53 protein-coding genes and 2 pseudogenes (2 of these 55 running past the window's edge) are annotated in these 56563 nt (G+C 65.8%); 26 read left to right on the top strand and 29 right to left on the bottom strand.

Annotated features, from left to right (window positions below):
- The 3 genes from AC1C2T_RS10155 to AC1C2T_RS10145 all read left to right on the top strand — a co-directional run.
- A protein-coding gene (locus tag AC1C2T_RS10155) for an O-antigen ligase family protein (protein WP_495385188.1) crosses the window boundary here: on the top strand, positions 1 to 190 show its 3' portion. The gene continues 1193 nt to the left of window position 1, outside the view; only the last 190 of its 1383 coding nucleotides appear in the window; its start codon lies off the left edge, out of view; it ends in the stop codon at positions 188 to 190.
- Between the two features lie 2 nt (positions 191 to 192).
- Positions 193 to 1497: an O-antigen ligase family protein gene (locus tag AC1C2T_RS10150; RefSeq protein WP_495385187.1), complete on the top strand. Its 1305-nt coding sequence runs from the start codon at positions 193 to 195 to the stop codon at positions 1495 to 1497.
- A gap of 90 nt (positions 1498 to 1587) precedes the next feature.
- Complete coding sequence (locus AC1C2T_RS10145; protein ID WP_495362428.1) at positions 1588 to 2334, top strand: class I SAM-dependent methyltransferase; 747 nt, start codon at positions 1588 to 1590, stop codon at positions 2332 to 2334.
- A 58-nt stretch (positions 2335 to 2392) separates the two neighbouring features.
- Here the strand turns inward: AC1C2T_RS10145 and AC1C2T_RS10140 are convergent, their stop codons facing one another.
- The 5 genes from AC1C2T_RS10140 to AC1C2T_RS10120 form a co-directional block, all read right to left on the bottom strand.
- Positions 2393 to 3475 (bottom strand): glycosyltransferase family 2 protein, encoded by a 1083-nt coding sequence (locus AC1C2T_RS10140; protein ID WP_495385186.1) that lies wholly within the window; start codon positions 3473 to 3475, stop codon positions 2393 to 2395.
- On the bottom strand, positions 3444 to 4427 hold the full coding sequence (locus AC1C2T_RS10135; protein ID WP_495385185.1) for a GDP-mannose 4,6-dehydratase: 984 nt from the start codon (positions 4425 to 4427) through the stop codon (positions 3444 to 3446). The genes AC1C2T_RS10140 and AC1C2T_RS10135 overlap by 32 nt, the downstream gene beginning before the upstream one ends.
- Positions 4424 to 5527, bottom strand: coding sequence for a glycosyltransferase family 4 protein (locus AC1C2T_RS10130; protein WP_495385184.1), 1104 nt, complete (start codon positions 5525 to 5527; stop codon positions 4424 to 4426). Before AC1C2T_RS10130 ends, AC1C2T_RS10135 begins: the two co-directional genes overlap by 4 nt.
- Positions 5527 to 6555, bottom strand: coding sequence for a GDP-mannose 4,6-dehydratase (gene gmd, locus AC1C2T_RS10125; RefSeq protein WP_495385183.1), 1029 nt, complete (start codon positions 6553 to 6555; stop codon positions 5527 to 5529). Before gmd ends, AC1C2T_RS10130 begins: the two co-directional genes overlap by 1 nt.
- A gap of 89 nt (positions 6556 to 6644) precedes the next feature.
- Positions 6645 to 7454, bottom strand: a complete 810-nt coding sequence (locus tag AC1C2T_RS10120) for a glycosyltransferase family protein (RefSeq protein ID WP_495385182.1) — start codon at positions 7452 to 7454, stop codon at positions 6645 to 6647.
- Positions 7455 to 7584: 130 nt separating this feature from the next.
- Between AC1C2T_RS10120 and AC1C2T_RS10115 the strand changes: the two genes are divergently transcribed.
- Genes AC1C2T_RS10115 through AC1C2T_RS10105 form a run of 3 tightly spaced genes read left to right on the top strand, consistent with a single transcriptional unit; the run spans position 7585 to position 9658 of the window.
- Positions 7585 to 8547 (top strand): GDP-L-fucose synthase family protein, encoded by a 963-nt coding sequence (locus AC1C2T_RS10115; protein WP_495385181.1) that lies wholly within the window; start codon positions 7585 to 7587, stop codon positions 8545 to 8547.
- The gene (locus AC1C2T_RS10110; RefSeq protein ID WP_495362421.1) at positions 8547 to 9296 is read left to right on the top strand and encodes a glycosyltransferase family 2 protein; all 750 of its coding nucleotides are present in this window, start codon (positions 8547 to 8549) and stop codon (positions 9294 to 9296) included. The genes AC1C2T_RS10115 and AC1C2T_RS10110 overlap by 1 nt, the downstream gene beginning before the upstream one ends.
- Positions 9293 to 9658, top strand: a complete 366-nt coding sequence (locus tag AC1C2T_RS10105) for a DUF2304 domain-containing protein (RefSeq protein ID WP_495385180.1) — start codon at positions 9293 to 9295, stop codon at positions 9656 to 9658. Before AC1C2T_RS10110 ends, AC1C2T_RS10105 begins: the two co-directional genes overlap by 4 nt.
- Positions 9659 to 9710: 52 nt before the next feature.
- Here the strand turns inward: AC1C2T_RS10105 and AC1C2T_RS10100 are convergent, their stop codons facing one another.
- On the bottom strand, positions 9711 to 10946 hold the full coding sequence (locus AC1C2T_RS10100) for a hypothetical protein (protein ID WP_495362419.1): 1236 nt from the start codon (positions 10944 to 10946) through the stop codon (positions 9711 to 9713).
- A gap of 244 nt (positions 10947 to 11190) precedes the next feature.
- Between AC1C2T_RS10100 and AC1C2T_RS10095 the strand changes: the two genes are divergently transcribed.
- Positions 11191 to 12762 carry a DUF2142 domain-containing protein gene (locus AC1C2T_RS10095; protein WP_495385179.1) on the top strand — a complete coding sequence of 524 codons (1572 nt, stop codon included), beginning with the start codon at positions 11191 to 11193 and terminating at the stop codon, positions 12760 to 12762.
- A 63-nt stretch (positions 12763 to 12825) separates the two neighbouring features.
- Positions 12826 to 14379: a DUF2142 domain-containing protein gene (locus AC1C2T_RS10090; protein WP_495385178.1), complete on the top strand. Its 1554-nt coding sequence runs from the start codon at positions 12826 to 12828 to the stop codon at positions 14377 to 14379.
- Here the strand turns inward: AC1C2T_RS10090 and galE are convergent.
- Complete coding sequence (gene galE, locus AC1C2T_RS10085; RefSeq protein WP_495385177.1) at positions 14376 to 15341, bottom strand: UDP-glucose 4-epimerase GalE; 966 nt, start codon at positions 15339 to 15341, stop codon at positions 14376 to 14378. The genes AC1C2T_RS10090 and galE overlap by 4 nt on opposite strands.
- 115 nt (positions 15342 to 15456) lie before the next feature.
- On the opposite strand from galE, the gene AC1C2T_RS10080 reads away from it, so the two are divergent.
- Positions 15457 to 16749, top strand: a complete 1293-nt coding sequence (locus tag AC1C2T_RS10080; protein ID WP_495385176.1) for a nucleotide sugar dehydrogenase — start codon at positions 15457 to 15459, stop codon at positions 16747 to 16749.
- Positions 16750 to 16770: 21 nt separating this feature from the next.
- Here the strand turns inward: AC1C2T_RS10080 and AC1C2T_RS10075 are convergent, their stop codons facing one another.
- Both AC1C2T_RS10075 and AC1C2T_RS10070 read right to left on the bottom strand, forming a co-directional pair.
- Positions 16771 to 17121 carry a DUF2304 domain-containing protein gene (locus tag AC1C2T_RS10075; RefSeq protein ID WP_495362414.1) on the bottom strand — a complete coding sequence of 117 codons (351 nt, stop codon included), beginning with the start codon at positions 17119 to 17121 and terminating at the stop codon, positions 16771 to 16773.
- A gap of 3 nt (positions 17122 to 17124) precedes the next feature.
- Positions 17125 to 17835, bottom strand: coding sequence for a glycosyltransferase family 2 protein (locus AC1C2T_RS10070; protein WP_495385175.1), 711 nt, complete (start codon positions 17833 to 17835; stop codon positions 17125 to 17127).
- Between the two features lie 72 nt (positions 17836 to 17907).
- Between AC1C2T_RS10070 and AC1C2T_RS10065 the strand changes: the two genes are divergently transcribed.
- The 6 genes from AC1C2T_RS10065 to AC1C2T_RS10040 all read left to right on the top strand — a co-directional run bounded on the left by AC1C2T_RS10065 (position 17908) and on the right by AC1C2T_RS10040 (position 24943).
- Entirely contained in the window at positions 17908 to 18519 is a 612-nt protein-coding gene (locus AC1C2T_RS10065) for an acyltransferase (protein WP_495362412.1), read from the top strand.
- Complete coding sequence (locus AC1C2T_RS10060; protein WP_495385174.1) at positions 18509 to 19609, top strand: DegT/DnrJ/EryC1/StrS family aminotransferase; 1101 nt, start codon at positions 18509 to 18511, stop codon at positions 19607 to 19609. Before AC1C2T_RS10065 ends, AC1C2T_RS10060 begins: the two co-directional genes overlap by 11 nt.
- Complete coding sequence (locus AC1C2T_RS10055; RefSeq protein WP_495385173.1) at positions 19609 to 20595, top strand: Gfo/Idh/MocA family oxidoreductase; 987 nt, start codon at positions 19609 to 19611, stop codon at positions 20593 to 20595. Before AC1C2T_RS10060 ends, AC1C2T_RS10055 begins: the two co-directional genes overlap by 1 nt.
- 2 nt (positions 20596 to 20597) lie before the next feature.
- A complete protein-coding gene (locus AC1C2T_RS10050) occupies positions 20598 to 21749 on the top strand; it encodes a glycosyltransferase family 4 protein (RefSeq protein ID WP_495385172.1) in 1152 nt (383 codons plus the stop codon).
- Positions 21750 to 21953: 204 nt separating this feature from the next.
- Entirely contained in the window at positions 21954 to 23156 is a 1203-nt protein-coding gene (locus AC1C2T_RS10045) for a glycosyltransferase family protein (RefSeq protein ID WP_495385171.1), read from the top strand.
- Positions 23153 to 24943 carry an ABC transporter ATP-binding protein gene (locus AC1C2T_RS10040; protein ID WP_495362407.1) on the top strand — a complete coding sequence of 597 codons (1791 nt, stop codon included), beginning with the start codon at positions 23153 to 23155 and terminating at the stop codon, positions 24941 to 24943. The genes AC1C2T_RS10045 and AC1C2T_RS10040 overlap by 4 nt, the downstream gene beginning before the upstream one ends.
- 33 nt (positions 24944 to 24976) lie before the next feature.
- Here AC1C2T_RS10040 and AC1C2T_RS10035 read toward each other — a convergent pair whose 3' ends face one another.
- The 3 genes from AC1C2T_RS10035 to AC1C2T_RS10025 all read right to left on the bottom strand — a co-directional run bounded on the left by AC1C2T_RS10035 (position 24977) and on the right by AC1C2T_RS10025 (position 27893).
- On the bottom strand, positions 24977 to 25858 hold the full coding sequence (locus AC1C2T_RS10035) for a TDP-N-acetylfucosamine:lipid II N-acetylfucosaminyltransferase family protein (protein WP_495362406.1): 882 nt from the start codon (positions 25856 to 25858) through the stop codon (positions 24977 to 24979).
- 233 nt (positions 25859 to 26091) lie between these two features.
- Positions 26092 to 26757: an acetyltransferase gene (locus AC1C2T_RS10030; RefSeq protein ID WP_495362405.1), complete on the bottom strand. Its 666-nt coding sequence runs from the start codon at positions 26755 to 26757 to the stop codon at positions 26092 to 26094.
- Positions 26754 to 27893 (bottom strand): DegT/DnrJ/EryC1/StrS family aminotransferase, encoded by a 1140-nt coding sequence (locus tag AC1C2T_RS10025; RefSeq protein ID WP_495362404.1) that lies wholly within the window; start codon positions 27891 to 27893, stop codon positions 26754 to 26756. The genes AC1C2T_RS10030 and AC1C2T_RS10025 overlap by 4 nt, the downstream gene beginning before the upstream one ends.
- A 145-nt stretch (positions 27894 to 28038) precedes the next feature.
- Between AC1C2T_RS10025 and AC1C2T_RS10020 the strand changes: the two are divergent.
- The 3 genes and pseudogenes from AC1C2T_RS10020 to AC1C2T_RS10010 form a co-directional block, all read left to right on the top strand.
- A pseudogene (locus AC1C2T_RS10020) lies at positions 28039 to 28473 on the top strand (glycosyltransferase); the annotation flags it as partial.
- Between the two features lie 234 nt (positions 28474 to 28707).
- Complete coding sequence (locus AC1C2T_RS10015; RefSeq protein WP_495362764.1) at positions 28708 to 29223, top strand: hypothetical protein; 516 nt, start codon at positions 28708 to 28710, stop codon at positions 29221 to 29223.
- The gene (locus tag AC1C2T_RS10010) at positions 29207 to 30346 is read left to right on the top strand and encodes a glycosyltransferase family 2 protein (RefSeq protein WP_495362403.1); all 1140 of its coding nucleotides are present in this window, start codon (positions 29207 to 29209) and stop codon (positions 30344 to 30346) included. Before AC1C2T_RS10015 ends, AC1C2T_RS10010 begins: the two co-directional genes overlap by 17 nt.
- Here AC1C2T_RS10010 and AC1C2T_RS10005 read toward each other — a convergent pair.
- The 3 genes and pseudogenes from AC1C2T_RS10005 to AC1C2T_RS09995 all read right to left on the bottom strand — a co-directional run.
- Positions 30326 to 31471 (bottom strand): glycosyltransferase family protein, encoded by a 1146-nt coding sequence (locus AC1C2T_RS10005; protein ID WP_495362402.1) that lies wholly within the window; start codon positions 31469 to 31471, stop codon positions 30326 to 30328. The two genes, AC1C2T_RS10010 and AC1C2T_RS10005, sit on opposite strands and share 21 nt — an antisense overlap.
- A 489-nt stretch (positions 31472 to 31960) precedes the next feature.
- The gene (locus tag AC1C2T_RS10000; protein WP_495385415.1) at positions 31961 to 32530 is read right to left on the bottom strand and encodes a glycosyltransferase family 4 protein; all 570 of its coding nucleotides are present in this window, start codon (positions 32528 to 32530) and stop codon (positions 31961 to 31963) included.
- A gap of 24 nt (positions 32531 to 32554) precedes the next feature.
- Positions 32555 to 33049, bottom strand: a pseudogene (locus AC1C2T_RS09995) (glycosyltransferase); the annotation flags it as partial.
- 89 nt (positions 33050 to 33138) lie between these two features.
- Between AC1C2T_RS09995 and wecB the strand changes: the two are divergent.
- Positions 33139 to 34215 carry a non-hydrolyzing UDP-N-acetylglucosamine 2-epimerase gene (gene wecB, locus AC1C2T_RS09990; RefSeq protein ID WP_495385170.1) on the top strand — a complete coding sequence of 359 codons (1077 nt, stop codon included), beginning with the start codon at positions 33139 to 33141 and terminating at the stop codon, positions 34213 to 34215.
- A gap of 15 nt (positions 34216 to 34230) precedes the next feature.
- Positions 34231 to 36285, top strand: coding sequence for an acyltransferase family protein (locus tag AC1C2T_RS09985; protein ID WP_495385169.1), 2055 nt, complete (start codon positions 34231 to 34233; stop codon positions 36283 to 36285).
- Between the two features lie 7 nt (positions 36286 to 36292).
- Here the strand turns inward: AC1C2T_RS09985 and AC1C2T_RS09980 are convergent, their stop codons facing one another.
- Genes AC1C2T_RS09980 through AC1C2T_RS09955 form a run of 6 tightly spaced genes read right to left on the bottom strand, consistent with a single transcriptional unit; the run spans position 36293 to position 43127 of the window.
- Positions 36293 to 37453: a hypothetical protein gene (locus AC1C2T_RS09980; RefSeq protein ID WP_495385168.1), complete on the bottom strand. Its 1161-nt coding sequence runs from the start codon at positions 37451 to 37453 to the stop codon at positions 36293 to 36295.
- Positions 37450 to 38436 carry a glycosyltransferase family 2 protein gene (locus tag AC1C2T_RS09975; protein WP_495362398.1) on the bottom strand — a complete coding sequence of 329 codons (987 nt, stop codon included), beginning with the start codon at positions 38434 to 38436 and terminating at the stop codon, positions 37450 to 37452. Before AC1C2T_RS09975 ends, AC1C2T_RS09980 begins: the two co-directional genes overlap by 4 nt.
- Positions 38436 to 38840, bottom strand: a complete 405-nt coding sequence (locus AC1C2T_RS09970; RefSeq protein ID WP_495362397.1) for a GtrA family protein — start codon at positions 38838 to 38840, stop codon at positions 38436 to 38438. Before AC1C2T_RS09970 ends, AC1C2T_RS09975 begins: the two co-directional genes overlap by 1 nt.
- On the bottom strand, positions 38837 to 40330 hold the full coding sequence (locus tag AC1C2T_RS09965; protein ID WP_495385167.1) for a DUF2142 domain-containing protein: 1494 nt from the start codon (positions 40328 to 40330) through the stop codon (positions 38837 to 38839). Before AC1C2T_RS09965 ends, AC1C2T_RS09970 begins: the two co-directional genes overlap by 4 nt.
- A gap of 38 nt (positions 40331 to 40368) precedes the next feature.
- Positions 40369 to 42657 carry a hypothetical protein gene (locus AC1C2T_RS09960; RefSeq protein ID WP_495362395.1) on the bottom strand — a complete coding sequence of 763 codons (2289 nt, stop codon included), beginning with the start codon at positions 42655 to 42657 and terminating at the stop codon, positions 40369 to 40371.
- Positions 42654 to 43127 carry a hypothetical protein gene (locus tag AC1C2T_RS09955; protein ID WP_495385166.1) on the bottom strand — a complete coding sequence of 158 codons (474 nt, stop codon included), beginning with the start codon at positions 43125 to 43127 and terminating at the stop codon, positions 42654 to 42656. The genes AC1C2T_RS09960 and AC1C2T_RS09955 overlap by 4 nt, the downstream gene beginning before the upstream one ends.
- A 194-nt stretch (positions 43128 to 43321) precedes the next feature.
- On the opposite strand from AC1C2T_RS09955, the gene AC1C2T_RS09950 reads away from it, so the two are divergent.
- Positions 43322 to 44245, top strand: coding sequence for an ABC transporter permease (locus AC1C2T_RS09950; RefSeq protein ID WP_495362393.1), 924 nt, complete (start codon positions 43322 to 43324; stop codon positions 44243 to 44245).
- Complete coding sequence (locus AC1C2T_RS09945; RefSeq protein ID WP_495362392.1) at positions 44246 to 45409, top strand: ABC transporter ATP-binding protein; 1164 nt, start codon at positions 44246 to 44248, stop codon at positions 45407 to 45409. It abuts the gene before it with no gap.
- Here AC1C2T_RS09945 and AC1C2T_RS09940 read toward each other — a convergent pair.
- Genes AC1C2T_RS09940 through AC1C2T_RS09930 form a run of 3 tightly spaced genes read right to left on the bottom strand, consistent with a single transcriptional unit; the run spans position 45375 to position 48421 of the window.
- Positions 45375 to 46403 carry a glycosyltransferase family 2 protein gene (locus AC1C2T_RS09940; RefSeq protein ID WP_495385165.1) on the bottom strand — a complete coding sequence of 343 codons (1029 nt, stop codon included), beginning with the start codon at positions 46401 to 46403 and terminating at the stop codon, positions 45375 to 45377. The two genes, AC1C2T_RS09945 and AC1C2T_RS09940, sit on opposite strands and share 35 nt — an antisense overlap.
- On the bottom strand, positions 46396 to 47325 hold the full coding sequence (locus tag AC1C2T_RS09935) for an NAD-dependent epimerase/dehydratase family protein (protein ID WP_495362390.1): 930 nt from the start codon (positions 47323 to 47325) through the stop codon (positions 46396 to 46398). The genes AC1C2T_RS09940 and AC1C2T_RS09935 overlap by 8 nt, the downstream gene beginning before the upstream one ends.
- Complete coding sequence (locus AC1C2T_RS09930) at positions 47318 to 48421, bottom strand: rhamnosyltransferase WsaF family glycosyltransferase (RefSeq protein ID WP_495385164.1); 1104 nt, start codon at positions 48419 to 48421, stop codon at positions 47318 to 47320. The genes AC1C2T_RS09935 and AC1C2T_RS09930 overlap by 8 nt, the downstream gene beginning before the upstream one ends.
- A gap of 314 nt (positions 48422 to 48735) precedes the next feature.
- Here AC1C2T_RS09930 and AC1C2T_RS09925 point away from each other — a divergent pair, with 314 nt between their 5' ends.
- The gene (locus AC1C2T_RS09925) at positions 48736 to 49602 is read left to right on the top strand and encodes a glycosyltransferase family 2 protein (protein ID WP_495362388.1); all 867 of its coding nucleotides are present in this window, start codon (positions 48736 to 48738) and stop codon (positions 49600 to 49602) included.
- 3 nt (positions 49603 to 49605) lie between these two features.
- Here the strand turns inward: AC1C2T_RS09925 and rfbA are convergent, their stop codons facing one another.
- Positions 49606 to 50472 carry a glucose-1-phosphate thymidylyltransferase RfbA gene (rfbA, locus tag AC1C2T_RS09920; protein ID WP_495385163.1) on the bottom strand — a complete coding sequence of 289 codons (867 nt, stop codon included), beginning with the start codon at positions 50470 to 50472 and terminating at the stop codon, positions 49606 to 49608.
- Between the two features lie 4 nt (positions 50473 to 50476).
- Positions 50477 to 51088: a dTDP-4-dehydrorhamnose 3,5-epimerase family protein gene (locus tag AC1C2T_RS09915; RefSeq protein ID WP_495362386.1), complete on the bottom strand. Its 612-nt coding sequence runs from the start codon at positions 51086 to 51088 to the stop codon at positions 50477 to 50479.
- 71 nt (positions 51089 to 51159) lie between these two features.
- On the opposite strand from AC1C2T_RS09915, the gene rfbD reads away from it, so the two are divergent.
- The 3 genes from rfbD (at position 51160) to AC1C2T_RS09900 (ending at position 54290) form a co-directional block, all read left to right on the top strand.
- Positions 51160 to 52017, top strand: a complete 858-nt coding sequence (rfbD, locus tag AC1C2T_RS09910; RefSeq protein WP_495385162.1) for a dTDP-4-dehydrorhamnose reductase — start codon at positions 51160 to 51162, stop codon at positions 52015 to 52017.
- Positions 52018 to 52072: 55 nt separating this feature from the next.
- The gene (gene rfbB, locus AC1C2T_RS09905; protein WP_495385161.1) at positions 52073 to 53071 is read left to right on the top strand and encodes a dTDP-glucose 4,6-dehydratase; all 999 of its coding nucleotides are present in this window, start codon (positions 52073 to 52075) and stop codon (positions 53069 to 53071) included.
- 82 nt (positions 53072 to 53153) lie between these two features.
- Positions 53154 to 54290 carry a glycosyltransferase family 4 protein gene (locus AC1C2T_RS09900; RefSeq protein ID WP_495385160.1) on the top strand — a complete coding sequence of 379 codons (1137 nt, stop codon included), beginning with the start codon at positions 53154 to 53156 and terminating at the stop codon, positions 54288 to 54290.
- Between the two features lie 9 nt (positions 54291 to 54299).
- On the opposite strand, the gene AC1C2T_RS09895 is transcribed toward AC1C2T_RS09900, so the two are convergent.
- The 3 genes from AC1C2T_RS09895 to AC1C2T_RS09885 form a co-directional block, all read right to left on the bottom strand.
- The gene (locus tag AC1C2T_RS09895) at positions 54300 to 55664 is read right to left on the bottom strand and encodes an LCP family protein (RefSeq protein ID WP_495385159.1); all 1365 of its coding nucleotides are present in this window, start codon (positions 55662 to 55664) and stop codon (positions 54300 to 54302) included.
- Positions 55661 to 56128: a 5-(carboxyamino)imidazole ribonucleotide mutase gene (gene purE / locus AC1C2T_RS09890; RefSeq protein WP_495385414.1), complete on the bottom strand. Its 468-nt coding sequence runs from the start codon at positions 56126 to 56128 to the stop codon at positions 55661 to 55663. Before purE ends, AC1C2T_RS09895 begins: the two co-directional genes overlap by 4 nt.
- A 231-nt stretch (positions 56129 to 56359) precedes the next feature.
- Positions 56360 to 56563: the 3' portion of a 5-(carboxyamino)imidazole ribonucleotide synthase gene (locus AC1C2T_RS09885; protein ID WP_495385158.1), read on the bottom strand. 954 nt of this gene lie beyond the right edge of the window; the window shows 204 of its 1158 coding nt (coding positions 955–1158); its start codon lies beyond the right edge, outside the window — the gene reads right to left on this strand; it ends in the stop codon at positions 56360 to 56362.

The raw sequence follows: 56563 nt of genomic DNA, 5'->3' as shown, positions 1-56563 counted from the left end.
CCTCCTCGGCCAGAGCCTCGCAGAGAGTCGAATTCTCATCGAGAGCGGGTGGGTGCTGCTCATCGCGATCGCCTGGTCGACCAAACGGCGGCAGTGGGAACATGAGCCGCTCCCGGCAGAGCCGCTGCCACTCCCGTTCCCTGAGCCCGTCGAAGGGCGCCCCCGCTTCGACAAGCTCAGCGGGCTGTGACGATGACTCCCGACCCTCGAGTTGCCCGAGCTGCTGTCGCCGTGCGCGAGTTCACGGGCTCGGCGCGTTTCGCGCAGGCCCTGACTCTGCTCGCAGTCGGCCTCGCCTTCTCGACGCACGCGGTGCGCAGCCTCATCGGCACCCCCGGGCTCCTGACCGCGATCGCAGGCCTCCTGGTCCTCTGCGCCGCGTCGCTCGTCGCGCGCTGGCGGGCGGTCGAGTGGTACGGCATCCTCCCGCTCACGATCCTCGTCTTCATCGGCTGGTGCGCGGCATCCGTGATCTGGAGCAATCTGCCCGCGCTCGACTCGATCGCCCGCGTCGCCTACCTCATCGCCTTCGCGTTCGTCGGTGTCCACATCGCGCTCATGCGCGACACGATCCAGATCGTGCGCGCGTTCGGCGATGTCATGCGCGTGCTGCTCGGTGTGTCGCTCGCCCTCGAGGTGATGTCGGGCATCATCCTCGACCTGCCGATCAAGGTGCTCGGCATCCAGGGCGATATCGCGTCTTTCGGTCCGATCCAGGGGATCTTCGGGTCGCGCAATCTGCTCGGTTTCGTCGCGCTCATCGCGTTGCTCACCTTCGTCGTGGAGTGGCGCACGAAGATCGTGCAGCGCGGCCGTGCGATCGCCTCGCTCTCGCTCTCGGGCGTGTGCCTCGTCTTCTCGGGTTCCCCGACGACCTGGTTCGCGCTCGGTGCGGCTCTGCTGGCCCTCGCCGCCCTCTACGGGCTGCGACGCGCCTCGGCGCCGACGAGGTGGCGGTGGCAGATCACCCTGCTCATCAGCGGCGTGGTGGCCCTCGTGACCGCGTGGATCTTCCGCATCCGCATCATCGAGTTGCTCGACGCGCGCGGCGAGTTCGACGTGCGTCTCGATGTTTGGCGGGAGCTCTCCCGCTACCTGAACCTCAACCCTCTGCAGGGCTGGGGCTGGGTCGGTTCATGGCCGGACTCGCCTCCCTACACGTGGATCGAACAGGCCACCGGGCGACCGCAATCGTCGGCGCTGAATGCCTACATCGATGTGTACTTCCAAGTCGGAGTCATCGGGGCGCTGCTCTTCATCGCGCTCCTCGGCGTCGCGCTCGTGCGGGCATGGCTGCTCGCATCGACCCGCCGGAGCGTCGTCTACGTGTGGCCGGCGCTCATGCTCGTGGCGATCGCGGTCACCTCCTTCGCCGAGAGCTTCGCCCTCGTCGAGGGAGGCTGGATGCTGCTCGTGGTGTGTGCGGTGAAAGCTGCGCGGGACATGAGCTGGCGGGATGCGCTGGCGGCCGGGCGTCCGCCGGTGCCGGTGGAGTGACGGCAAGCGACGCTGCCGGCTGCTGAGATTCCCAGGCTGCGCGCACCGGCGATGATGTGCGACGATCGACCAGAGCAACGAGGAGGTGCCATGAGCCTGGACGACCAGACGACATCCGCATCCGGATATACCGAGTGGAAGGGATGGGGTGCCGCCGATTTCGGACGGATGGCACGCGGCGACGCCGACTACTTCTCGCGCGAGACTCGTGAGACCGCGCGCCGGAGGCCGATCGAGCGGGTGCTCGAGATCGGGTACGGCAATGGAGTCTTCCTGAGCTACTGCCGTTCGCGGGGCTGGAACGTCACCGGCACCGAACTGCTCCCCGAACTCATCGAGATCGCGCGTGCTGCCGGTTTCGACGCGTACCCGGCCGATGAGCTCCAGCACCTGCCCGACGGCGAATTCGATCTCATCGTCGCCCTCGATGTCTTCGAGCACATCCCGGCCGACCAGAGCATCGAATTCCTGAAGACCATCGGGGACAAGCTTCGCGACGACGGCAGCATTCTGCTGCGCTATCCGAATGCCGACAGCTGGCTGGGCAACCCGTTCCAGTACGGGGATGCGACACACGTGAATGCCATCGGTGCGCTGAAAATGGAGTACTACGCACGGGAGGCGAACCTCGAGATCCTCAGAATGCGCGCCACGAAACGCCGCGCCTTCCGTACCTCGCTCATTCACGGACTGCACGCTTACACAGCAGGTGTACTCGTCAAGGGAGTGGCCGCCGCCGCGAAGGTCTTGTACTTCCCGAACGTGCGGGTCGTGCTTTCGTCATCAAACGTGGTGGCGCTCTTGCGAAAGAGCGAACTACGGCATCCCCTGCCTTGACGGGTTCGGCGCCGAACCAGCTCACTCGCAGGTCAAGCCATGGCTCACGCGTCGAGCCTCAGACCGGTTGCACCAGGTCTCGAAGGACGTCCTGCAAGCCGAGACCGCACGTGTCGTACCTGCCCGAACGCCACTCTCGCCAAACGGCGGGCACGCGCTGCAACCGCGAACTCGGAAGAGACGCACGCGCGCGCTCGTGAGCAAGTTTCGCCTCGACGTGAGCGACTCTGACTGCAGTCAGCGCGGGGCGAAACGACGACGCCCACGACGCGAGCTGCGTGGCACGCAGGAGCAATCGCGCGTTTCGCTCACGGCGGGGCTCGCGCAAGCGCTTCAGCTTCCCCGCTGCCGACAACGACGACGCGCCGATCTGATTACCTCCGTGCTGCCGATAGTCCGTGAGTTGCTCCTCGACGAGGTCGATCCCGTCGGAGGCGGCAGCGACCACAGCCAGCCACTCGTCGTGCACCCAGGCGGATGGGAAGGGCATGGCCCGCCGCGCGAGCGACGCGCGGAGCATCGCGGTGGCGCCGGTGACGATGTTGCGACGCATCAGCAACGAGAACGCGTCGCCGTCGTGCACTCGCTCGATCTCGCTCTCGCCGACCCCCAACGCCTCGAACAGGGTCTCGCCGGTCGGCGTGCCGCGCTCATCGATCAATCGTGCGTCGCCGTGCAGGAGCTGGAGCGCCGGTCGTCGCGCGAACTCGGTGACATACCGCTCGATGCGTGATGGATGCCAGATGTCATCCTGATCGCACAGTGCGATGAGCTCACCGGCGCATGCGGCGATCGCCTGCTCGAAATTCGCAGTGACACCGAGCGGTGCCGCATTTCTCATGATCCGGAGGTCGGGTCGCGGGCCGCTCCCGGCCGCCATCCAATCGGAAACCGTCCGCTCCACGATCTCGACGGTGCCGTCGGTCGAGGCGTCATCGGACACCACGATCTCTGCGACGCCCGCGGTTTGCGCGAGGATGCTCTGCACCTGCTCCGCGATGAAGCGCGCGCCGTTGTGGGTGCACAAGGCGACCGAGACGCGTGCTGTCGCCGCGGCCGCGGCCGCGTTCACGAGAACACCACCGACGGTTGCACCGATGACGTACGCATCAGGAGTCCGCGCGAAGGAGCTCGAGGTCATGGTCGACCATGAGACCCACGAGTTGTGTGAAATCGACGCTCGGCTTCCATCCGAGAGCACGCAGACGAGTCGGATCACCGACGAGTTCCTTCGGATCTGCAGGGCGGTAGAACGCCGGATCGATGAAGACGAACTCGTGCCAGTCTTCGATGCCGACATGACGGAAGGCGGTGTCGACGAAATCGCGCACGCTGTGCGAACTCCCGGTCGCCACGATGTAGTCATCGGCCGACGGCGCACGCGCGATGCGAACCATGGCATCGACGTAGTCTGGGGCGAAGCCCCAGTCGCGATGCACGTCGATATTGCCCAACGCGAGACGGTCCGACAGACCGAGTGCGATTCGGGCGACTTCGTGCGATATCTTGCGCGCGACGAACGATTGCGGCCGCAGAGGCGACTCGTGGTTGTACAAGATGGCGGTGCTTGCGAACATGCCTCGTTGCCGGTACACCCCGGTCATCTCGTGCGAGAACGACTTCGCCGCCCCGTAGGGCGTCACCGGCTTTCGCGGGGTGGACTCGTTCTGCGGCACGGTCGACGCGTCTCCGAATATCTCCGCGCTCGAGGCCTGCAGGAATCGTACGGCGACACCAGAACGTTCCTCGAGCTTCCATGCCGCATCGAGAATACGGATCGGCCCAACGCCGAGCACGTCCGCTGACTCGGCGGGATACTCCCACGAATGCGCGACGGAGGTGTTGCCAGCAAGGTTGTAGATGTGCGTCGGGACGATCTCGTCGATCGTCCGTACGAGCCCCGCCCCGTCACCCAGATCGCACACATGTGGCGTCACCGTCGGGAACTCGGCCGACAACCGATCGGCGCCCGACCATGAGTGGCACATGCCGTGCACTTCGTGACCCTCATCGATCAGGCGGCGAACGAGGTAGGTTCCGTCCTGGCCGTTCGCGCCGGTCACGAGCACGCGCTCGGAGTTCACGGCCCTCATGCCTTCCTCCGTGCTGCGTCCGCGTAGGCGGTCAGGTGCACGTCGCGGCACTTCTCCCAGGTGAACGACCGGGCCTGGTCGACGCCCAGTGGGGCGAGGCGCGGCGCCTGCGCGAATGCCTCCTCGATGCCGGCCGCGATCGACTCCGGCGATCGCGGCTCGAAGAGGATCGCGGCGTCTCCGACCACCTCGGGCAGGGAACCAGCGTTGGAGACCGCCACGGGGCATCCGGATGCCATCGCCTCGAGCGGCGGAAGGCCGAAGCCCTCGTAGAGACTCGGGAACGCGAGCGCTCTCGCTCGCCGGTACAGGTCCCTGAGTTCCTCGTCGGAGACGAGGCCGCGTCGGTCGACCCAGGCAGGGAGTTCGCCGAGGGTATCGAGTGCACCGCCCGTGAGAACGAGTCGCATTTCGGGATGATCTCTTCGCACGATGCGCATCGCGTCGATCAGGCGAGCGTGGTTCTTGTGCGCCCATCCCCGTGCAGGATAGAGGACGAAGTCCTCGCGTGCTCCGAGGTTCGGTGTGAACCGTGTGGTGTCGACGCCGAGGTGGGCGACGTGGATGCGCTCGGCGTCGACCCCGAGGAGTTCGACCATCCGCAGCTTCGCGAAGTGGCTGATCGTGATGACGGCGTCTGCTCGCTTGGCGAACCCTTCGTACGCCATCCGGCGGTACCCCAGCTCTGCCTTGCTGAACATCTGGGGAAGCTCGAGGTGCTGCACATCGAGCAGAGACTGCACGGATGCCTGTGTGCGAGCCGGTCTCGGCGCCGGGACGGTGAACGGGTAGTGCACCACGTCGGCGTCCGACATCATCCGGCGGAGTTCCCCCGTGCGACGCGTCAACGTCACCACGGTGCGCAACCGATCGGCGCTCGACCCGCCGCCTTGGAGACCGGTCACGACACGCTCGGGTAGTCCGCCGCCGAGTCCCTGAGCCGCTTCTGGAATGAAGGCGGTCGCCGAAACCTCGTCTGTCGCGGCGAGTTGACGCGTCAGAGCCCGCGCGTACGTCTCACTGCCGCCCATACCGCCGGGCACGACCGTCAGCATCGAGAGGGCGATCTCGAGTCGTGGGTTCTCCGGCCCCCCGCGCATCACGCGAACTGTACGCGATCGATCCAATGGGTGCCGCTCGCGTCGAGTGCCGCGACGTCGGCATCGACCATGATGCGCGCGAGTTCGGGGGTCAAGGTCTTCGGAACCCAGCCGAGGAGGTTCTTGGCCTTCTCTGCGCTGCCGACGAGGGCGTCGACTTCAGTCGGACGCAGGTAGCGCTCATCGAAGCGCACGTACTTCTCCCAGTCGAGGCCGACGTGCTCGAACGAGAGTTGGAGGAAGTCGCGCACCGTGTAGTTCGTGCCGGTCGCGACCACGTAGTCGGTCGGCTCGTCGTGCTGCAGCATTCGCCACATCGCCTCGACGTACTCCGGTGCATAGCCCCAGTCGCGCACGGAATCGAGGTTGCCCATGTAGAGCTCTGTCTGGGTCCCGGCCGCGATCCGAGCGACCGCACGGGTGATCTTGCGTGTGACGAACGTGTCACCACGTCGTGGCGATTCGTGGTTGAACAGAATGCCATTGACCGCGAACATCCCATAGGCCTCGCGATAGTTGCGCGTGATCCAATACGAGTAGACCTTGGCGACACCGTACGGCGAGCGCGGGTAGAAGGGCGTGTCCTCGTCTTGGGGCGGCGGCGTCGCGCCGAACATCTCGGAGCTGCTCGCCTGGTAGAAGCGGCAGTGCAATCCGGTCATCCGAATCGCCTCGAGCAGTCGCGTCGAGCCGAGTCCAGTTGCGTCGCCGGTGTACTCGGGCTCGTCGAAACTGACGCGAACATGAGACTGGGCCGCGAGGTTGTACACCTCGTCGGGTCGGATCTGGTCGAGCAGCGTGACGAGCCGGGATCCGTCGGTGAGGTCGCCGTAGTGGAGGAAGAGCCGAGCGCCGGACTCGTGCGGGTCCTGGTAGATGTGATCGATGCGACTCGTGTTGATGGTCGACGAACGTCGGATCAGACCGTGCACCTCGTAGCCCTTCGCGAGCAGGAGCTCTGCGAGGTAGCTGCCGTCCTGTCCCGTGATGCCGGTGACAAGGGCACGCTTGGGCTGCGTTTCGGTCATGTGTTTACTTCTCCACGAGGTTGGTCGGCACGGGTCGGCCCGGCTGGCAAGAGCGCGATCAGCTTAGCGCAGGGCCGCGGAACGGTCGTTCAGCCGACTTGTGCGACCGCGGCGTCGGCGAGCAGCTGACGCGCGCGATTGCTCACACGTCGTGCCGCGAAGGCGGACGCCCACCGGATCGGCATATTCCAGATCGGGCTCAGCGGCCGGAGCCAAGCCGGAAGATGCCGGCGCTTGACTGCTTCCGACTCGCTGCTGGAATTCTTTCGACCCGCGACGGTCAATGAATCAGGGTGCCAGCGGAAGGCGGAGACGGACTGCCGCGTGAAGACGAACGAGCCGTAGTCGCGGAGCTTCAGGAAGGCGTCGAGATCCATCGCGTACTTGAGCGACGGATCGAAGCCGTCGATGTCGACGAGGGCGTCGAGCCGGATCATGGTTCCGGGGTGAGGGATCAGGTCCGGCCCCCAGGGCAACAGGAACTGGGCGAGCTTCCCGGCGTTGCTCGTCGCGATCGTGGTGCCGTTGGGGTCGATGTAGTCGCAGCCGCCATACGCCAGCACCGCGTCGGGCGCCTGGTCGAGCAGGGCCTTGAGCCTCGCGAGGCCCCCTGGTCGGAACAGGTCGTCGTCGCCGATCCATGCGTAGAAGCGCTCCACGGTGCGCTCGGCGAGGCCGCGGTTGATGGCATTCGAGATCCCGGTCTTCGGATCGGCTACGACGACGGCGCCGGCCTCCTCAGCCATGCGCCGCGCCTCGACGGCCTCGTCGGGCAGGATGACGACGAGCGTCAGCGCGACCGTCTCGCGCTGCTGCTCGATCGTCGCGAGCGTGAGGGACAGCATCTCGATGCGGTCGCCAAGTGTGGGAAGGATGACGAGCACGTCGGGTTGAGGCATGAACACGTACTTTCGACCGGGTGGCAGTTGTTACCATGCAGGGACGAGAGAATGCCCGCCCCGCGCGGATTCTCATGGCGGACGATGAGTTGAGTCCGAAGAACCACGAGCTCAAGCGAGTATAACGAGAATGAATTCCAACCAACCATTGGACAGAGACGCGCGCGTCTACATCGCCGGCCATCGAGGCATGGTCGGATCTGCCATCTGGCGCCTGTTCGAGGCCGAAGGCTTCACCAACCTGTTCGGCGCGACATCTGCGGAGGTCGACCTCCGTGACCGCGACGCGGTGTTCGACTATGTCTCGAACATCGAGCCCGACGTCGTCATCGATGCGGCCGCACGAGTCGGCGGCATCCAAGCGAACAATACCTACCCAGCCTCGTTCCTCAGCGACAACCTGCAGATTCAGGTGAATCTCATGGATGCGGCCAACGCTGCCGACGTCGACAGGCTGCTCTTTCTGGGTTCTTCGTGCATCTACCCGAAGTTCGCCGAACAGCCGATCAAAGAGAGCTCGCTGCTCACCGGCGAGTTGGAGCCGACGAACGACGCGTATGCGATCGCGAAGATCGCAGGCATCATGCAGGTGCAGGCGGTTCGGCGTCAGTTCGGGCGGCGATGGATCTCGGCCATGCCCACGAACCTCTACGGCCCGGGCGACAACTTCCACCCCGAGAACTCGCACGTGCTCCCGGCTCTCATGCGTCGACTGCACGAGGCGAAGTCGACCGGCGCAGATGACGTCGTCATCTGGGGCACGGGAACGCCGCTGCGCGAGTTCCTGTATGTCGAAGATCTCGCGCAAGCGTCGCTGTTCCTCCTCGAGAACTACGACTCCCCCGAGACCATCAACGTCGGCGTCGGGAAGGATGCGACCATTCGTGAGATCGCCGAGCGCGTCGCCGAGACGGTCGGGTACACGGGCAGCCTTTCCCAAGACACCTCGAAGCCCGACGGTACTCCTCGGAAGCTCCTCGACGTCGGCCGCATCAACGAGCTCGGCTGGTCTGCACAGACGACGCTTCGCGACGGGCTCGAGCGGACCTACGAGTGGTACCAGGCGCATCACGACACCCTGCGCAACAAGTGATGATCACGCCCGCCAGCGCGCTCGAGCAGACGTTGATCGTGATGCCCGCGTTGAACGAGGAGGAAGCGGTCGGGCAGGTCGTCGCAGAGGTCTTCGCGAAACTCCCCGGCGTCACCGTCGTGGTCGTCGACGACGGCTCGGCGGATGCCACAGCGCAGGTCGCGGCCTCGGCGGGGGCGATCGTCATCAGCCTCCCGTTCAATCTCGGCGTCGGCGGCGCCATGCGAGTCGGCTTCAAGTACGCGCTCGCGAACAAGTTCAGTTATGTCGTCCAAGTGGACTCCGATGGCCAGCATGACCCTGCCGGTGTTCCGGCACTGCTCGCCGAGCTCCAGACAGGCGCAGACGTCGCGCTCGGGGCACGATTCGCCGGAGAAGGCGACTACGCGGCACGTGGGCCCCGCCGCTGGGCGATGAACGTCCTGGCCTCGACGATCAGCCGACTCGCGGGTACCCGACTGACCGATACGACCTCCGGGTTCAGAGCGTCGGGCCCGCGGGCCATCGACCTGTTCGCGCGGCATTATCCGGCGGAGTACCTCGGCGACACGATCGAATCGCTCGTGATCGCGCTCCGCGCCGGCTGCACAGTACGACAGGTACCCGTCGCAATGCGCGCACGCGCGGGCGGCGTTCCGTCGCACAATCCGATCAAGGCGACGGCATACCTCGGCCGAGCCGGCATGGCCCTGCTCGTCGCGCTCATTCGGCCGAAAGCCGAGCTGACAGAGAGGGCCATCCTCACGTGAGTGTCGCCAGCTATATTCTCGGAATCCTCGCCGCCCTCCTCACCCTCGGGGTCGTCATCGAGATGCTCCGACGACGGCGCCTCCGAGAGCGTCACGCAGTGTGGTGGTTGATCGCCGGCACACTCGCGCTCATCATCGGCATCTTCCCCAGTGTGCTCGAGTGGGCATCCCGGATGGTCGGCGTCGAGATTCCCACCAATCTCGTGTTCTTCGTGAGCCTGGTCGTGCTCTTCCTGGTGTGCGTTCAGCACTCTGCAGAGCTCACGCGGCTCGAAGACAAGGTTCGGATCCTCGCCGAGGAGTCGGCGCTCACGGAGCTCCGCGTCTCGCGGCTCGAGTCCGTCGACGACGGTTCCAAGTGACGGACGGCGGCCCGCCCACTCGATGAAGCGAGCAGGGCGGGCTCGCTCCGGCTCACCGACCGGCGGCGCCGCGACGGACCAGCAGGTAACCGCCCAGATGCACGGCAAGTCCGCTCAACGGTCCGATCCACAACGCGAGCAGTGATCGCTCGGTCACATCGAGCGGGACGAGCAGTAGCCCGACCGTGACGAGAGCCGCTGTCACCCAACCAGCGGTGAACAGGAGATGGTGCCCGGCGGCGAGAACGAACGGCCCCGTCGCGCAGAGCGACGCGACCGCCGCCGCTGAGGCCACGAGCGACGCCAGGACGGCTGGTGGGAGTACGAAGCCGGCATCGAAGAACGTCGTGAGGGCCCATTCGCCGAAGAGCCATGCTGCCAGGGCCAGCACACCCGCTCCCACAGCGACGATGCCGATGATCACGGACAACTGACGTCCAGCCGTCTCGGGACTCGCCCGGAATCGTACGATGAGGTAGCTCTGCAAGGCGAGTACGACGACGACGATCGGAGCCCGCGTCAGGTTCGACGCGAAGACGATCGCCGCGACGGCCTGCGACGAGTCCGCCCCCGATGTTGCGCTCAGGAACAGCGGGAACCCGCTGATGAGGATTCCGGTTGCCGCCGCCCCGATGACCGTATGGCCGACGTTGCGCACCAGCCCCCTGTATCCGACGTCGAGTCGGAACCTTCCGACGACCTGACGTCGCACGAGTGGCCAGACGATTGCCGGAGCGATGACGAACGGCGCCGCGATCGCCCATGCGATCACCGTCATATCGGATGTCACGAGGAGCGTCGCGGAGACCAGGACGAGTCGAAGCACACCGTCGAGGATGACGAGGATCGCAATTGGCCGCCACAGCCGCAATCCGTACAAGGTCCCCGCGAGCACAGCGAGTACGACGTAGGCCGCGAGGCCGACCGCCAATGGCCACACGAGGCTCCACGCGCCCGCCCCGAAGACCAGCGGTCCCCACAGGATGGCGGAGAGAACGAGAGCGGCGAAGACCACAGCGGCCGCACCCACTGCGAAGTTCCGTGCGATGGGGCTGGTCGAGGCCGTGTCCGTCGCGTTCGTCGCTCGGGTCACCTCCTGTTGGACGCCCGAAGCCGCGCTGATCATGAGATAGAGCGCTGACCAGAAGACCGCGAACGGCGCGTATCCGGCCGGCCCGAGTTGTGCGCCCGCGAAGGCGGTGAGCACATAACCTGCGCCACCGCCGATCGCAGTGGCGACGAGGATCTGGACGGCACCGCTCGCTGTACCGCGGGACCTCTCAGGCATCCGTTTCCCTTCCACGCCCGATGGTCGTGCGATCTCAGAGTGGCGATCCCGCTCACGCCTCGTAAGTCGCGCTCGCCTCGCAACAACTTTAGTCGTACGCGGACGGAGCTCGACGGCGCAGAGGACCGGCAGGAGGCGAGGAGGTGCGCTGCAGGAGGCGGGCGCACCAGAGGCTTCGGCGCACCGTACACTGTGAGTCGCCCAGCGCTCGCCAACCGCTGCCTCGAATTACGAAACAGGAACGATGAGCCCCCCTCCAGCCACTCTCGCCCCCGCCCCGCCTCGCCGACCGGTCAGGGTGTTCCTCCTCTCGTTCGCGACGCTTCTCGTCGCGATGACCGCTTGGAACCTCGCGTCTCCGATCGCTTCGGCTCCCGATGAGCCGTCCCATTTCATCCGGGCGGCCGCGGTCGTACGCGGGCAGGTCTCGACGGGTGCGTGGGCAGAGAACCCGTCGATGACGAGCGCCGAGGTGCCCGCGTCTGTCGCGCAGACGCACGAGATGACGTGCTACGCGTTTCGTCCCGAGATCTCAGCTGCCTGCATCGCACCGGTCGAGGGTGATCCGAACCGCATGGTGACGACGGGCACGACTGCCGGCGTCAACAGCCCTGTCTACTATGCGATCGTCGGACTCCCGAGCCTGTTCATGGACGGGCTGCCGGCCCTCTACGCCATGAGGGTACTGAGTTCGATCCTCTGCGCCGCCGCCCTGGCGCTGATGTTCTCGCAGCTTTCGCGTCTGACCACGTCGCGTTGGTCGATCATCGCGGGCTACGTCGCCGTCACGCCGATGGTGCTCTACCTGTCGGGGTCGTTGAATCCGAACGGACTCGAAGTCGCCGCAGCGGGCGCACTCTTCGCATCGCTCGTGGCGACTCTCCGAGTCCCGAGCGGAAGATGGGCGCTCCGCGGTCAGGGTCTCGCGATCGTCGTCTCGGCAGCGTTGCTGCTCAGTACGCGGAGCATCGCATCCCTCTGGGTGCTGATCATCGTCGGGGCCGCGTTCGCTCTCGCGGACGGGGTCGTCGTTCGAGGGCTTCTGCGACGCCCCGCAATCTGGGTGGCCGCGGCGGCAGCGGCACTCGCAGCGTTTGCGACCGCGGCCTGGTACACGATTCCCGTCGCGGGCGGCGGGCAGACGTTCGCCGGGTCCGGGACGAATCCGATTCTCGCCTTCGTCACGATGCTGTCCGACACCTTCGACTTCGCCGACGACTACGTCGGGTGGTTCGGGTGGGTCGACACCCCGTCGCCGTCCTACAGCCTCGTAGTGTGGTTCGCAGCCATGGCTGCCTTGGTCGTGTACGCAATCGCACACGCGGATCGACACGGGCGGATCGTGGTGCTCTCGCTCCTCGTCGTCTTCGTCCTCGCACCGGCGATCATCCAAGCCGCTCTCGTCGCGACATCCGGGTACATCTGGCAGGGCAGGTACATGCTCGCCATCCTGCTCGTCCTGCTTGTCGCGTGCGGGATGGTCATCGACGGGAAGGAGGGCGCTGCGCCGATCGCGCCACCCGCCCTTCGCCGCACGATGCTGATCGGGATGGTCCTGCTCTCGGTCGGCCACATCACCTCGTTCGTCTGGGTGCTTCGCCGTTACGTCGTGAGCATGGCCGGCTCGCCTCGCGATCTGCTGCTCGCCCCTGCATGGCAGCCGCCGCTCGGCTGGATCGGGCTGAGCGGATGCTTCGCTGCCGCGGTGATCGTCGCCGGCTGGGCCGTATATCGGTGGATCGTCACGGAACGGGTGGTCGAATCCGACCTCTCCGCTGAGACGGTCGTCGAGGCGGGCGCTCGGCAACTAGCGTGACCCGAAGATAGACTTTCCGGGCATCTCGCTCGGCGTGGATGACGACCGACCCGTTGAGGAGCCATGATCCAGTCCGCACCGCATCCCGATGCACACACAGCCGCGGCTCACGTGGCGACGCGTTGGCGGACCTTCGGCGTCGCCTTCCTCGCGATCCTCCTGCCCATGCTCATCTGGACGCTCGCATCTCCACTGATGTCCGCCCCCGACGAACCGTCGCATGCGATCAGGGCAGCGGCCGTCGTGCGAGGCGAGGTCACCAACGGACCTTGGTCGGAAGCCCCCGCGTTGATGGCAGCCAATGTGCCTGCGGGTATCGCGCATGCGCACTTCATCGCCTGCTTCGCGTTCGAACCCGAGGTATCCGCGGATTGTCCGGAGACATTCACCGGCGACCCGACCGAGATCGTCGAAACCGGCACGTCGGCCGGCGTGAACTCCCCCGTGTACTACGCCATCGTGGGCCTTCCGTCCCTCTTCCTGAACGGCGATGTGGCGCTGTACGGCATGCGAGTGGTCAACGCGCTGTTGTGCGCAGCACTCCTCGCGGTGATGGTCATGCAATTGCGGACCCTCCCGTCGTCGCGATGGGCGATCCTCGCATCAACGGTCTCCATCACGCCGATGGTGCTGTTCCTGGGGGGAGCGATCAATCCGAACGGCGTCGAGGTTGCCGCGGCAGGAGCATTGTTCGCAACGCTGGTCGTCACCTTCAGGACGCACTCCAACCGCGCGCTGCTCTGGGAGCGAGCAGCAACGACGGTGGTCGCGACGACGCTGCTGCTCAGCACACGGAACATCGCGCTGCTGTGGGTGCTCGTGATCGTCGCGGCAGCCTTCATCGTCTCGCGTGGCGCACTGCTCATCGCGTTGCTCCGACGACCTGCGACCTGGGTCACCGTCGGGGCAGCCGCGTTGGCAACGGTGTTCACACTTGCGTGGTATCTCCGGAACCCGACGGCGTCGACGGCAGCGACGAACAGCCTCCCACCCCGTGAGGCCGCCGCGACGACGTTCGCCCGTACGCTCGACTTCGGCCAGGCATGGATCGGCTTGTTCGGCTGGGTCGACACCCCGGCTCACTCACTCGCGATCGCCGCCTGGTCCCTCGCGATCGGGGCGATCGCGATATCGGCGATCGTGTGGTGTCGACCCCGCTTCCGATGGATGCTGGCCCTCTTCCTGGCCGTCATCGTGTTGACGCCGCCCATCACGGCGGCCGCGGTCGCGTCCCAGCTCGGCTACATCTGGCAGGGCAGGTACACGCTCGCGATGGTGCTGTGCCTGATCGTCGCCTGCGGTATGGCACTCGATGATCGGTTCCCGAAACCGTTCTCGCGCTACTGGTACCGCCCCGTCGTCGTGCTTCTCTGGGTCTTGGCTGCTGCGCACGTCGCCACGTTCGTCAGCATGCTGCGGCGGTACGTGACCGGAGTCGACGGCACGGTCGTCGGATTCCTCGTCGACCCGCAGTGGCAACCACCGGGCACCTGGATCGGTTTGACCGTGGTCTTCGCACTGGTCGTCGCTGCGGGCACCCTGCTCGCTGTGCGCACGGCGGCGCCGCGAGAAGTCACGGTGCAGTCAGCCGCGACGCCGGTGAACCCACCCGTCTAAGGCTGTACGGCCAGCCACACGGACTCGACGATGCTCTCGATCGTACGCGAGGCGCGCCATCCGATGACCTCGTTGATTCGGTCGGGAGAGGCGACGACCCAGGCCGGATCACCGACCCGACGTGCTCGGATCTCGGGACGGAGGTCGATGCCGGTGACCTCGCCGACGATACGGATCACGTCGCGGACGCTCGTGCCCACTCCGGTTCCGACATTGAAGACGTCGTGTCCCGTCACCATGGTGTCGAGGTGATCGAGCGCCGCGATATGCGCTTCGGCGAGGTCGAGCACGTGCACGTAGTCGCGCACGCACGTGCCGTCGGGCGTGGGATAGTCGTCGCCGAAGATCTGCGGATGGCCGCCGTTGCGGATGCTCTCGAAGACCTTCGGGATGAGGTTGCTCGCCCCCCGATCAGCCAACACGTGATTGGCCGCACCGCCGACGTTGAAGTACCGCAGACTCACGGCGCGCAAGCCGAACGACCGCGAGCACCCCGAGATGAGTTGCTCGCCGTGGAGCTTCGTCTCGCCGTATGGATTCACGGGCCGGGTCGAGTCGTTCTCGGTGATGGCCGAGCCTTCGGTGAGGCCGTACACAGCGGCCGACGAGGAGAAGACCAATCTGTCGAGGCCGGCGGACTCCATCGCCTGCACGAGTGAGACGAGGCCGCCCACGTTCTCTGCGTAATACCACGCGGGGCGAGCGACCGACTCCGCGACATCCTTCCGGGCGGCGAAATGCATGACCGCCTCGATGCCCTCGGCCTCCAGCAGCGCGGCCACCTGCGACGCGGCATCCGGACCGGTCAGGGAGATTCTGTGCGCCTCGCCACCCTCGAGCCGTTGGCTGAGCCCCGAACTGAGGTCGTCGACCACCACGACGTGGTCGCCCCGCTCGCGGAGCAGGTGAACGACATGGCCGCCGATGTATCCGGCGCCCCCGGTGACAAGTATTCGCACCATGAAAGCATACGGTTCGGGTGGCAGGCCATCAGCGGAACCCGCGGTGCCACCCTCAACTAGACTGGGTCGTCGCGCCACACGGCGCGACGGGAATGAATGAGGAGAACGCGAACGCATGAGAATCGCCGTCGTCGCACTGGGAAAGATCGGCCTTCCACTCGCTGTGCAGTTCGCATCGAAGGGCCATCAGGTCATCGGCGTCGACGTCAACGCTGCGACCGTCGATCTCATCAACCGGGGTATCGTGCCGTTCCCCGGTGAGGCGCACCTCGACGAGATGCTGACGCAGGCCGTCTCGGCCGGCACGCTGCGCGCGACGACCGAGTACGCCGAGGCGATCCCCGATGCCGACGCCGTGGTGCTCGTCGTGCCACTGTTCGTCGATGACGAAGCACGACCCGACTTCGCCTGGATGGATGCCGCGACCCGTTCGCTCGCCGAGCACCTCGCTCCGGGCACACTGGTGTCGTTCGAGACCACGCTGCCGGTCGGCACCACGAGATCCCGCTGGAAGCCGATGCTCGAAGAAGTATCGGGCCTCACCGAGGGCGTCGACTTCCACCTCGTCTTCTCGCCGGAGCGCGTGCTCACGGGCCGGGTCTTCGCGGACCTGCGAAAGTATCCGAAGCTCATCGGCGGGCTGAGCCCAGAGGGCGCGACTCGCGCTGTGGAGTTCTACGAGCAGGTACTCGACTTCGACGAACGCGACGACCTGACGAAGCCGAACGGCGTCTGGGACCTCGGTTCGGCCGAGGCTGCTGAGCTGGCGAAGCTGGCCGAGACGACGTACCGCGACGTCAACATCGGCCTGGCAAATCAGTTCGCTCGTTTCGCCGAGACCGCCGGCATCGACATCTACGAGGTCATCGAGGCCTCGAACTCCCAGCCATTCAGCCACATCCACCGCCCCGGCATCGCGGTCGGCGGGCACTGCATCCCCGTGTATCCGCGCCTGTACCTCTGGAACGACCCGCACGCGACGATCGTCAGCGCGGCCCGCGCAGCAAACGCCGACATGCCGAACCACGCGGTCGCGATGCTCGACGGCGCTCTCGGCGACCTGCGCGATCTCCGCGTCGTCGTACTCGGTGCCGCATACCGCGGCGGAGTGAAGGAGACAGCGTTCTCAGGGGTCTTCCCGCTCGTCGAGGGTCTTCGCGCGCGCGGCGCTCACGTGCTCGTTCACGATCCCCTGTACACGGCCAGCGAGCTCGAGGGCCTCGGATTCCAGCCGTACGCGTTCGGCACAGAAGTGGATGCGGCGATCATCCACACCGATCACGCCGACTACCGCGCTCTGACACCGGCCGATCTCCCCGGCATCCGGGCGCTCATCGACGGTCGCCGCGTGACGGACGCCGCGGCATGGGAGGGCGTCATCCACCGCGTCATCGGCCGACCGGCCTGAGCGAAGTCTGCCGACCGAAGCTCACTTCAGGTCGCGCGTCGCATCGTCGACTTCGGCGCGAGCGAGCGTGATCTCCCGCGCGAGCTGGGTGAGCTTGCGGTTCATCACGACATTGCGCCGGTATGCGCTCGCCACCGTCACGAGGAATGCGAGCACGAGGGCGTACAGCAGAAGATCGGAGCCGCGGCCGACGCCGATGAGGTTCGCGAGCCAGGTGAGCCATTGCGGAAAAATGATCGACACGATCGCGACGATCACGAAGCCGAGCATGAACAGCCTGCGCAGGGCGAGGTGACTGTCGCCGCCGGCTGGACGCGCAAGGAAGATGCCGACCACGATCACGCCGGCAACGAGAAGGATCTGGATCCACATGAGCTACCGAACCAGCAGGTCGACGAGGATGTTCACAGAGTTCAGCACGGATTGGCCCTTCGCCTTGGAATAGTCGGTGTAGAGCAACTCGACCGGGTACTCCCGCCACGGCAACTTCGTGCGCCCGAGCTTCAGCACGATCTCTGTCGCGTGCGCCATCCGATCCTGGTTCAGCTCGATCATCCGCACCGCGTCGCCTCGGATGACCCGCAGACCGTTGTGCGCGTCGGTCAGCCGCAACCCGGTCGTGAGGTTCGTGACCCAGACCGCCGTCTTGAGGATCACGCGCTTGACGATGCCAGGATCGGTGCGAGCGTCGAGGAATCGCGACCCGAACACGATGGCCAGGTCCTCGGCTTTCGCGAGGTCGAGCATCTCGAGCACGTCTTCGAGCCGGTGCTGACCGTCGGCATCGAACGTCACGACCCAGTGTGCCTCAGGCTTCGTCGCGACGTAGGCGAATCCGGTCTGGAGGGCTGCGCCCTGGCCGAGATTGATGGGGTGGTGCAGCACGCGGGCTCCGGCGGCAGCTGCAACAGCGGCGCTGCCATCGGTGCTGCCGTCGTCGATGCAGATGACGTGGTCGAAGGAGGCGAGGAGGCCACGCACGACGTCGCCGATGACGGATGCCTCGTTGTAGAGCGGAACCACGAGCCACGTGTCTTCCGCGTGCCGTCGGGGGTTCGCGGCCGGCGGCGTCGGAGATGGCTGCATACGTCCATTCTTGCAGAACGCGGTACGCTGATCGGCAGTGCCTCGTACGGCCGTACCCCCCAGGAGCATCATTTGAACACGAGATCCGGCGTGCGGATCGTCGACTCAGCCGACGTCGCCGACGACACGAAGATCGGCGAGGGCAGTTCGATCTGGCACCTTGCGCAGGTGCGCGAGGGTGCAGTCCTCGGAGCGCATTGCGTCATCGGCCGCGGCGCCTACATCGGCACCGGCGTCACGCTCGGCGACAACTGCAAGGTGCAGAACTATGCTCTCGTCTACGAGCCGGCGACGCTCGCTGACGGCGTCTTCATCGGTCCAGGTGTCGTGCTCACGAACGACACCTATCCTCGTGCGGTGAACCCCGACGGGAGCCTCAAGAGCGCCGATGACTGGGAGCACGTCGGCGTTGACATCGCGACCGGGGCATCCGTCGGAGCTCGCGCTGTCTGCATCGCCCCCGTGCGCATCGGAGCGTGGTCGACGGTCGCGGCAGGGTCAGTGGTGACCCGCGACGTGCCCGACTTCGCCCTCGTCGCCGGTGTCCCTGCTCGCCGTATCGGATGGGTCGGGCGCTCGGGCCGTCGCCTCGAGGAGTCCGACGGCATGTGGATCTGCCCTGACACGAACTCGCGCTATGTCGAGCGCGATGGAAGCCTCTTGGAGCTGAACGATGACGAATGAATTCATTCCCCCGGCGAGACCGATCATCGGTGGCGAAGAACGCGCAGCAGTCGATCGTGTGATGCGCAGCGGCATGGTCGCGCAAGGTCCCGAGGTCGCGGCGTTCGAAGAGGAGTTCTCACGCCACTTCGTCCAGGGACTCCCGACGGTCGCCGTCAACTCCGGCACCTCCGGCCTGCATCTGGGCCTCCTCGCCGCGGGTATCGGCCCCGGCGACGAGGTCATCGTGCCGTCGTTCACGTTCGCCGCCACCGGCAACTCGGTCGCGCTCACGGGCGCCACGCCCGTGTTCGCCGACATCGAGCCCGCAACGTTCTCGCTCGATCCCGCGTCGGTCGAGGCATCCATCACGCCGCGCACCAAGGCGATCATGCCGGTGCATCTCTACGGCCACCCCGCCAAGATGGCAGAACTCGGTGCGATTGCCGAGAAGCACGGGCTCATGATCATCGAAGACGCCGCCCAGGCGCATGGGGCGTCGCTCGGCGGTCGCCCGGTCGGCACGTTCGGGCGCTTCGCGATGTTCAGCCTCTACCCGACGAAGAACATGACGAGCGGCGAGGGCGGCATGGTCACGACCGACACGCCCGAGCTCGCGCGCCAGGTACGGCTGTTGCGCAACCAGGGCATGGAGCGGCAGTACGAGAACGAGGTCATCGGCTTCAACGCCCGCATGACCGACATCCACGCGGCGATTGGTCGCGTGCAGCTGACCAAGGTGAATGCCTGGACCGAACAGCGCCGCGGGAACGCCGCCTTCCTCGACGCGAACCTCGAAGGCGTCGTCGTGCCGCCCGTCGCAGAGGGTGCCGTGCACGTCTACCACCAGTACACGATCCGGGTCATCGACGATCGTGACGGGTTCGTCGCAGCTCTCAAGAACGAGCACCAGGTCGGCAGCGGTGTGTACTACCCGATCCCCAATCACCGACTCCCGTCGCTTGCACCGTACGCGCCGGGACTCGAGCTGCCCGAGACCGAGATCGCGGCGCGCGAGGTCGTGTCGCTGCCGGTGCATCCATCGCTCAGCGATCGCGATCTCGATCGGATTGTGAACGCTGTGAATACCCTCGCAGGAGCAGGCGCCTGATGGCCGCGCTGCGCGCCGGCCTCCTCGGCGTCGGCATGATGGGGCGGCACCACGCCCGCGTGCTGCGCGAGGTCGACGGTGTCGAGCTCGTCGCGATCGCCGACCCGGGTGGAGATCCGCACGGCGTCGCAGGCGAACTCCCGATTCTTCCCGATATCGACGCATTGATCGAGGCGGGCATTGACATCGCGGTGGTCGCGGTGCCGACGCGATTCCACGAGGACGCTGCGCTGAAGCTCGCGACCGCCGGCGTGCATACCCTCGTCGAGAAACCGATCGCGCACTCGATCGAAGCCGGTCAGCACATGGTGGATGCATTCGCGAACGCCGGCCTCGTAGGCGCCGTCGGACATATCGAACGCTTCAACCCGGCGCTGCAGGAGTTGCGACGCCGGATCGAGGCCGGAGACGTCGGCGAGGTGTATCAGATCGCGACGCGCCGGCAGGGTCCGTTCCCGTCACGGATCGCCGATGTCGGTGTCGCCAAAGACCTGGCGTCGCACGACGTCGATCTCACGGCGTGGGTCGCGCAGAGCTCGTACGCGACGATCTGGGCTCAGACGACGTTCAAGAGCGGCCGCGAGCACGAAGACATGATCGCGATGACCGGTCGCCTCCAGAACGGAGTCATCGTCAATCACCTCGTGAACTGGTTGAGCCCCATGAAGGAACGGGTCACGATCGTCACGGGTGAGAAGGGTGCCTTCGTCGCCGACACGTCGACGGGCGACCTCACGTTCTACGCGAACGGCACGATTCCGGTCGAATGGGAGTCCATGACCGTCTTCCGAGGCGTCTCCGAGGGAAATGTGACCCGCTACGCCTTTCCGAAGCGCGAACCGCTTCGCGTCGAGCACGAGGCGTTCCGCGATGCGGTGCTCGGCAAGCCGAGCGATGTCGTCACGATGGAGCAGGGTCTGCGCACGCTCGCGGTCGTCGAGTCCGCCCTCGATGCGGCACGCGCCGCGGATTCCCTCGCCCTCTAGCGATGCGCATTTCGCTCGTCACTCGCATCTTCGTCCCCGAGCCCGCGGCCGCCTCGTTCCGTCTCGCTGCATTGGCACGATCACTCGGGAACGGCGGCGACGAGGTTCTCGTGCTCACGACGCTGGCACCACCCGCGTTGCGGGCGGTGCGGGCACCTGTCGTCCACGGAATCCGCGTGCGCCGTGCTCGAGTGCTCCGTGATCGAAGCGGGAACGTTCGTGGATATCTGCAGTACCTGAGCTTCGACGTGCCCGCGTTCTTCCGTGTGCTGTTCTCTCGACGTGCCGATTCGGTCGTCGTCGAGCCACCACCCACGACCGGGTTCTTCGTACGGATCGCGTGCGCACTCCGCCGCACCCCATACGTCTACTACGCCGCCGATATCTGGTCGGATGGGGCTGAGTCGACGAACGCGCCACGCTTCGTCATCGCGGCGGTGCGGTGGCTTGAGCGGCGGGCCCTGCGCGGCGCTTCCGCGGTGATCGCAGTCACCGACGGCGTTGCAGAGAAGGTGCGTTCGCTGGCGCCCGGGGCACGCGTGACCGTGGTACCCAACGGAATAGACACCGATGTCTTCACCCCTGACGGCGAACGTCTGGACGACGCGCCGTGGGGCGTCTACGCCGGCACGACGAGCGAATGGCAGGGTGCGGACATCTTCATCCGCGCGATGCCCCAGGTACTGGACGCCCTGCCCGACGCCTCGATCGCGTTCGTGGGACAGGGAAGCGCCTGGGCCGCACTACGGGAGCTCGCGGCCGAAATAGCGCCCGACGCGGTGCGCTTCATCGACCCGGTACCGCCCGCGCAAGCTGCGATCTGGCTGCGATCGGCCCGGGCGGGCCTTGTGAGCCTCAAGCCCGGACAGGGCTACGACTTCGCCTTGCCGACCAAGGTGTACGCCTCGACGGCGTGCGGTACGCCTGTGGTGTTCGCGGGCGTCGGCGCGGGCGCCGACTTGGTCGAGCGCACGGGCATCGGCCGACGAGCCGCGTACAACGTCGACGCCACTGCAGCCGCGATGATCGACGCGTTCCGCGATCGCGACTCCCGCGCAGTGGAGCGCGTGGCGGAGTGGACGCGCATCAATGCATCACAGTCCGCACGGGCCGCCGAGGCGGCCATGGTCGTGCGCGAGGCAGGTTCGCGGTGAGCGGTGCTCGCGAACGGCGTGCCTCACGGGTCCGGGCGCCCGGCGGTCGCTGATCGGCCCCGTCCACAATGGCGCAGCATCTTGCCGTTCGTCTCTGACCTCCGGGGACTCCAGTGTTCAGAGTTCTCGCGATCGTGCCGGATAGAATCGGTGGATGCCCACCACAGCGGTGCAATGTCCTATCGGTTGGAAGGTGAGGGGTGCGTGACCAGCCCTACTGAGGCGCGCGTCGCGCTGGTCCTCTCCTACTCCGACATCGAGTCCGACCCTCGGGTTCGGCGCCAGATCGACTGGCTCGCCGGCGACGGCTGGACCATCGACACGGTCGGGCTGGGGAGCCGTCCATCTCCACGCGTGCGAGACCACTTCTCCCTCTCTGCCGCATCGCGATGGGCCACCACCCGTGCGGGAGTACTTCTCGCCCACTTCTCTCTCACCCCGCGGCATCGGTTCCGATTGCAATTCACGAACCGCGTCGACGATGAAGCGCTCGCGCGACTTCGCACCGGCGAGTACGGCCTCGTCGTCTTCAACGAAACGGAGTTCCTGCCGTGGGTGTCCGATCGGCGAATCTTCACGCCCGAGGCCATGCGCGCCAAGATCCATCTCGACCTGCACGAGTACCACAACCCGCTGGTGCGACGACAGACTCTCGGCGCCCGCCTCACGGGCAGCCACTACCGATGGGTGCGACGGCACATCGGCCATTCGGCGTTCACAAGTCGTTCGGTGGTCAATGAGCCCATCGGGCAGTTGTATGTTGAGGAGTTCGGCATCCAAGCGCCCGTTCCGAGCCGCAACATGCCGCCCTATGAGCAGCTGACACCCAGCCCCGTGGATTCGGGAGAGATCCGGCTGCTCTTCCACGGCCTCGCCGCGTGGCAGCGTGGGTTCACCGAGATCCTTGAGGCGATGCGCGCCCTGCCGGAACGATTCACCATGACGTTCATGCTCGTGCCGAATCTCCGTGTCGTCGAGGAACTGCAAGCGTTGATCGACGCGCATCCGGCTCGGGATCGCATACGAATTGTGCCCCCCGCGCCTATGCGCGAGATCGCCCGTTCGATCAATGATTTCGATCTGGAGATCATCTTCTATCGGCCGCTGGCCCCGAACCTCGAGTTCGCGCTTCCGAACAAGTTCTTCGAGGCTGTGCAAGGTCGACTCGGTGTTGTCGTGGGCGAGAGCCCCGCGATGGCCGCGGTCGTCCGCGAGTTCGGCAACGGAGTCGTCGTGTCCGGGTTCGAGGCATCGGACCTAGCCGAAACCCTGGTTGCGCTCACTAGCGACGACATCGCAGGCTTCAAGACAGAAGCGAATAACGCTGCGCGCGACCTCAACTCCGAATCAGAGGGCCGCGCGTTCCTCACTGCGGTCGGCATGGACGCTGTCGAGGAGCTGTCGTGAAGACGAACTTGCAGCTGTACCGCGAGGTCCTTTCGATCCTTCCGTCGAAGGCGCGGAAGTTTCTACTCGTCTACGCGATTCTCCAGGGCGCGCTCGCAATCATCGACGCCGCCGCACTCGGACTGCTCGCGCTGGTGCTCTCGCCCCTCATCAGCGGAAGTCCCGTCGAGCTCCCAGTATTCGGCAGCGTTTCGGGCAGCGGCGCGTTCGTTCCGATCATCGTCGTGTGCGCCCTCATCGTGCTCAAGGGAGTGCTCGCGCTCATCCTCTATTGGGTCGCCACTCGACGTTTCTCGGCATACGAACTGGAGCTCGGATCTCGAGTGTTCGCCGGATTCGTCAGCTCACCATGGATCGATCGGCTCAAGCGCAATTCTTCCGATCTCGTCCGGATAACCGACTCCAGCGTATCCACGACGATCTCCGGATTCACGCTTCCCGGAGCCTCGCTCATCGGCGAGGCGTTGAACTTCCTTACGCTTCTTGCAGTGTTGGCAATCGCGCAGCCCGCCATCGGTGTGATCACACTCGTCTATCTCGGTCTCATCGGTATCTTCCTCAACTTCCAGATCTCACGTCGCACCAGGCAAGCGGGGCTGGTTGCCCTCCGCTACTCGCTGCGCTCATCGCGGCTCATCACGGAGATGATCGGTGCGCTCAAAGAGGTGACGCTGCGTGGGAAGACGGAGGATGTCGCGAAGGTCGTGCGCGAGAACAGGCGGCACTCAACCCACGCGCGCGCCAACGCCCAGTTCCTCGGCCAGGTGCCCCGATACGTTCTCGAGACGGCGATCATCGGGGGAATCGTGTTGGTGGGAGTCGTCGGCTTTGCGACGGGTGGTATCGGCGGAGCCACCGCGGCAGTGGCACTGTTCGGTCTCGCTGGCTTTCGCATGGCGCCATCGATCGTTCGATTCCAGGGTGTCCTCTCACAACTGAACGTCAGCGCACCACACGCTCAGGCGGTCGTCGACGAGGTTCGGAGGTCGGACACCGTGAATGCGCTGCTCAGCGGCCGCGATTCGCGACCGTTGCCCGAGAATCCGTCTGTCATCCGCTTCGATCGAGTGAGCTTCGAGTACGACGCTGGTGCCGAACCCGCCGTGCATGAAATCAGCATCGAGATCCCCTTCGGCTCCAGCGTGGCGTTCGTGGGTGCTTCGGGTTCGGGCAAGTCGACCATGGTGGATCTGATCCTGGGACTGATCGAACCGACTTCGGGCGGCGTGTTCGTCGACGACATCTCGCTCACGTCGCTGACTTCGGCGTGGCGCTCCCGCGTTGCGTACGTGCCGCAGGAGGTGTCGCTGTTCGACGCCACGGTTGCACAGAACGTCGCATTGACCTGGTCGTCAGACTTCGACGAGCAGCGCGTGCGTCAAGCACTGAGCCGTGCACACATGCTCGAGACGATCAACGCACGGGTCGGCGGGATCAGCGGGTCGATCGGAGAGCGCGGCCTTGCGCTCTCCGGTGGGCAGCGTCAGCGGATCGGCATCGCACGGGCGCTGTACGTCGACCCCCTCGTGCTGGTATTGGATGAGGCCACCAGCGCCCTCGACACCGCGACCGAGGCCGCCGTTACTCGGTCGATCGCGGAATTGCGCGGTTCAACGACGACCATCACCGTCGCCCACCGCCTTGCAACGATCAAGGCAGCGGATCGGATCTTCTTCATGAGCGGTGGCCGGGTCGCGGCACAGGGCACGTTCGCGGAGTTGGTGGCGAACGTCCCGGAGTTCGCACTCCAGGCAACGCTGGCCGGCCTCGCCGTAGTTCGAGAGTGAATTCCGGTCAGCCGAGACCGCCGGCACGAGAAGTTATACCGATGCGATAAGCGACTCGATGTTGGCGATCACGCTGGTTCTGCCCCAGAAGTCCTGAAGCACGCGTCGATTGCCCTCCAGCTGTTCGCCCGCCACCCGGCTGCTGGGAAGCCCCTCGGCAACGAGCTCTTCCAGCGTCCCGACCGCTGCACCGCGGTTCCGGAGAAACGACATCAACGTGTTCCGTTCATCGAGGAACACGTGCGCACCGCTCCAGAGTGCGCTGGCGACGTTCCCGATGCCCTGCTGGCGCCGATGCCCCATGATGACGATGCTGCATCGCGCGACGATCTCTTGGTACTCCTCGAGCGGGAGGAACTCTCGCATCGGCACGAAGTCCGACCCCAACAGCTCAGTGCCTCGCGCTACGACCGCGTCCGCATATGCGGGGTCTCCGTAGCTCAATGGTGTGATCACTCGTCGTCCGGACACACCCAACCGCGCGAGCAGGTCGAGGACCTCGAAATGGTTGTTCGTCAGCGTCGCAGAATTGCCGATCAGAATGTCGTCGCCCGTCACCGGACGAGTTGCCGCGAAGGTATCTTCGACACTCGCGTAGTTCAACTGCGCGTACCGCCCCCGAAAGCCGGCGAAGCGACCCCTGAACACCAATAGATCGTCGGGAATCGGCGCGGAGAAGACATCTGCAGCACGCGCCGCCGCGCCGACGGGCAGACTGGAGCGAAGGTTTCGGTAGGTCCGCACGACTTTGCCCGGGAGCGAGAGCCGAGAGCGACTGTAGCGAGCCGTCATCGGCCCGAGCAACCCAGCCGTCGTGGAGAGGTTCGAACCGTAATAGTCGCCGCCCCACCCGCTCCATACTTTCAGCGTATCGCGAGGTGTCGCGGCCAGTGCGCGCGCCGCGAACGCGCCCACACTGTGGAAGATGGCGATGTCGCTCTCCTGCAGCAGGTGGGACGCGCGCGCGGCACCAGCGGCGTCCATATGCACGGCCTCGACAGTCGCGCTCTTGGGAAGTACGTGTCGCGCGATGTCCCCCTTGAGCGCGTATACGACGAACGCGTTCGCACCGGGGGCGACGTCTTCGAAGACGTCGGCGGTGAACGGTAGGAACGGTGAGTCGGGAAAGAGGTGAACAATCCGGCGGGTCATCGCAGCCCAGCCGCTCGGAGCGGGCGGGCAGGGACACCGCCGACGACGGCGCCGCTGTCGACGTCACGGACCACCGTGGCACCGGCGGCCACGAACGCGTTCGCACCGATGACGAGCGGCGTCATGGATGTCCCGTTGATGACGCTCGCGCCGATCCCGAGGAATGCCCCGTCTTCGATGATGACGTTCCCCGCGACGTGCACTCCCGGCGAAAGAATGGCGAAGTCAGCAACGCTGACGTCGTGCGAGAGTGTGCAGCCGACGTTCACAACCGCGTGCGCTCCGACGCGCACCTGGTCCGTGAGTACGCTCCCTGCACACACGACGGAGCCTTCGCCGATCCGGACGTTCGGGGCGAGCTCTGCCCTCGGATGGATCAGGGCGACCGGACGCAGGCCCATCGCCGTGAGCGCTGACGCCGCCCGTCGTCGCACTCGCGAGTCGCCGACGGCAACGACGAACCGGGCATCTGGAGGCGGACACATCTCGGTGATCACGATCACCGGGATCCCGTTGATCGGATCGCCCGCGAAACGCTCGTCATCGACGATGTGCTTCAGCTCGGCCCCCGGGAACACCTCGCGCGCGAGCCAAGCGATCTCCCGACCGTGTCCCCCGGCACCGAACAGGTATAGCCGGCTGATGTCCGTGCTCCCCGTCATGACTGCCCGATCGCAGCACGTACGATTCCCGCGACGATGCGAATCGCTTCTTCGTCGACACTGGTCCCGGTCGGAAGCACGATGACCCGCTCCGCCACGCGCTCGGTCTCGGGCAGGTTCAGGGCTGCCCCGGGATAAAGCGTGCGATACGGCTCCATGCGGTGGCATCCTGGCCAGAAATAGCGTCGCGCCAACACGTTGTTCTCGCGTAGACGTGCCAGCACGTCGCGGCGCGAGGTCGGGCACGTCTCATCGATGAGCATGACGACGTACTGGTAGTTGCTCTTGTTCTCGTTGTCGATCGCGAGCACCGAGACGCCAGGAACGCCCCGAAGCTCGCGCGTGTACGCCTCGTGGTTGCGTTTGTTCACGGCGATGACCTCGTCGATCGCGCCGAAGTTTGCGAGCCCCATCGCGGCACAGATCTCCGTCATCTTGCCGTTCGTCCCATCGGAGACGACGTCGTCCTCGCCCGCGAAACCGAAGTTCCGCATGAGCCGCGCTGTCTGCGCCACGTCGTCGTCGTCGGTGACGATCGCACCACCCTCGACGGAGTTGAAGAACTTGGTCGCGTGGAAGCTGAGCACCTCTGCGCGACCGAAGGTGCCCACCATCCGACCACCGAGAGAGACTCCGAAGGCGTGTGCGGCATCGAAGAGCAGTTCCAAGCCGAACTCATCGGCGATCGCCTCGAGCTCGACGATCGGTGCAGGGCGACCCCAGAGGTGAACGCCGATGATCCCCGTCGTCCTGGGCGTGATCAGCCGACGAACCGATTCGGGATCGAGGCAGTGAGTTTCCGGATCGACATCCGCGAACACTGGGGTGATGCCCTGCCAGTGGAGAGAGTGGGGCGTAGCGACGAACGTGAACGATGGCACGATCACCTCGCCCGACATCCCGAGTGCACGTATCGCGATCTCGAGAGCGATCGTGCCGTTGGTGATGGCGACGCAGTGCTTCACACCGAGATACGCCGCGATCCGCGACTCCAGTTCACGCACGAGAGGTCCGTCGTTCGACAGCCATTGACGTTCGAGAGCGCCCTCAACAAGCCGGAGGAAGGTCTGGGGGTCACCGATGTTCGGTCGGCCCACGTGCAAGGGCTGTGCGAAAGTGGGGTCAACGCGACTCATGCTCTCATTCAAGCACCCGCAAACCGGCAATCACGTAGCGCCCTGCCTTCGCCAGGCTGGGAACACCTCCTGCTGGGGCCGCCGCGCCGTCCTTGCTCGTGCCGATGGTCGGTGGAAGGGTGTGACCGGCTAGTATCGAACCGCGATGGACGAGACCCCCGACGGCGCGGCCGCGACACATTCGTCACGAGGTCCTCGCGTCGAGGCCGTTGTCTGCGTCCACAATACGTCGCGTCCAGTCGAGCGGGCCGTGGCGTCAGCATTGAAGAACACCGTCGCGACGCGAGTGACAGTGGTCGTCCACAACACAGATGTCGGCGGCGTGCGTGCACGTCTTGACAGACTCGCGGATGACACCCGCCTGCGCGTCCTGGAGTTGCACGACGGGGTGCGTTCTCCTGCGAACGCGTTCAACTTCGCCCTCGACAACGCGACAGGTGAGTTCATGAGCCTCATCGGATCCGACGATGAACTCGCACCCCATGCCCTCGATGCCTGGGTCGAACTCGCAGATCGTGTCGAGGCCGACGTTGTCGTCGCTCCCATCCGCCGTATGGGCGGCGGTGCGGTGCCGTCGCCCCGAGTCAGACCGCACCGCACGTCTGGTCTCGACGGAGACCGCGACCGTCTCTTCGAGCGAGTCGCACCGCTCGGTCTCGTCCGCCTTGATCGATTCCCCGGTCTCCGGTTCGCAGAGGGACTACCTCGAGGGGTCGACCAGGTCTTCGGCCTCCACCTCTGGTTTTCGGGGGCGGAGATCGCATTTGATCCGACGACGCCTGCATATCTTGAATGGGACGATCAGTCAGACCGGGTGACGCAGCGCGGCGGGCCGTTGGCCGACGATGTGGCGTATCTGGAAGGCATGGAAGCCGACACGGTCTTCCAATCGATGTCGCCGGCTGCACGTCGAGCGGTCGCCGCCAAGATCGTTCGCGTCCACGTCATTTCCGCAATCGCTACACGCATCTCCGATGCGGGACTCCCACACGCCGACCGGGAGGCAGTCGCGGAAACGTTACAGATATTGCGGGGCTGGGCACCGGGAGTCGACGGTCTACTGGCGGTGCGCGATCGTCGCGCGCTCAATGCGGCTCTCGACCCGACTTCGTCGGCCGACCGCCTTCGGAAGGCTATCGGCGACCGCTCGCGCTATCTCAGCCCCGGGGCCCTGATCACCGTCGATCCGCTGCGCCTGTTTCACCGCCACGCACCGCTACGATCGCTCGCGGCCGGCCGTCGAGTCGCGACGGCCATCGAAGCGGCGGCGGCTCCTGAACTCCTGCAGAGCACACCTCACGAGAAGCCGGGCGATGGACGAGACGACTGAGCCGGCCCCACGGCCGCGGATTGAAGTGGTCGTCGGCGTCCACACCGACTCTCGTCCGATCGAGCGGGTCGCGGCATCCGCCCTTCGTACCGCAGCACCGGTCACCGTTACGGTGATCGCGCACAACACCGATCCGGCAGGAATTCGCAGGCGTCTCGGGATCCTCGCCGATGATCCGCGAGTTCGCGTGATCGCACTCGCCGACGGTGTGCCCTCACCGGCCAATGCCTTCAATGCCGGTCTCGACGTGGCCATCGGCGAGTTCGTGAGCATCGTAGGGTCGGACGACGAGTTCGCGCCAGGTGCTCTCGACGCCTGGCTCGAGCTCGCGGACGCCACTCGTGCCGACGTGGTGGTGGCCCCGATCTCACGGACGAGCGGCCGTCATGGCACCGCGCCCCGTCCTCGTCCCCGACGTGTGAGCAAGCTCGACGGCGACCGCGATCGGCTCTTCGAGCGCGCGGCGCCCCTTGGCCTTCTGCGTCGCGATCGCTTCATGGATCTTCGCTTGACGCCGGGCCTCCCGCGCGGCGAGGACCAAGCGTTCACCTTGCGCCTGTGGTTCTCCGGAGCAAATGTGGCGTTCGACCCGCGACTACCGCCGTACATCGAGCACGACGATCAGAACGACCGGGTGACAAGGGCCACCGGCTCGCTGAAGAACGACCTCCTCTTCTTCGACGCGATCGAGGCCGATCCCGTCTTCGCGACCATGAGCAGGGCGGCCCGACGCGCGTTTGCAGCGAAGACGATTCGGGTCTTCGTGATTGACGCCATCGCTGCCCGCCTCGGCGACGAGGGCGTTAATGCGATGACCGGCGAGTCGCTGCGGCTCGCCCTGTCGCGCGTCGAGGGATGGGCACCGAGACCTCAGGGATTGCTCTCGCGGCGGGATCGCGCCATCATCGCCGCCGCCCTGAGTGGGCCGGGAGCATCGCAGCTGCTTCGCGGCCTGTTGGCCGGCCGCGACCGGTTCCGATCATTCGACGCGATCGTGCCGGCGAATCCCACGCTCATCTTCCACCGTCATGCGCCGCTTCGATCGCTCTTCGCACAGCGGCGGATCTCGCGGGCGCAGGTGAGCATCAGCGACGGATCGTCGTCAGCGTCGCACTGGCGATAACGCCTCGACTGCGGCTGTCCAGACTGGGAGCTGACGCTCCGCCGACAGCGCCCGCGCTGCGTCGTCTGCGGCGGACTTCCAGCCCGAGACCAGCTCTCGCGTGAGGCCGTCGAGTACAACTCGGATGTCAGCCTCTTCGAAGCCTCCCGTCGTGGCACCGAACCTATGGGCCTCGACGAGCTCCCCCATACCGGGCGTCGGGCCTACGACGATGCCAACTCGGGCCTGGACGAAGTCGAAGAACTTGTTCGGCAGCGCGAGGGCGTTGTTGGTGACGGTGGGCGGAAGAACATGGATTCCGACGTCGTGCGTATTGATGAGGCCCAACAGTTCGGCGTGCGGCACAGCATCGTGCACCGTCACCCGATCCCCGAGCTGCGTTGCAAGCTCGCGCAGTTCGTCGACGTAGGCGGGATCGTTCTGGGCCAGAAATACCGACAGCGTCACATCGGCACTCGTCTCCGCCGCGGCGCGCATCATGTTCTCGATACGACGGCTGCGCAGCGCCGCGCCGGGGTGGATCAGGCGGATGGTCCGGCCGACGGGGACCGGGGCGAGCTCACGGTACGTCGGGGAGTTGGTCACGACCGCAGCACGGATGCCGTGACTGACATATGCCTCAGCGACCGCGCCACCGACTGTCGTCACGGACGCAACCCGCGTCGCGTAACGACGAATGAGCCATTCGTAGTACGGCTTGCGCAACCGCACCCATCGGGGGTTGTCGTCGTGCAGGCCGGGGTAGTACTCGTGGAGGTCTGCATGAATGCTCTCGGGGGGTGCCAATGAGAGCGCGAGCGGCACTGTCTCGATGTCGTTCGCGAGTACGCGCGACGGCTTTGTGCGCCGTAGTGCGCGGCGTGCGGAACGCACGGCCGGATCAGTCCAGTACAGGAGGCGGTACAGGTGGAGGCGCAAGAGTGCCGCCTCAATGTAGAACCGGACCCGGCGCCGACGACCGCTCGAGTCAGGCATCGGGAGCTGGATGTGGTCGACTCCCGGTACCGCGGGACCCCATCCTGCCGTCACGATGCGACCTCGAGGCGAGAAGAGCGAGATCTCACGCAACAGCCGAGCATCGGACTGGAGGTTGGAGAACGACAAGATGAGGAGCGTCTCGGTCATCTCGTCCTTCCTAGGTTGATCACCCATGCTGCCTCGATAGGTTATCGCGATCGAGCCGACCGGCGGCACTCGCTTGCGACCCGAACGATTCCGATCCAAGCGTCGCAAAGCACATTTGCGCTCAGAGTGCCGTCGTGCACGACCTCGACGACGATCGACCGTTATCAGCCAGGCGTCGTCTCGCCTGGGAGTTGATCACGAGAGCGACCACCGCAGGTTCGAGCGTGCCCGAGGTTGCCTCGGTGGGACGTGTCGGGGAGGTCGAGGGTGGAGACGAATATGGGCTGTTCGGAGCGCGCCAACCTGTCGAGGTGGCTGATGGCGAGTGGCTCGGCTCGACGCGTCATATGGTCGTCAGCGAACGGCGAGATCGACGCGCGGTCGGGCAATTTCGGCGCCTCACTATCCATATTGTGACCCTCGAGGCGGGGATGGCACGAATCGATTCAGCCGTAGGTCGATCAACGGACTCGAATCCGTGGAGATTCATCAGACCGTAGTTCGCCGCGACGCGCGCGCCAGCGCGTACGCTTCGTGGTACCCCTCCAAGACATGCGACTCCTGGAACCGGTCACCGATCGTCGCCGCGACGCGCTCCGGGGGGAGCTCGGCCCGGCGTTGCCACAAGCTCACGACGGCATCGGCATACGCCGCCGGAGTGCGTGGCTCGACGAGGACGCCATTGTCGGCGACGATGTAGTCACGTTGCCCGCCTCGAGCCCCGATCACGACCGGTCGTCCATGAGTGATGGCCTCCAGTGCGCTGAGGCACAGCGTCTCGCCCTTCGTCGGGAGTATGAAAATGTCGGCCGCATCGAGAGCGGCCGACACCCCGGCTCCATCCACAGCACCCAGAAGAGTGAGATTGTCGTTTGCACCGGCGGCTTGCTGAAGGGACTCGCGCAAAGCACCGTCGCCGACCCACGTGAGGCTCGCGGGAAAACCGCGACGATCGAGTTCTCGCAGCGTCTCGAGGGCGAGGAGCGGGTCCTTTCCGCTCACGAGCCCACCGACTGCCACAAGGCGGATGAGGGCCGCATCGTGCGGCGGCAGGACCATAGACGCCGCCGGGACGACAGACGGCACGACCGAGATCGGGCCTGGACGATGCCGTCGCACCTGGTCTGCCAGGTACGTGCTCACAGTCGTCACGACGTCTGGTCGCCGAAGCAAGGGCGCGGTGGCCCGCAACACCGCGCGACCCCGCGGTGTCAGGGACGATGGATCGGCTACACCGGACCAGTGCTCCGAGTGCACCCATGGCAATCTCACGCGCCGACCTGCGAAAGGAAACAGAGTGGTGAACGCCTGCGTGTGGAGCACATCGGCGCCCCGGATCCTCGCCTCGAGCGGCGCCCACGCCCGGCGCAGATCGAGCGGATTGGCGCGAGAAAGCGCAATCCGGGTGACTGGGAGTCCTCTTTCGCGATCCGCGGCGATGTCGTCCGGTGAGATCAGTTCAGGCGATGCGAGATGAACGATCTCGACATCGTTCGCAGTAGCGATCAGCTCGGCGTCCCTGTGCACGAACACCCCCGACACTGGGGAGGCGATGCTCGGGTACCACGCCGTCACCATGATCACTCGCACGCGGACACTCTAGCGAAGTGCATTGGACGCTACCCTCGCGACCATGTCGTCCATGGTGATCCGTAGACTGGACTCTCGTGAAGATCGTCAGCGTCGTGGGCGCGCGCCCGCAGTTCGTCAAGCTCGCCCCCATCGCGAAGGCTGCATCCGCTGCATCCGTGGATCATGTCATCGTGCACACCGGGCAGCACTACGATCCGATGCTCTCTGACGTCTTCTTCGATGACCTCGGCATTCCCGCGCCCGACGTGCACCTGGGTGTCGGTTCGGGTTCGCACGGCGTGCAGACGGGCGCCATGCTCGGCGCGCTCGATGCCGTCTTCGACGAGCACCGGCCTGACTGGGTGCTCGTCTACGGCGACACGAACTCCACGCTCGCCGCGGCCGTCTCTGCGGTGAAGCTGCACATCCCGGTCGCGCACCTCGAGGCCGGCCTTCGCTCGTTCAACCGCCGCATGCCTGAAGAGCACAACCGCGTTCTCACCGACCACGCTGCCGACCTGCTGCTCGCGCCGACGCAGGTCGCGGTCGATCATCTGGCCGCCGAGGGGCTCGCAGCGCGGACGATGCTCGTCGGCGACGTCATGACCGACGTGCTGTTCGAGGTGCGCGATGCGATCGCCCAGCGCCCGTCGCAGCTCGTGAACGAGCTCGACCTCGCGCCCGGAGGCTTCTACGTCTCGACGATCCACCGCGCGGAGAACACCGACAACCCGGTCAGGCTGGCCGAGATCGCCGAGGCACTCGCCGGTCTCGACAAGCCCGTCATCCTGCTGGCGCACCCGAGGGTCGTTGCCAAGGCCGCGGCCCATGGCATCTCCCTCACGCAGGGGTCGCTGCTGGAACATCCGCCAGTGGCGTATCCCGACCTCATCGCGGCGGCGATTGCGAGCGCAGGTGTCGTGACCGACTCCGGCGGACTGCAGAAGGAGGCGTTCCTTCTGCGCGTTCCCTGCACCACCGTGCGCACGGAGACGGAGTGGGTCGAGACGGTCGACCTCGGATGGAACGTCCTCGCGAACACGCCGACAGAGATCGTCGCAGGGGTGGCTCGACCGGCGGCCGCGCCGACTGATGCCGCCCCCTATGGTGACGGGCACGCCGCAGGACGCGTCATCGCTGCACTCGACGAGCATCGTGCAGCTGTCTCCTGACCGCACGGTGGTCGCATGGCAGTGACGCAATCCGCCCCTCCCCGCTTCCGGCCCGACATCCAGGGTCTCAGGGCCGTGGCCGTCGGCCTCGTACTGCTTTACCACGCCGGAGTTCCCGGAGTGCCGGGCGGCTACGTGGGCGTGGATGTCTTCTTCGTCATCTCTGGATTCCTCATCTCGAGCCACCTGCTCGAGATGATCGAGCGCGACGGCCGCGTCTCGTTTGCCAAGTTCTACGCCCGGCGCGCCCGACGAATTCTCCCCGCCTCGTTCGTCGTCGCCGGGTTGACTGCCCTCGCCGTCGTGGCACTCCTCCCTCCGTTGAGCATCGAACGGATCCTGCGCGATGCCCTCGCCACGGTGCTGTACGTGCCCAATATCTGGTTCGCCGCGCAGAACACGGACTATCTCGCAGATCACGCACCCTCGCCCTACCAGCACTACTGGTCGCTCGGCGTCGAAGAGCAGTTCTATCTGCTGTGGCCGATGCTGCTACTGCTCCTGGCGCTGCTCGTCCGCCGGCGTCGTGCGCTCGTCGCCGCGGGGATAGCCGGGCTCGCCGCGGTGAGCCTCGTCGCATGCATCCTGATGACTCAGGCTCAGCAGCCCCTGGCGTTCTTCACGCTGCCGACCCGAGCCTGGGAACTACTCGCCGGCGCGCTCGTGGGTGCCGCGGTGCTCGGACGCGTGCCGCGGATGAAACCCTGGATCGCAGCGGTCGGGGGTTGGATCGGCGTGGCGATGATCCTGGCATCGGCCGTGCTCTTCGACGATGCGACGCCGTTCCCGAGCTTCGCTGCCGTGCTGCCCGTGGCGGGCACCGCAGCCGTCATCTACTTCGGCACAGCCCGACCCGTCGGCGGACCGGCGATGGCTCTGTCCGTTCGGCCGATGCAGTTCATCGGGCTCATCTCGTATTCGTTGTACCTGGTCCACTGGCCACTCCTCGTTGTGCCGCAGGCCGCGGTCGGTTACGACCGCCCCCTCGGGCTCTGGATCACCGTGCTCCTCGGAATCGTCGTAGCCCTTCCGCTCGCGTATCTGCTCTACCGATTCGTCGAAGCACCGCTTCGCTCGCCCTCCGTGCTCGCCGGGCGGCGTCCGCGAGTGACGCTGCTGGGGACCGCAGCTGTGACGGGTGTGCTCGCGCTCGCGCTCGGCACGGGAGCGGCCTGGGCAGCAACGAGGGAGCTGCCAGGAGGAGCAGCAGTCGCGGCTGCCCCGTCGTTCCCCACGTCGCCGCCCTCTGCGACATCCCATGTACCGTCGAATCTCACGCCGACGCTGGAGACTGCCGGCGACGATATGGCCTCCGTGTATGCCGACGGCTGCCACAACGACGTCGCGACTGAGACCGTGCAGGATTGCGTGTACGGCAACCCCTCCGGGTCGTTCAGGGTCGCCCTCTTCGGCGACTCCCATTCCGCACAGTGGCTGCCCGCACTCGAGCAGCTCGCAACCACCGACACTGAGATGGCCATTCACGCGTACACGAAGTCGTCGTGCCCGGCTGTCGACGTCACGGTGCTCGACAAGAACGTTCCCTATCTCTCGTGTGATCGATGGCGGGCCGCCGTCATGGCCGAACTCGCTGCGGACCCGCCGGACCTCGTCGTGTTCTCGAGCTATGCGGCCTACCCGTTGGAAGGCGCCCCAGATACGGAAGACCGACTCCGCGCGTGGGAGGACGGCGTCGAGCGATCGGTGGCTGCCTTGAACCAGGCGGGCAGCCGGGTCGTGGTCATCGCCGACACGCCACGCTTCACTGCGGCACCCGCGCTCTGCATCTCGACTCACCTCGAGGATGTGCTGCCCTGCGCGGGCGCTCGTTCGGACGTGCTCGACGCCGACCAAGCGGCGGCTGAGCACCGAGGTACTGACGCCGGCAGCGGCACGTTCGCCGATCTCACGGCGTACGTCTGCGACGAAGAGATCTGCCCGGTCGTCGTCGACAACCTGCTCGTCTATCGAGACGTGAACCACCTCACGGCGGCCTACGTGCGCTATCTGGCGCCCGCGCTTTCCGACTACCTCCGGCCGGCCGCTTCCTCTGAGACCTCGTCCGGCTGACTCGACCTCAGCCTGCGACGTACCTGCCCCGCTGCTCGCCGAGGTCGACTTCGTTCGTCCCGCGCTGGAGCCGCGCCGTCGCGTGGATCACGAGCCCCACCATGACCACGTAGAAGACGAGACCGGGGATCGCGTAGCGGAACGCGGTCGGCGTACCGTTCGTGATGTTGTACAAGGCGATCGCGAGGATCGCCCCGACGAGCAGGTGAGCCTCCGAGCGGCGCCAGAACAGCACGATACCGAGCAACGAGATCACGATGAATACGAACAGGATCGGATCGTTGGCGAGGTAGTTGTAGACATCCGTCGACACGATCTTGACCACCATGCGAGGGATCGCGAGGATCGCTTCGCCGAGGCTGTCAGTGCCCGTGGCTCTGAGGAATTGGTCGGCCTGCGAGAACGAAGGGAAAATGAGCGCCTGGAGCAGCTGACTCCCGAGACTCGCACTGACGACGACGACGGCCGGCCACATCCATACGCTTCGCCGAGAACGGCTCACGAGCATGCCGAAGAGCCACGCGCCCAGGAACGCGCCGGCGACCACCAGCGTCGACTGACGAGTGAAGGCCGAGGTAACCGTGAGGGCCGCCATCACGATGAGCAGCCATCCACGTGCGTCGCGGACGTAACGCCACGCGGCTACGAGCGTGAACGCTGTCAGCAGCGCCGAGAGTGACTCCGTGAGCATCGCCCCGTTGTAGAACACGAGGTACGCACTCGTGTTGACCATCAGCATGACGGCGACAGTTGGGACATTGCCGAAACGTCGCATGAGGATGAGTGTCAACACGATCATCAGCGCAAGCGAGATCAGGAATGTCGTCACGGCGAGGCCGATCGGGCCGAACATGGCCACGAACGGTGTCGCCAGCGCCGAGAGCACAACCCTCGGCTGGACGAGGCCCCACCCGAACATGAGGTCGACACCGGGGATCTCGGTAATCCCGTACCCGGCGGCGAATTCGGCGACTCGGTCGTGGGCCTCTTGTGGACTCGCGCCGAGGAACCAGAACGCTTTCGCGAGGTAGTGGGCGGAGTCAGGAGCATACAGCGGTTGGGTTCGCACCATCGAGACGTAGCCGATGACGAAACTGAGGCCGACGATCGCCCAAGTGAGAATCGCGGCGAAGCTGGCGCGCCACCAGGCTGCGAATGCGGAGGTCATGGTCGGGAGTCACCTTTCGGCACCGCAGTGAACGGCATCATGTTGGGTGTCGATGGGCTCGCTTGGATGTCGAGCTGCAATGCGCTGAGGAGCATCTGCGTGCCGATCATCAGTGGCAGGGCCGCGAGCATGACCGTCGCCGCCGTGGCGACAACGGAGGCGGCGACTTGGAAGCACACCCAGATCGCCACACTGAGGCCGGACACGAACAGGACGAGTCCGAGCACGAGCAGGAGCGCGATCGGCGAGAACGACCACAGCACATATCGGTACCAGATGCGTCGCCAGAATCCTTTGGTCAGCAGGCCTAGGAGCTCGGGTACAACCGTGCTGAGCCGCATGCTCGACACCTCGGCGCCGTAGATGGCCGGGATCGGCACGTCGACGGCCGGCACCTGCAGGATGTTGAGGTGGATGAGCAGGTCGTTCTCGAAACTGTAGCGCCGTGCAACGCGATCGAGGTCGATGCGCTTGAGTACCTCCGTGCGGATGGCCGTGTAGCCGTTCTGTGGATCGAAAAGGTTCCAATATCCACTGGCGAGTTTCGTCATGAACGAGAGCACGATGTTGCCGAAGACTCGGTGCTTCGGCATCCCGTGGAACGACTCAGGTGAGAAGAACCGGTTCGCCTTCGCGAATCCGTAACCCTGGGTGGTCACTCGCTCGAGCAGCGCCGGCAGGTAAGACGGATCCATCTGCGCGTCGCCGGCCATGACGACATTGACATCCGAGCCCGCCGCCAGCGCCGCACGATGACCGGTGATGATAGCGCCGCCGACTCCGGTGTTCACGTCGTGGCGGATGAGCTCGACGCGGGGGTCCGTCGAAGCTCCGACGATCTCGCTCGTGGCGTCATTGCTGCAGTCGTCGACGATGACGATGTGATCCACGAAGGCCGGCATCGTCTCGATGACGGCGGCGATCATCTTCTCTTCATTGAATGCCGGGACGACCGCGGCGATGCGGGCACCTTCGAATACCATCAGGGCTCCTGGCTTGTTGCTTCATGCGATCGCGGACTCTCGGCGAACACCCACCAGCGGTAGGCGAAGTAGCCCCAGATAGTCGTCGCCGCGGTGGCGACCACCTTGCCGACCGCCCAACCTGCCGCCGTCTGGTCCAAGAGGGTCACAATGGCGGCGGTCGCGACCGTGTTGATCGCGACGAGGATCGTGTACCGGACGAGCGCGCGCCCGTGAGGTGCGCGTGACATGAAGCCGAGCGTGCGTTGAATCGTGTACGTGAACGCGAAGCTCATGAGAAACGCGACGGTCGCGGCAAGGGCGGTCGGCCAGCCGAACACTTCACGGAACAGGGCGAGCAGTCCGAAGTCCACGAGGAACGCCAAGAAGCCGGCGCCAAGGTATCGGAGGATGCCCGTGATCACGCGATCTCCTCGGATGGCTGCTTTCGAAGCCAGCGCAGCATGACGAAGATCGCACCTGCGAACGCGAGCGAACCGATCGCCCAGACCACCATCGGCGAGATGGGGATGTCCCACCACCACTCGACATGGTGATTGAGGTTCCAGTCAGTGACGTCGAGGCCGGAGATGTAGCGTCGGATGTTCGTGTGGAGCGCCACAGCATTGGCAACGACGAGCGCGCCCCCGACCAGCCATATCTGCGTCGTTGTGAAGTCGATCCTCCGACCGGCGACCTGCACGAGTGCCACGCCGCCGAGCATCACCATCAACGGCAGGATGTAGCGAGGCTGAACCTCCGAGCCGACGACGACGCGGCTTTGGACGAGGACCCAGACAGGGACGAGCACCAAAGCGGCGGTGACGACGCCGAGAGCGGCCGCCTTCCGCCACGACATCGAGCGAAGTCCGGCGAAGACCACGGCCGCGAACACTCCGAGCGCACCCACCCAGACGACCGCGGGCATCGGCGTATCCAGCCAGCCCAGGTTCCAGGTCCCGAACACACCCGCCCAGAGAGATGGGACGTTGACGAGGTTCTGGAACACGAGCTCTGAGATCGGTAGCGACGAACGATCGGACTGTCCGGTCAAGCCTGCCGACAGCACGCCCGATTGCCCCGTGACGATGAAGAAGAGAGCGGCCATCAACAGGGCGGCGATGAACGGCGCGACGGCGACGAGGAAGCGCTTCGATCGCTCGGCAGACAGGATGGAGGCGACCACCACCCCGATGCCCGCGTACGCAGCAGCATCGGCCCGTGCTCCGGCACCCATGAGTGTCGCGACGACGGCAAGCGCGAACAGGGCCCACTTTCGCCAGCCACTCGAGGAGAAGTACCCGAGCGTGGCGAGCCAGACGCTTCCGCCGCTGATCACCGCCCACGCACTCGGATTGTTGGAGGCGATGAGGAACAGGCCAAGTGGTACCAGCCCGATCATCCACATCCACATCGACGTCGAGCGCAGTCGACTGGGAAGCAGGAGGTGGAGTGCGACGGCGACGACAAGGAAGATCGCGATGTTGAGCACGCGCAACAGGATCATGGTCAGGTCGCTGAAGGCCTGACCGGCGAAGACCCCCATGGCGGTGTAGTAGATCGGAGGGTAGCTTCCTGCGAAGTTGCCGCGGTTCGTCTCGACCAGAGGATCCGCCCCATCGGCGCGTTCAACGCAGCCTGCACTCACCGACGACTGGAACTTGAAGCACTCCCCCGCGTCGGCAAGATCGGTCGTCACCGCGCGCAGCTTCGGCTCACCCTCGACGTTCTCGCATGTGCCCGACTTCTCGCCGGTCGCGCACCAGATGCTCGTCAGATGGAATTCGTCATCCGGGCTCGAGCCGGCAGGCGACGACATTGCCCAACAGGCGAGAGCGATGAGGGCGAGAAGCGGTGCAAATGCGAGGAGGCGGAGTCGCCGGGACGTCGACGCTGCTTCGCTTCTCTCAGTCACCCGACGATCTTAGCCGTGGAGCGCGCGGCCCCAACGCGTCACGCGTTGGGGCCCGTCGGGATGAGCGCCGCGAACTGCGGTACGACATCGAGCCAACCGGTGCCCTTGTTGAGTTCGGTGAGACGGGCCATCGAGGTGATCGGCCGCTTGGTTCCCTCCACCAACTGGTACACGGTTCCATTCGGCACCCGGATGAAGTCGTTCGCATCGCGCCCCTTCTTCAGGAGTGCGCAGGTGAACGAGTCGAGCGGCATGTAGCTGAACGGATACAGAGCGGCGAACGCCGGATCGACGCGATGCACACTGCCGGCCGCGGCGACGTAGTTCACATCGCCACAGGAAAGACCGAACCCGAGCAAACCCGCGGAGCGCGGGTAGGCGTCCATGCGCACCTGGGTCGTGTAGGAGAATTTCGTGAAACCCGCCTCGACGGGGAACACGAAGTTCGAGAACGCGATCTTGTTCGTGACGCCGTTCACGAGGTACACGGTCGCATCTCCGGGTGATCGCACCATCGTGCCGGTGATCAGTGCCACCGGCCCCTTCGGGAGCGCCGCGATGAGCGAGTCGGGTACGACGTCGATACGGGGGGTCTTCCCGGCCGACAGCGCCATCAGGGCCTCCCACGACCCGATCGGCAGGATCTTGTCGGCCATCACCATGTAGACGGTCGCCGAGGCGGCGGTCTTGATCATCGCGCCCGCCGCAATGCTCCCCTTCGACGGGTAGCCGTCGAGGAACGCCTGCGAGACATCGGTGAACCCGAGTTTGGCACCGAGGTCGCCGGCGGCCCACTCATACCGGCCGCCACCCGCCAGCACGTGGTTCACCGCCGAGCCCGCGACCCTCACGACGCCCGTGAACGGGGGCTTGGCCGGCAGGAATCCGAAGCTCTCAGCGCGCAGGGAACCGGCCGCGCGAGCGGGCAGGCCAGACGAGGCGACCGCCGAGGCCTCGACGGGGTGTTTGCCACCCGCACTGAGGAAGAAATACGCCGACGCGCCACGCTGCCGAGCGAACGCCGACTCACGCACCACCGGCGTCGCGAACGACAACGCCGAGACTGCGCCTTCGGTGAGCACGTTGTACCCGGCAGGAATCCTCGCAGCGGTCTGCGACTGATTGTCGAGGATCTCGCGTTTCGTTCCGTCGTTGATGAAGTAGCGGGCGCCGTCGGTCGTACCGAGCACGGGTCGCAAGGCCGGCCCGTTCACGAATGCCGCGATCTGCGAGTCTGTCAATTGGACGTAGCCGTCAGCGCCGCACGACCCGCCGTAGTCGACCACCTGGTCGCACGAGCCGAACGGGAGTTTGATTCCGGCGTCGAAGAAGTAGATCGTGCCATCGCCCGAGCGGATCACCCGGCCGACGGTGTGGCTCGTCTCATACCGATCGAGTTGGCTCTGCGAGACGAATCCCACGTTGCCGAGCGGGAACAGGGCAGCGAGGATCGCGAGACTCGGAACCGGGTACTTGTACGCTCCGGAGATCAGGTAGACCGTCGCGTTCGCCGAGGTGCGCAACAGACTCGAACCTGCCGTCGTCGAACCGAACCAATCCGTGAAAATGCGCCAGAAGTTCCGATTGCCGTACGCGCTGCAACCGTCGCCGCTGCCGTAGAGGTTCGCCAGGGCGGCGGCGTTCGGCTGGTACGGCGTGTAGTTGTAGAGTCCTGCGGTCGCCTGGTTCTGGATGAACACGTTGCCGCTGCCACAGGCCGCGTTCGGATGGAAGCGGATCGCGTTGACCCTTCCCGCGATGTGGTTCCACCCCGTCGGGTTGGCGGCATATCGCTTGAATTGGAGTGCCGCCATGTACACCTGGTTGAAGAATCCGTAGTAGTTGGTGTCGCACGCCGCCGTGTCGGGGCATCCGTACCCCGTCGCCGACCGATACTGCCGATCAGTCGGCCAGGTGTCCGAGACGAGCCCCTGCTCCTTCTCGAGCAGCACGAGCAGCGCCTTCTGGCTGACACCGCAGATGACGCCGACGCGATAGATGATGGTCGCCGCGCTCTCGTTCGACGCGCCCGAATAGGCGCCGCAGCGCCCGGCTTCCGCGGCGCGGTTCGGAGTGTTCTGTCGGTAGTCCTTCACGCAGGTGTAGCCCGCCCGACATGTCGGGACGCGCGCGTTCAGAAAGGACTGAACCGCGGAGGCAGACATCGCAGCACCGTCGAAGAAGAGCGCGTCGCTGATGATATTGCCCGCGTTGAAGTCGCCGGCGACCGCCGCTTCGGCCGGTGGAACCTCGGACTCGACGACGGTCAGAAGACCGACCGCGAGAATACCGCCGATCGCCATCGCCAGCATGCGTCTGATGTTCATGGCACCTCCACGATCATTTCGTTCGAGACGACCTCGGCGCGGTCGGACTGGTAGTCGAGGGTGACCGACCACGTGCCCTTCGCCAACTGCTCGATGGGAATGCTCACGGCGCCGCACGACGTCGTCGCGCGGTCGGCGGCACCCGTAGACTCCGCCGAGACCTCCCCAGCGTCGCCCTTGAACACGAACGTGCACGCGCCACCGTCTTCGATCACCCCGCTGACGTATCCCGATGCAGTTGCGTGGGCACCATCGACATCGACGTTCGCAACGACGATGACAGCCTCGATCGAGGGCGGAGGCTCGCTCTCGATCGGCTTCGACGTGGCATCCGGAATCGCCGTGGAATCGGGGCTCGCCGTGGCGGTGGAACTCGGGCCGGTCGAATCGGCGTCATCAACCGTGCATGCGGTCAGCGCCAGGGCAGCGACACAGAGAAGCACCAACGTTCCCCAACGTTCGATCTTCATCGTCTCGATCCCACCCGCGCCGCTCCCCGAATGCGGCGTACTCCGCCAAGGTTAGCCGTCACGCCGTGGATACGACAGGAGCAACACGTCGAGAATCATCGCCTAGACTCGATGCGGTTCCGATTACCCGACTATGGAACCGCCCGTCTGCACGCCCTCGAGGCGACGACGGACCACCAAGAGAAGAGAGCACGATGGAGGCAGACGCCCTCGCACGCGCCGAACGCATCGCTTCGGAGCCGTTCCACGAGGTGGGCGCGCACACCGACGGCTTCGGCGGTACCGCGCGCTCGATCCGCGAGATCTGGCAAAGCCGGGAGCTGCTCGTTCTCCTCGTCCGACGCGAGGTCAAGGCACGCTACAAGAACAGCTCCCTCGGCATTGTGTGGAGTCTCTTCCGCCCGCTCGTCCAATTGCTCATCTACTACTTCGCCATCGGGCAGATTCTCGGCGCGGCGCGCCTCATCCCCGACTTCGCGATCTTCGTCTTCATCGGGCTCACGGTGTGGGGCCTCTTCAGTGAAATCGTTTCGGGCTCGACGAGCGCATTGATCACCAACGCAGGCCTTGTGAAGAAGGTCTACCTGCCACGCGAGATCTTCCCGCTCAGCTCGGTCGGCGGCGCACTCTTCAATTTCGCGGTGCAGCTCGTGGTGCTGATCGCCGCAATCGCCATCCTGTCGACCTTCCCGCTCGATGCACGTCTGCTGCTCGCACCGCTCGCTCTCGTGTTGCTCATCGTGTTCTCGGTAGCGGTAGGGCTCGTGCTCTCAGCCGTGAACGTCTATCTGCGCGACACCGAGCATCTCGTCGAGATCGCGCTCGTGGTGCTCTTCTGGCTCTCGCCGATCGTGTATTCGTACAAGTTCGTGCACGACGCGCTGAATGGCAATTGGCTCGAACAGCTCTATCTCGCCAACCCCATCACGCTCGCGATCATTGCGATGCAGAAGGCCTTGTGGAACGCCGGTTCGACGGCTACCGGCGCGTTGCAGCAAGACTGGCCCGACTTTCTCGAACTCCGGCTCGTGATCGCACTGCTGGTCAGTATCGTCCTGCTGTGGATCGCACAGCGGGTCTTCTCACGTCTGCAGGGCAATTTCGCCCAGGAGCTCTGAATGACCAACCCGACCATCATCAGCGTCAAGGACGTCTCGAAGCGATTCGTCCTCCACAAAGACAAGTCGCTCAAAGAGCGGATCGTGAACTTTCGCACGTCGCGACGTCATCGCGACGACTTCTGGGCGCTCCGTGACATCAACCTCGACATCGAGCTCGGTTCGACTGTCGGGCTCGTCGGCCACAACGGATCCGGCAAGAGCACCCTTCTGAAAGTCATCGGCGGCATCTTGGACCCGTCGAGCGGCACGGTCACGCGTCGCGGGCGTCTGGCAGCCCTCCTCGAGCTCGGAGCCGGTTTCCACCAAGACCTCACCGGCCGTGAGAACGTCTACCTCAACGCCGCGATTCTCGGGATGAGCCGCAAGGAGACCGACGACCGGTTCGACGCGATCGTCGACTTCTCGGGCATCGAGGCGTTCATCGACACCCAGGTGAAGTTCTACAGCTCGGGAATGTACGTGCGGCTCGCATTCTCCGTCGCCGTGCACTCCGAACCCGACCTCCTGCTCGTCGACGAGGTGCTGGCGGTCGGCGACGAGCCGTTCCAACGCAAGTGCATGGAGAAGATCAGCCAGTTCCAGTCGGAGGGCCGCACGATCGTGCTCGTGAGCCACTCCGCCGATCAGGTCGGCAGTCTCTGCGATCGAGTCGTCGTGCTGAACTCCGGAGAGATGATCTACGACGGTGAGCCGGCGCAGGGCATCCGCATTCTCCGCGACGGCTACCAGGCCGACCGACTGATCGACCTCGACCGCCGCGGCCAGGAGCACTTCGCCCTGGAGGTGGCAGACTTCCGCGCGGTCACGCAGGTCGAAGGCGACGCTGTGGACCTCACTGCATACCTCGACGTCGACGTCAACGAGTCCACCCCCGACTGGGGCGTCGGGTTCTCGATCGAGAACACGCTCGGACTCCGTCTGTTCAACATGACGACGTTCGACGAGATCGAGCTCCCGACTACCGTCGGCCGACACCGGCTGAAGTTCGAGATCCCCGACGTGCACCTCGGCCCGGGAAAGTACCTCATCAACATCGGTCTCGGAGACGTGCACGGCCGGAACTACGACCTGGCCACGCCGGCCGGCACGTTCGACGTGCCGGGCCGCGACTACGGCAACGGCCTCCTCAGGCTTCGGCCGACGGTGTCGGTGGCACCTTAGACGTCGCCGCCTCCTCGTGGTGCCGCTTGCGCTTGTGCTCGAGCGACCCAGCCGCGACGGCCGCAGGGTCGCGCACGTCGACCAGCGTTGAGGCGCGGTAACTCGACCATTTGCGCACGTGGAATGCCGGGTTCACGACGAGCCAGTACGCCTTGCTAGGCAGACTGTAGGCCCTATCACGGGCGATGCGAACCGAATCCCCGACGACGCCACGGGCGGAGTGGGTCACCACCGCGACCCGTGAGATGGGCGGGATGTCGTACCCGATCTGGCGGAGCCCCACCGTCTCGTCGAAGATGCGGTGTCCGTATTCCGAAAGGGTCAGATCGTTGGAGTGCATGACAGCGGCCCGCGGTGCGTAGGCCTTGATGTAGCCGTTGTCGATCACGTCGCGCCCGAAGAGCTGGTCTTCGGCGTAACGAACGTCGCGATAGGGCAGCACGTCGACGAGGAACGAACGTCGCGCGGCCGAGTTGACGTCGGAGTAGAACGCCATCGCATCCCGAATAGCCGCCTCGTCGGCGAATGGAGCGTCGTAGAACAGCGTGACGCCATAGTCGGGCCCGAGGTTGCGGAACATGTTGTGGATCTCGTACTTCTGCAGCGGGAACGCGCGGGATCGCGCGACCTGCTTGCCGAGCACTGCGACGACGTCGGGGAACCGCTCCATCGGGTCGATCAACTCGCTCAGCCAGTGCTTCGTACTCGGGACGGCGTCGTGCGTGAGGAAGGCGACGTAGTCGCCCGAGGCCTCACGTGCCGCGAGATTCCGCGTGCGTCCGTGGCCGAACTCGCTGTTCGGGATCTCGATGAGACGCACCTCGGGGTGACGCGCGATGATCTCGAGCGTCGAGTCGGTGGATCCGGAGTCGATGACGAGCACCTCGAACTCGCCGTCGAACTTCTGCTTGCGGAGCATTCGGAGAATCTTCTCGAGGTAGTGCTCGCCGTTGTAGGTCAGGATGGTGACGGTCGCCCGTATGTTCTCAGCCACGGAACTCAGCCTTCATGTCGTCGTACGTGCGCCGGATGCCCTCGTCGAGCGAAGTCATCGGTGTGACGCCGAACTCATCACGGAATCGGCTCGTGTCGAGCACGACGCGGTCGACGAAGGTCGGCGGGATCTCGCGCGCGACGATGTCGAAATCGACACCGGTCACGCGGCGGAGCGCATCGAGCACGTCGTTCACACTGTGCCCCACCCCGCTGCCGAGGTTGTACACGTCGTGGGGGGCGGCACTGCCCACCACGGGAAGGATCATTTCGATGAGGTCCTCGACGTAGACGTAGTCGCGCACCATCGACCCTGACCCGAATCGCACGATCGGCTCCCCCTGGAGGATCTGGCGAAGTGCGATCGGGATGAAACCCTGCTTGCGGTTGGGGTGCTGTCGGGGGCCGTACGGGTTCGAGATCCGGAACGCTGTGGAGCGCAAACCGTGCGTCGCATGGAAATATCGCAGGTACCGCTCGATCGCCAGCTTGCCGATGGCATACGGCGATACAGGCAGCGCCGGATCGGATTCGGCGTACTCGCCCTTGCCCTGCTGGCCGTAGATCGCCCCACCTGTCGATGCGAAGTACACGTGCTGTACGCCGGCTGCGACGCAGGACTCCAGCAGTTCCACGGTCTGCGCGAGGTTGGTCCGGATGTCGAGCGTCGGATCCGCTTCGGCCGTCGCCGGCGTCGTCGTCGAGAGGAAATGGAAGACGTAGTCCTGCCCGGCGACCGCGGACTCGAGGTCCGACCGGCTGAGGAACTCCCCCGCCACGACCTCGACACCGTCGGCGGTGAACGTCGGCTCGCGCGCGCTGTACCGATCGAATCCCCGTACCTCGTGGCCCGCGCGGGCGAGGCCGTCGACGAGGTGGGAGCCGATGAAGCCGTTCGCGCCGATGACGAGCGCCCTAGCCACGGAGCGCCCCCTCGAGAGCCTTGAGGAAGACCTGGCCGGACGCAGCCCAGTCGACCCCCCTCACGGACTCCGACATCGCGCGCGACCGCTCGATCGCGTCGGGCCGCTCGACGACCTCAACGAGCTTGCGAGCGATCGCGAGCGGTGAAGCAGGGACGTACTCGATAAAGGGATTGTCCGAGACCATGCGATTGTTGGGCCCGTCGTTGACGACCGGTGTGACGCCGCTGGACATCAGCTCCAGCGGCAACAGCGACATATTCGACAGCGACATGACGAGGCCGGCTGCGCAACGGTTGTACACCTCGTTGAGCTCCGAGAGTTGGAGGCTGGCGAGGTTGCGGTGCTCGAACGGGATGCGCCAGTTCGCGACATCCCAGCCGGCGAGGTTGATCGTGACGTCGGGTCGGAGCTTGGCGAAGTCGTTCAGCACGAGCAGGCCGAACTCGAACGCGCGCCGGGGTGTGACCGGCCTCGCGTAGAAGAAGATCTCGTTGCGAGGACCGTCATTCGTGATGCGATAGTGCCGCTTGTCGACGGCGAAGTCGAAGTGCTCGGCGGCCATGCCGTACTCAGTGCTGAGCTTGTGAGCGAGCCATCCGCCGGCCGTGATCGCGTGGAATCCGAAGTGGTAGGTGTTCTCGGCCAGGACCGCCTCGGTACCGAGCGGGTAGAAGCTCGGTTCGAAGTCCTGCACGAAGTAGAGCCGCTTCGCCTGCGAGCGGTCGAGGAACGACGGGTACGCGGTCTCCCAGCCGGTCGCGAAGATGGCCTGCGTATCGTCGGCCACCCCACGCTCGCGGTCCCACACCTCGATCGAGGCGTCGAGCGTCGGATACGCTTCGCTCTTCTCGAGCATGGCCCGAACACCGACAATGTCGACGGGCCGATCCTCAGCCTGGTACAGGTAGATGCGGCAGTCGTGGCCCCCGCGTTCGGCGAATTCGATGAATCGGAACAGGTTCTGGTGTCCGCCGCTCTCGCGGCCGGGAGGCGACATGATCCACGCGATGCGTGCGGGGCCCGACTCGACCGTGATCGACTCGCGGATCCGATCTGGGATGACGGTCCAGTCCACGGCGGCGGCGTCCTCCATGGAGACCAGCAGCGTCGGGACCTGAGGGGCGGCAACCTTCGCGAGTTTCGTCCGCGCATACCGGAACGTCGATCCGACACCCTGCGCGCGCGCGAGCGCTGTCGCAGTCCGGATCTTGCGAGCGATGAGCCGAGGGCCCCCCTGCACTGCCTTGGTCACAAGCCTGCCGATCGAACCCACCACATACCTTTGCTGTCGGAATGCCCCGCCGGTCGGCGGCAGAGCCACCCGAGTCTAGCAAGGCACCCCTGAACGCCCTGTGCGCGGACGACGCAGAGCGGATTCCCGGGTCGACGGCAATAGGATCGGATACCGTGCCAACCCCTGCCGAAGATCGAGTCGCCGTCGTCACGGTGTCCTACAACTCGAGCACGCAGCTGCCCGGATTCCTCGACTCGATCGCAGCGCTGAACTTTCGCCCCCGCCACGTCTTCATCGTCGACAACGCGTCGCTCGACACCGCAGCTTCGCAGGTGGTCGCGGCGACGTACGGCGCGACCGTGCTGCCGCTGGACCGCAACCTGGGTTACGGCGGCGCGGTCAACGAGGGCGTGCGCGCCCTCCCCGTCGATGTCGAGTACGTCCTCGTCTCCAACCCCGACGTCGCGCTCGCGCCGAACTCCGTCGGCACCCTGGTCGCTGCGCTGAGCGGCGCCGACGGCACCGGCGCTGTTGGGCCCCGCATCCTCAACCCGGATGGCAGCACGTACCCTTCCGCGCGGAATCTTCCCTCGCTGCGTACCGGAGTCGGCCACGCACTGTTCAGCCGACCGTGGCCGTCGAACCCGTGGACTCGTTCATATCGCGCCGAAACCCGTTCGCCGCTCAAGTCCCGCTCGGTCGGATGGCTCTCCGGTGCGTGCCTGCTCGTGCGCCGCGGCGCATTCGAGGAGATCGGTGGGTTCGATACGGGCTACTTCATGTACTTCGAGGATGTCGACCTCGGATTTCGGCTGGGCGGCGCAGGTTGGCAGAACTCGTACGTGCCCACAGCGGTCGTCACGCACATCGGTGGCCTCTCGACGAAGAGCGAGTCGAAGCGCATGCTCCGTGCCCATCATGAGAGCGCAGAGCGGTTCATCCGCCGGAAGTACGCCGCACCCGTGCTCGCGCCGATTCGCTGGGTCCTCACTGCTGGACTCAGGATCCGATCCTGGGTCGTCACGCGAGGCGTCGACTGACCCTCAGCGGCTCCCGAGGAGCCGGCGCAGATACGCGCCGTATCCGCTCTTCACCAGAGGTTCGGCGAGCGCAGCGAGGCGCTCGTCGTCGATCCAGCCGGCGCGCCAGGCGATCTCCTCGATGCATCCGATCTTGAAGCCCTGTCGGTCTTCGATGACGCGCACGTATTCGGACGCCTGCATCATCGATTCGAAAGTTCCGGTGTCGAGCCAGGCCGTGCCACGGTCGAGCACTTGAACCTTGAGCCTGCCCTGGTCGAGGTACCGCTCATTGACGGTGGAGATCTCGAGCTCGCCGCGCGCGCTGGGCTGAATCGTCTTCGCGATCTCGACGACCGAGTTGTCGTAGAAGTAGAGTCCGGGCACAGCGAAGCTGCTCTTCGGCTCCGATGGTTTCTCCTCGATGGAGACGGCACGGAACGCGTCGTCGAATTCGACCACACCGTAGGCGGTCGGGTCGCTGACCTCGTACGCGAAGATGACCGCACCTTCGACCTGGGTGTGCGTGCGCAGTGCGGAACCAAGACCGGAGCCGTGGAAGATGTTGTCGCCGAGCACGAGCGCGACACTCTCGTCGCCGATGAAGTCCTCGCCGATGATGAAGGCCTGCGCGAGACCATCGGGCGATGGCTGCACTGCATATTCGAGACGGATGCCGAGTTGGGTCCCGTCGCCGAGGAGAGCGCGGAACTGGTCGTTGTACTCGGGCGTCGTGATGACGAGGATCTCATCGATGCCCGCCATCATCAGGGTCGACAACGGGTAGTAGATCATCGGCTTGTCGTAGATCGGCATCAGCTGCTTCGAGATGCCCTTGGTGATGGGCCACAGCCGACTGCCCGAGCCGCCGGCCAGGATGATTCCACGCATGCGCTCAGTTTCCTTTGTCGTTCAATGAGGCGTAATAGTCGCGCGCTGCTTCCCAGGTCGGGAGGAGACCGGATGCCGCAGCTTCGGCGAGGCTCGGCGCATCCGTGTCTTTCGGTGACAGCAGGAGCTGACCGGCCGCCTCGGGGAAGGCCAGCGCGATCTCCGCGTCGAGCGGGTTGATGCCGTGCTCGCGTTCGGCGTTGAACGTCGAAGTGACGAGATAGCTCACCGTCGCGTCGTCGGTGAGTGCGACGAAGCAGTGACCGAGGCCCTCAGCGATGTAGATGCCCCGACGGTCGACGTCATCGAGGAGCACGCTGTCCCATCGCCCGAAGGTCGGCGACCCCACGCGGATGTCGACGACGAAGTCGAGAACGGCACCGTGAGTCGCCGTCACGTACTTCGCCTGGCTCGGCGGGACGTCGGCGAAATGGATGCCGCGGACGACGCCGCGCTTCGACACCGAGGTGTTCGCCTGAGCGAGTTCGAGCCGGTGGCCGATCGCCTCCTCGAGGCGGTCGAATCGGTACCATTCGAGGAATGTTCCCCGATCATCGCCGAATTGTTTCGGCGTCACCTCGAAGGCGTCGGGAATCGAGAGTTCGCGGATCTGCACCGCTGAAGTCTAGCAATCGCGACATCCGGCTCGGGTGTGGCCGGTCAGACCGCGGCCGTAGGATCGGAACCATGCGCTACCTCATCACCGGAGCAGCCGGAATGCTCGGAATCGACCTTCAGGCCGCGCTGGCCGGACGCCCGGTCACCGCCCTCCGACGCGCCGAACTCGACGTGACTGACCTCGGATCGGTGCGCGAAGCGGTCGCCGGGCACGACGTCGTCGTGAATGCAGCTGCGTTCACCGGGGTCGACGACGCGGAGACCCATGAAGACGAGGCGTTCGCCGTGAACGCGACGGGCGCCCGGAATCTCGCGATCGCGGCGCGCGAGTCCGGCGCGAAGCTCGTCCAGGTGTCGACCGACTACGTCTTCGACGGCCGATCGACGACACCGTATCCCGAGGATGCGGCACGGAACCCGATCTCGGCGTACGGCCGCACGAAGGCCGCAGGCGAGGAGCTCGCACTCGCCGAGCACCCCGACGGCGTGTTCGTCGTGCGCACGGCTTGGCTCTACGGCCAGCACGGACCGAACTTCGCGGCCACGATGCTTCGACTCGCCGGCACCAATCCGACGGTGAGCGTCGTGACCGACCAACTCGGCCAGCCGACGTGGACGTCCGACCTGGCGCGACAGATCAAGCTCCTCGTCGAGTCGGACGCCCCGCCCGGCAACTACCACGGCACGAACTCCGGCGAGTGCTCGTGGTTCGACTTCGCACGGGCGATCTACTCCGAAGTCGGACTCGACCCCGAGCGGATCCTCCCGACGGATGCCGCGAGCTTCGTCCGGCCGGCACCCCGCCCCGCGTACTCGGTTCTCGGTCACGAGCGGTGGGGCGCCGTCGGCATTCCCGAGATGCGTGGATGGCGCGAGTCGCTCCACGCCGCAGTCGAGGCGGGCGCGGTCGCCCTCCCCCTGACCTGAACGACTGTCCACGGCTCACAGAAGCCGGCTCGGCCTCTTGGCTAGGATGAAGCGCGTGTCAAGACTCCTCGTGACCGGCGGTGCCGGCTTCATCGGCTCGAATTTCGTCCATTACGTGCTCGAGCACACCGATCACACGGTGACCGTGCTCGACAAGCTGACGTACGCGGGCAACCTCACCTCGCTCGAGGGCCTGCCCGCCGAGCGGTTCCGTTTCGTACACGGCGACATCGCAGATGCCGGACTCGTCGACGAGTTGTTCGCCGAGCACGATGCGGTCGTCCACTACGCGGCCGAGAGCCACAACGACAACTCGCTCGATGACCCGCACCCGTTCCTCGAGACGAACATCGTCGGCACGTACACGCTGCTCGAAGCCGCCCGCAAGCACGACATCCGCTTCCATCACATCTCGACCGACGAGGTCTACGGCGACCTCGAGCTCGACGACCCTGCGAAGTTCACCGAGCAGACGCCCTACAACCCGTCGAGCCCGTACTCCTCGACGAAGGCCGGCAGCGACCTGCTCGTTCGTGCTTGGGTGCGTTCGTTCGGTGTGAAGGCCACGATCTCGAACTGCTCGAACAACTACGGCCCCTACCAGCACGTCGAGAAGTTCATTCCCCGCCAGATCACCAACGTGCTGCGCGGCGAGCGCCCCAAGCTCTACGGCAAGGGCGAGAACGTCCGCGACTGGATCCATGCCGACGACCACTCGTCAGCGGTGCTCACCATCCTCGAGAAGGGCGAGATCGGAGAGACCTACCTGATCGGCGCCGACGGCGAGAAGAACAACAAGGAGGTCGTCGAGCTGATCCTGACGACCCTCGGTCAGCCGGCCGATGCCTACGACCACGTCGTCGACCGCCCCGGTCACGACCTCCGCTACGCGATCGATTCGACCCGCCTGCGCACCGAGCTCGGCTGGCGACCGCAGTTCTCGGACTTCGAAGCCGGACTCGCCGATACCGTCGCGTGGTACCGCGACAACGAAGCATGGTGGGCGCCGCAGAAGGATGCGGCCGAGGCCCGCTACACAGCCCAGGGCCGATAGCCGCCCTCGCGTTCGTCGACACCCGCCCCCAGCACCCAGTAGGGTCACAGGATCCCCATCGAAGCTCGGCGAAGGAAGCCACGTGACGACCACCCTCCGCGTCATCGTCGACCAGATCGTCGCACCGGTACCGGGCGCGCTCGGCAGGTACACCCTCGACCTCGCGCGCGCGATCATCGCGGCGACTCCGCGCGACTGCGCCGTCGAGGGGATAATCTCCTCGTCGCCACCCGATGATTACGACCGTGTGCTCGCGGAGATTCCCGGCCTCGCCGGACTGTACAAGACGACCCTCGCACGGCGCGAACTCGCCGGCGCCTGGCAGCTCGGACTGACGACATCACCAGGGCCGGGCATGATCCACGCTCCGAGCCTGTTCGCACCGCTGCGCAAGCACGACCACCGCGACGGCGGCCAAGTGGTCGTCACCATTCACGAGGTGCTCCCGTGGACGCACCCCGAAGCGCTCAGCGCGACCTCCGTGACCTGGCAGAAGGGCATGCTCAAGCGTGCCCGCCGCCACGCCGACGCGGTCGTCGTGCCCACGCACGCGCTCGCCGAGCGGCTCGGTGAGATCGCCGATTTCGGCGACCGCATCCGGGTCATCGGAACGGCACCACGCACCGGCCTGACGATCGGCGCCGATGCTCCCGTTCGCGCGGCACGGATGGGACTTCCGTCCGAGTACCTCGTGGTGCCCGGCACTCTCGAGCCGCGCAAGGGCCTCGTCGACGTGCTCGCCGCACTCGGGCGGCGAGGCGTACCCGAGATCCCGATCGTCGTGCTCGGGCCCGAGAGCTGGGGTGACCAGCACCTGATCGCCGTCGCCGAGGAGGAGGGCATCTCACCGGCACGCATCACGCACCTCGACGAACTCGATGCCGGCGACCTCGCCGTCGTGCTCGCCGGCGCAACCGCCTTCATCGCGCCGAGTCACGATGATGGCTCCGGCACAGCACTGATCGAGGCGTTCAGCCTCGCGACCCCGGTCATCCATTCGGATGCACCGGCGTACCTCGAAGTCTCGGCAGGCGCGGGACTCGCCGTGCCGGTCGGCGTCGGCGACGGGTACGGCGACCGGCTCGCAGCGGCCATCACCTCGGTCGTCACCGATCCGGCCCTCGCCGAACGCCTGGCCATCGCGGGGAGCGACCGCAGCCGTGCGTTCAGCTGGCACGATTCGGCCGAACGAGTCTGGCAGCTGCACGCCGACCTGTAGCCGAAGAGGCTACCCCTCGGTCGGCTCGGCCGTCGGCGGGTGCACCGCCTGTTGCACGAGCTGTCGGATGTACTCGTAGTCGGGCTCTTCGGGGTCCACGTCGTTCGCGGGCACCAGTTCGACATCGATGATCGGCAGTTGCTTCGCCTTGCCGGCGAGTTCGACGAAGTAGCCCAGGCTGCCCTGCGGGACATCCGTCTTCACGACCTGCGAGCCCGCCGCCGCGATCTCTTGGAACTTCGACAGCACGTTCGCGGGGTTGAACTGGGCGAGCACGGCCTCTTGGATCTGCCGCTGGCGTGCCATCCGGTCGTAGTCGCTCGTGCCGTGGCGAGAACGCGCGTACCAGAGCGCGTGGTATCCGTCGAGGTGCTGCTCCCCCGCCGGAATCCACTCGGCGACGGTCGTGAACGTCTCGTCGGCGTGGATCGGCACGTCTTCAGGCACGTTCACCGTGACGCCGCCGAGGGCGTCGATCATCTGCTGGAACCCGGCCATGTCGATGAGCGCGTAGTACTGGATCTCGAGCCCGGTGATCGCCTCGGCGGCATCGCGCATCGCCTCGATGCCGGGCTCGCTGCCCTGGGCGACGGCGTCGGGGTACATCTCGGGGCTCACGAGCTCGACCTCGGTGTAGATCGAGTTGAGCATGCAGACGTCGACCTCGCAGCCGTCGATCGCCCCGTACCCCTCTGGGTAGAGCTCGACGAGCGGACTGTCATCGGGGAACGGCACGTCCACCATGTTGCGCGGCAGGCCGATCGTCACGGCCTGACCGGTCTCGGCGTCGACGCTGACGACGGTGATGCTGTCGGGCCGGAGCCCGTCACGGTCGGGCCCGGCGTCGCCGCCGAGGAGGAGGAAGTTGTACTTGCCGTCGACGGGTTCCTTCGAAGGACCGGCCACGAAGACCGAGGAGATGAATCCGCTCGCCGCCGTCGCGAAGTACGCACCATAGGCTGCTGTGCCCGAGACGCCTGCCATGAGGAGCACCGAGAACGCGGCCACCCAGGCGCGAGCCGACGGCGCGGTCTTCACGAGCCGTACGAGCCGCAGCGTGTCGAAGGTCAGGATTACCCAGAGCACCGCATAGAAGACGAGCAGGGCGGCGACGACCCACAGCGTGATCGTGGTGGAGAAGATCGTGTACAGCGTCGCGGGCCAGAACAGCCACACGACGAGCGACAGAATCGCGAGCGTCCACAGCACGAGCGTCGCACCGAGCCCGAACCGGCCGAGACGCCGACTGCCGGCCAGCACCTGCGGCGCGCCCGGAATCAGGAAGTTGAGCGCGACGAGCCACCACGCACGGCGGGTCATGACCGTGCGCGAGGCGATGTCCGGGTAGCGGATCGGGCTGGCGGCGAGCGTCATCGGTTCTGCTTGAGCCGTTCGTTCTTCGCCTCGACGAGCGCTGCGAGGGCGGTGGCGTAGTCGGCGAGCGCGGTCGACAGAGCGGGGTCGGCCGTCGCGAGGATCTTCACCGCGATGAGGCCGGCGTTCTTCGCGCCGCCGATGGAGACGGTCGCGACCGGCACGCCGGCGGGCATCTGCACGATGGAGAGCAGCGAGTCGAGACCGTCGAGGCGCGAGAGCGGCACGGGCACTCCGACGACGGGCAGCGTCGTGACCGAGGCGAGCATGCCCGGCAGGTGGGCCGCTCCCCCGGCACCCGCGATGATGACCTTGAGGCCGCGAGCAGCCGCCTGCTTGCCGTAGGCGATCATCTTCTCGGGCGTACGGTGCGCGGAGACGACCTCGACCTCGTGCGCGACGCCGAATTCGTCGAGCAGGGCGGATGCCTCGCGCATCACGTTCCAGTCGGAGTCGGATCCCATCACGACGCCGACCAGCGGGGCGGGCGAGTTCGTCTCAGTCACTTGATCGAGTGTAGGGGCGGGTGCTGGGAGATGACCGCAGGGCACGCGGCTGTCGCTCCCTGAGCTCGTCGACGTTCCCTGAGCTCGTTTCGTTCCCTGAGCTCGCATTGTTCCCTGAGCCCGTTTCGCTCGCTGAGCTCGTCGAAGGGACGCCCCCCGCTTCGACAAGCTCAGCGAGCGGAGCTGGCGTCAGTCCTGGAGGATCGCCGCGGCAGCCCGCGCCTCGTAGACGACCGCGTCGAGTTCATCGCCGATCGCCGTGACGTGACCGATCTTGCGACCCGGCCGCGGCGCCTTGCCGTAGTTGTGGATCTTCACGGTCGGATGCCCCGCGAGCGCCTCGGGGTACCGGTCGGCGAGCGACCCCTCAGCCGGGCCGCCGAGCACGTTCAC

The organism is Agromyces sp. Y558, from assembly GCF_059445415.1.
The sequence above is the reverse complement of the archived record's forward strand: the minus strand, read 5'-3'. Positions and strand labels throughout refer to the sequence as shown.

Excerpts from the sequence above, each read along its gene's own strand:
- AC1C2T_RS10150 (WP_495385187.1), top strand. The coding sequence starts at position 193 with ATGACTCCCGACCCTCGAGTTGCCCGAGCTGCTGTCGCCGTGCGCGAG.
- AC1C2T_RS10145 (WP_495362428.1), top strand. The coding sequence starts at position 1,588 with ATGAGCCTGGACGACCAGACGACATCCGCATCCGGATATACCGAGTGG.
- AC1C2T_RS10140 (WP_495385186.1), bottom strand. The coding sequence starts at position 3,475 with ATGACCTCGAGCTCCTTCGCGCGGACTCCTGATGCGTACGTCATCGGT.
- AC1C2T_RS10135 (WP_495385185.1), bottom strand. The coding sequence starts at position 4,427 with ATGAGGGCCGTGAACTCCGAGCGCGTGCTCGTGACCGGCGCGAACGGC.
- AC1C2T_RS10130 (WP_495385184.1), bottom strand. The coding sequence starts at position 5,527 with ATGCGCGGGGGGCCGGAGAACCCACGACTCGAGATCGCCCTCTCGATG.
- gmd (WP_495385183.1), bottom strand. The coding sequence starts at position 6,555 with ATGACCGAAACGCAGCCCAAGCGTGCCCTTGTCACCGGCATCACGGGA.
- AC1C2T_RS10120 (WP_495385182.1), bottom strand. The coding sequence starts at position 7,454 with ATGCCTCAACCCGACGTGCTCGTCATCCTTCCCACACTTGGCGACCGC.
- AC1C2T_RS10115 (WP_495385181.1), top strand. The coding sequence starts at position 7,585 with ATGAATTCCAACCAACCATTGGACAGAGACGCGCGCGTCTACATCGCC.
- AC1C2T_RS10110 (WP_495362421.1), top strand. The coding sequence starts at position 8,547 with ATGATCACGCCCGCCAGCGCGCTCGAGCAGACGTTGATCGTGATGCCC.
- AC1C2T_RS10100 (WP_495362419.1), bottom strand. The coding sequence starts at position 10,946 with ATGCCTGAGAGGTCCCGCGGTACAGCGAGCGGTGCCGTCCAGATCCTC.
- AC1C2T_RS10095 (WP_495385179.1), top strand. The coding sequence starts at position 11,191 with ATGAGCCCCCCTCCAGCCACTCTCGCCCCCGCCCCGCCTCGCCGACCG.
- AC1C2T_RS10090 (WP_495385178.1), top strand. The coding sequence starts at position 12,826 with ATGATCCAGTCCGCACCGCATCCCGATGCACACACAGCCGCGGCTCAC.
- galE (WP_495385177.1), bottom strand. The coding sequence starts at position 15,341 with ATGGTGCGAATACTTGTCACCGGGGGCGCCGGATACATCGGCGGCCAT.
- AC1C2T_RS10080 (WP_495385176.1), top strand. The coding sequence starts at position 15,457 with ATGAGAATCGCCGTCGTCGCACTGGGAAAGATCGGCCTTCCACTCGCT.
- AC1C2T_RS10075 (WP_495362414.1), bottom strand. The coding sequence starts at position 17,121 with ATGTGGATCCAGATCCTTCTCGTTGCCGGCGTGATCGTGGTCGGCATC.
- AC1C2T_RS10070 (WP_495385175.1), bottom strand. The coding sequence starts at position 17,835 with ATGCAGCCATCTCCGACGCCGCCGGCCGCGAACCCCCGACGGCACGCG.
- AC1C2T_RS10060 (WP_495385174.1), top strand. The coding sequence starts at position 18,509 with ATGACGAATGAATTCATTCCCCCGGCGAGACCGATCATCGGTGGCGAA.
- AC1C2T_RS10055 (WP_495385173.1), top strand. The coding sequence starts at position 19,609 with ATGGCCGCGCTGCGCGCCGGCCTCCTCGGCGTCGGCATGATGGGGCGG.
- AC1C2T_RS10050 (WP_495385172.1), top strand. The coding sequence starts at position 20,598 with ATGCGCATTTCGCTCGTCACTCGCATCTTCGTCCCCGAGCCCGCGGCC.
- AC1C2T_RS10030 (WP_495362405.1), bottom strand. The coding sequence starts at position 26,757 with ATGACGGGGAGCACGGACATCAGCCGGCTATACCTGTTCGGTGCCGGG.
- AC1C2T_RS10025 (WP_495362404.1), bottom strand. The coding sequence starts at position 27,893 with ATGAGTCGCGTTGACCCCACTTTCGCACAGCCCTTGCACGTGGGCCGA.
- AC1C2T_RS10010 (WP_495362403.1), top strand. The coding sequence starts at position 29,207 with ATGGACGAGACGACTGAGCCGGCCCCACGGCCGCGGATTGAAGTGGTC.
- AC1C2T_RS10005 (WP_495362402.1), bottom strand. The coding sequence starts at position 31,471 with ATGACCGAGACGCTCCTCATCTTGTCGTTCTCCAACCTCCAGTCCGAT.
- AC1C2T_RS10000 (WP_495385415.1), bottom strand. The coding sequence starts at position 32,530 with ATGGTCCTGCCGCCGCACGATGCGGCCCTCATCCGCCTTGTGGCAGTC.
- AC1C2T_RS09985 (WP_495385169.1), top strand. The coding sequence starts at position 34,231 with ATGGCAGTGACGCAATCCGCCCCTCCCCGCTTCCGGCCCGACATCCAG.
- AC1C2T_RS09980 (WP_495385168.1), bottom strand. The coding sequence starts at position 37,453 with ATGACCTCCGCATTCGCAGCCTGGTGGCGCGCCAGCTTCGCCGCGATT.
- AC1C2T_RS09975 (WP_495362398.1), bottom strand. The coding sequence starts at position 38,436 with ATGGTATTCGAAGGTGCCCGCATCGCCGCGGTCGTCCCGGCATTCAAT.
- AC1C2T_RS09960 (WP_495362395.1), bottom strand. The coding sequence starts at position 42,657 with ATGAACATCAGACGCATGCTGGCGATGGCGATCGGCGGTATTCTCGCG.
- AC1C2T_RS09955 (WP_495385166.1), bottom strand. The coding sequence starts at position 43,127 with ATGAAGATCGAACGTTGGGGAACGTTGGTGCTTCTCTGTGTCGCTGCC.
- AC1C2T_RS09950 (WP_495362393.1), top strand. The coding sequence starts at position 43,322 with ATGGAGGCAGACGCCCTCGCACGCGCCGAACGCATCGCTTCGGAGCCG.
- AC1C2T_RS09945 (WP_495362392.1), top strand. The coding sequence starts at position 44,246 with ATGACCAACCCGACCATCATCAGCGTCAAGGACGTCTCGAAGCGATTC.
- AC1C2T_RS09930 (WP_495385164.1), bottom strand. The coding sequence starts at position 48,421 with ATGGAGGACGCCGCCGCCGTGGACTGGACCGTCATCCCAGATCGGATC.
- rfbA (WP_495385163.1), bottom strand. The coding sequence starts at position 50,472 with ATGCGTGGAATCATCCTGGCCGGCGGCTCGGGCAGTCGGCTGTGGCCC.
- rfbD (WP_495385162.1), top strand. The coding sequence starts at position 51,160 with ATGCGCTACCTCATCACCGGAGCAGCCGGAATGCTCGGAATCGACCTT.
- AC1C2T_RS09895 (WP_495385159.1), bottom strand. The coding sequence starts at position 55,664 with ATGACGCTCGCCGCCAGCCCGATCCGCTACCCGGACATCGCCTCGCGC.
- purE (WP_495385414.1), bottom strand. The coding sequence starts at position 56,128 with ATGGGATCCGACTCCGACTGGAACGTGATGCGCGAGGCATCCGCCCTG.